Source organism: Ramlibacter sp. JJN2-2R (genome assembly GCF_057747835.1).
In genome coordinates, this window is the sequence record NZ_CM173226.1 from 886667 (window position 1) to 942929 (window position 56263).

Sequence of the window (56263 nt, forward strand, 5' to 3'; positions counted from 1 at the left end):
TGGGACCGGCTCGAGCGCGAGCACGCCGTCACCTACCCCTGCACGCAGGAAGGCGACCCCGGCCAGCCTGTGGTGTTCGTCGACAGCTTCCCGCGCGAGGGCGGCAAGGCGCGCTTCGTGCCGGCGGACATCATCCCGGCCGCGGAGCGCCCCGACCCCGAGTTCCCGATGGTCCTCATCACCGGCCGGCAGCTCGAGCACTGGCACACCGGCAGCATGACGCGCCGCGCCACGGTGCTCGATGCCATCGAACCCGATCCGGTCGCGATGGTCCATCCGCTGGACCTGGCCGACCTGGGCGTCAAGCCCGGCGAGGTGATCACCATCGCATCGCGGCGCGGCCAGGTGAGCCTGTACGCGCGGGCGGACGAGAACTCGCCACGCGGCACGGTGTTCGTCGCGTTCTGCTACTACGAGGCGGCGATCAATCGCGTCACCAACGACGCGCTCGACCCCGTGGCCAAGATCCCCGAGCTGAAGTACTGCGCGATCAAGCTGCTGCCCGGTGGCGAAGCCCCGCGGCAGGTCAGCTTCGGCGGCGGCCAGGCCATGGCCGCGATCCTCGAACACGCGGGCTGATGGCGCCGGCCGGCGTGCAGCGGCCCGCGCCGGCGGCGCCGCTGCCGCCGGACCTCACGCCGCTGGCCGCGCTGCCCGGCTTCGACCCGCTCGCGCACCGCATCGCCGGCCCGCCGTGGCAACGCCTGCCGGCGGGCGCGCTCACGCGGGAGGCGATCCGCGCGCGCTTTCGCTCGCCGCCGCCCTGGCAGCCCGGGCCATGGCCCGCGTACCGCTTCACCCGGCGCCCGCCGACGGTGGCCGCGGTGCTGGTGCCGCTGGTGCTGCACGCGCAGCCCACCGTGCTGCTCACGGTGCGGACGGCGCACTTGGCGGCGCACTCGGGCCAGGTGGCGTTTCCCGGCGGCAAGCAGGACCCGGGCGACACCTCGCTGGCCGCAACGGCGCTGCGTGAGGCGTCCGAGGAGATCGGCCTGCAGCCCGGCGCGGTCGAGGTGGTCGCGTGCTGGCCGGCGTTCACCACCGGCACCGGATTCCAGATCACGCCGGTGATCGGCCTCGTGGCGCCCGGTGCCGCCGTGCAGCCGTCCGAGCACGAGGTGGCGGCGGTGTTCGAGCTGCCGCTGGCCGAGGTGCTGGATCCGCGCCACCACGGCTGGCACCGCCTGGACGTCGACGGCGTGGCGCGCGAGTGGGTCACCGTCACGCCGCCGGCCCTGGGCAGCGACCGGGTGATCTGGGGCGCGACCGCGGCGGTGCTGCTGGATCTCTACCGCTTCTTCAACGCCTGAGCGGCGCAGCCGCCGGCGATCACGCCGTCGGCGCGCCGCGGCCGCGCACGCCGACGCCCAGCCGCAGCAGTCCGGCCGCGGCGGCCAGCCAGGCGGCGGCGGACAGCCAGAAGAACAGGGCCGACACACCGGCCAGGAACGCGAGGTGCAGCGCGGCGGCCATCCGGCCGGTGGCCACCGAGTACATCCCGAGCGGGAAGACGGCGCTCCACTGCGCGAGCGAATAGCGCACCGGCTCGCGCCGCAGCAGGTGCCGCCAGGCATGCAGCACGACCAGCAGCGGCAGCCACCAGGTCCCCGTCACCCAGCACAGCACCGTGCCGCCGCGCAGCAAGGGCAGCATGTCCTGCAGCAGGGGAGAGTCCGCGGCGCCCTGCACCAGCAGCGCGCCGGCCAGCGTCGAGATCGCCATGGCGCCCATGTTGATCCACCAGGGCGGCGTGAGGTCGGCGGCGTCGAACCGGAAGAAGAACATCCGGTAGACGATCAGCGCCATCAGCCAGGTGTAGAGCGCGCCGCCGAGCAGCCAGGCGCCCAGCGCCAGGAACTCCAGGGGCATCCGCGCGGGCGGCGCCGTGCCGGGCGACAGCAGCGCGGCCAGGACCGCCAGCGATTGCGTGGCCACCACCGCCAGCAGCCAGGCGCCGTCGATGCCCTGCGCCAGGGCGGGCTTGTGGCGCGCGATGGCGAGCCCGGCGAACACGGCGTAGGTGAGCACGACCCAGGCCAGCGCGGCGAGCGCGAACAGGACCACCGCCGCCTGCGAGCCCGTGCCGATCGTCGCCAGGCCGCTGCCCACGACGGCCGTGCCCGCGACCGCGGTGAAGAAGCCGGGAGCGCGCCGGTGGTCCTGCAGGTCGGCCAGCACGCCGGCCGGCTTCGCCGCGATGCGCCACGCCAGCAGGCCCCCGCACACCAGCAAGGCGATGGCCGCCACGGCGACGAGCAGCGTGCCGGCCGGCCCGTGACCGTGCTGCAGGGCGGCGATGCCCACGATGCCCGTCGCCATCACGACCGAGAAGGCCGAAGGCGGCAGGTGGGCCGCGGCACGGCTGAATGCGGCTCCTGCGGGCATGCGCGCGACTATAACGGCGCGCGCCGGCGATTCGCGCCGGGCGCCGGCCCGCCTGCAGCCGCGCGAAGCTCATCCGTGGCGGCTGCGTATAGTCGAGTGTTCCCCGAAGTCTGGAGTCGACGTGCAGCCGTTCTTGCGCGATGGTGGTGAGATGGGCGCGCGCATTGCCCAGGCCGATTGGGGCCGAACCGCGCTGGGCGATCCTGCCGCCTGGCCGCAGTCGCTCAAGACGGCCGTGAGCCTGATGCTGCGCGCGCGCCAGCCGGTGTTCATCGCCTGGGGACCGCAGCTCCTCTCCCTCTACAACGACGGCTACATCCCGATCTGCGGCGCCAAGCACCCGCAGGCCCTGGGCCGGCCGATGGCGCAGGTCTGGGCCGAGATCTGGGACACGCTGTCGCCGATCAACGACGCGGTGCTGCGCGGCGAGCCGCAGTGGTTCGAGAACATGGCGTTCAACCTGGCCGGCCGCGCGGATGCGGACACCAGCTACTTCAGCTTCTCGTACACGCCGCTGCTGGACGATGAGGGCCGCATCGGCGGCATCTTCTGCTCCGCGCTGGAGACGACCAGCACGATGCGGCTCGCACAGCACCAGGCCGACGAGGTGCAGCGCCAGCAGCGCATGTTCGAGCAGGCCCCCGGCTTCATCTGCACCCTGCGCGGACCGGACCACGTGTTCGAATTCATCAACGATGCGCACCGGCGGCTGTTCCGCCGGCCCGGCATCATCGGCCAGGCCTTCCGCCAGGCCTTCCCCGACATCGCGGGCCAGGGCCTGGACGAGCGGCTGGACGAGGTCTACCGCACGGGCGAGCGCTTCGTCGCCAACGGCGTGAAGCTTCGCCTGCGCGAGACGCCCGAGGCGCCCGGGCGCGAGGTCCTGCTCGACTTCGTGTTCGCGCCGGTCTTCGACGAGGCGGGCCAGGTGCGCGGAATCTTCTGCGAGGGCCAGGACGTGACCCTCGCCCATGCCGCGCAGCAGGCCTTGCTGGAAAAGGAGGAGCAGCTGCGCCTGGCCACCGACGCGGCCGAAGTGGCGCTGTGGGACGTGGACCTGCTGCTCGGCACGGTCGACTGCCCGCCGACGGCCCGGGCCATGCTCGGCCTGCCCGCCGGCGGGGCCGTCACGCTGGAGGACTTCTTCGGCGCGCTGCAGCCCCTGGACCGCGAGGCGGCCCGCGCCGCCTTCGCGCGCGCGCGCGATCCGGCCGTGCGCGCCGTCTACGACATCGAGGGCCGCACGATCGCCAGCGAGGACGGCCGCTTCCGTTGGGTGGCGGTCAAGGGCCGCGGCCTCTTCGACGCCACCGGGCGCTGCACGCGCGTGCTCGGCACCGCCATCGACATCACGGAGCGCAAGGCGGCCGAGCAGGCCATGGAGGTCGCCCTGGAGGCCAGCCGCACGGGCACCTTCCACTGGGACATCCGCAGCGACCGGCTGTGGTGGGACACCGCGCTGGACAAGCTGTTCGGGCTGCGGCCCGGCGAGGCGGTGCACACGCTGGAGCAGTTCGTCGACCTGGTGCACCCGGACGACCGGGCGGGCGTGATCGAGCGCTGCCAGCGGTGCCGCTCGCACGCCGACGACTTCGAGATGGAGTTCCGAGTGGTGCACCACGACGGCTCCATCCACTGGCTGTACGACCGCGGGCGCACCTTCGTCGACGCCGACGGCCGCGCCAAGACCATGACCGGCGCGTGCGTGGACATCACGGACCGCAAGCACGCCGAGGCCGCGCTGCGCGCCAGCGAGCTGTTCTACCGCCGCACGCTGGAGTCGGTGCCGGGCATGACGTTCTCGAGCGACGCCGCCGGCAACTGCGATTACCTGAGCGCGCAGTGGGCGCAGTACACCGGCGTGCCGGCCGACGCCCACCTGGGCCGGGGGTGGCACGACGCCCTGCATCCGATTGACCGTCCCCGGGCGCTGTCCGCCTGGAACGAATCCGTGCGCACCGGACTTCCGTACGACGCGGAGTACCGGGTGCGCCGGCACGACGGCGACTTCCAGTGGTTCAAGGCGCAGGCCCGCGTGATCGCGGCCACCGAGGGCGTGCCCTCGCGCTGGATCGGCAGCCTGCTGAACGTCAACGACCTGAAGGAGGCGCAGGCCGCCGTGCTGGAGCGCGAACGCGAACTGCGCGCGGTCGCGGACAACTCGCCCGACGTCATCGTCCGCTTCGACCGCCAGCTGCGCCACGTGTTCGTGAACGCCACCATCGAGCGGGTGACCGGCCTGCCGATGGCGCTCTTCCTCGGCCGCACCAGCCGCGAACTGGGCATGCCCGGCGCGCTGTGCGACCAGTGGGACCGGGCGACCCTGAAGGTGTTCGAGGAGCGCCGCGCCGTCGAACTGCAGTACGAGTTCGAGCAGGGCGGCTCCGGCCGGCACTTCGCGTCGCGCCTGGTGCCCGAGATCGGCGACAGCGGCGAGGTGGACCACGTGCTGGCCGTCACCCGCGACGTCACCGAGGCCTGGCTGGCGCAGGAGGGCCTGCGCCGCGCCGACCGTCAGAAGGACGAATTCCTGGCGACGCTGGCGCACGAGCTGCGCAATCCGCTCGCGCCCCTGCGCACCGGCCTGACCGTGCTGGAGCGCGGCGGCGGCACGGCGGAGGAGCGCCGCGTGCGCCAGATCATGGACCGCCAGCTCACGCACATCGTGCGCCTGGTCGACGAGCTGCTGGACATCGCGCGCATCAGCCAGGGCAAGATCGTGCTGCGGCGCGAGACGCTGCAGCTGCACACCGTGCTGGAGCATGCGATCGACGCCTCGCGCCCGCTGCTCGAGGCGCAGGGGCACACGCTGGCCTGGGACGGCGCGGATCCCTCCTGGCACGTGCACGGCGACCTGACGCGGCTGGTGCAGGTGGTGAGCAACGTGCTGAACAACGCCATCAAGTACACGCCGCCGGGCGGGCGCATCGCCGTGCGCGCCCAGCTGCAGGGCAGCGAGCTGCAGGTGGTCGTCGAGGACGACGGCATCGGCATCCCCAAGGAGCTGCTGGGCCGCGTGTTCGACCGCTTCGTGCAGGTGGAGCAGCACCAGGAACGGGCGCAGGGCGGGCTGGGTATCGGCCTGAGCGTGGTGCGCTCGCTGGTGGAAATGCACGGCGGCCGCGTCGCTGCCGACAGTGCGGGGCCCGGCTCGGGCAGCCGCTTCATGATCTGGCTGCCGCAGGTGCAGGAGGTCCGGTCGCTGCAGGAGGGCGCGCCCGCGACCCCCGCGAGCGAGGCGCCGGGCCAGACGGTGCTGGTGGTCGACGACAACCGGGACGCGGCCGAGACGCTGGCGCTGCTGGTGGGCATGCAGGGGCACCAGGTGCTGACCGCCGCCAGCGGCGACGAGGCGTTGCGGCTGGCCGCCCGGCACCGCCCGCAGCTGGCGCTGCTCGACATCGGCATGCCGGGCATGAACGGCTATGAACTGGCCGCGCGATTGCGGGCCTTGCCCGGCGGCGCGCAATGCACGCTGGTGGCATTGACCGGCTGGGGCAGCCCGGAGGACCGCGCCCGGTCCCGCGCCGCCGGCTTCGACCTGCACCTGACCAAGCCGGTGGAGATCAGCGCGCTCGACCAGCTGCTGGCGGCCGGCGCGCGGGTCACCGGGGTCGAGCCGCAGGCACGGTGACTGTCGCGTCGCGAAGCGCCGCACGCCGCGGGCACGCGTGCCCATGGTCGAGTCGCAAGGGGGCGACAACGGTCGAGCCACGCGAGCGCTGCCGAGCGAAAGGCATCGCTTTTTCGCCGCTGCGCGCCCTTGATGAGCCAGGGCGCCGACCATAATCGTTTCGTTTCAGCCTGCGCGCAGGCGAGGGCGCATGGAGAGACGATGACTCAACCGATCGACCTGGTCCCAACCGGGATTCCGGGCCTGGACCACGTGCTGGCCGGCGGCCTGCCCGGCGGGCACCTCTACCTCGTGGAGGGCGCTTCGGGCGCCGGCAAGACCACGCTGGGGTTGCAGTTCCTGATGGAGGGCGTGCGCCGGGGCGAGAAGGTGCTGTGGTGCACGCTGGCGGAGACCGAGACCCAGCTGCGCGCGGCCGCGCAGTCGCACGGCTGGGACCTGCACGGCATCGACATCGTCAACGTCGCCGAGAGCGGCGCGGCGGGCGGCCTGCTGGAGCCCGAGTACTCCTTCTTCTCGCCCGGCGACGTCGAGCTCACCGACGTCATCAAGGCGATCATCGACGTGGCGCAGAAGACCCGCCCGCGCCGGGTGGTGTTCGATCCGTTTTCCGACGTCAAGCTGCTCGCGCGCGACCCGCTGCGCTACCGCAGGCAGCTGCTGCAGCTGCGCGAGCGGTTCGCCGAGCTCGGCGCCACCGTGCTGCTGATCCAGGAGCACGGGCTGGATTCGCCCAGCGATCCGGCCGGTGAGGGCGTGGTCCACGGGATCATCGCGCTCTACCAGCACGCCCCCGACTACGGCAAGCCGCGCCGCCGCCTGCGCGTGCACAAGCTGCGCGGCGTCAAGTACCGCGAGGGCTTCCACGACATCGCGATCGAGACCGGCGGCATCGTGATCTACCCGCGGCTGATCGCCGGCGAGCATGCCGTCCCGTCCGACCGGGCCGAGGTGGCCAGCGGCATCGGCGAGCTGGACCAGATGCTCGGCGGCGGCCTGGACCGCGGCTCGAGCCTGCTCATCATGGGGCCGTCGGGCGCGGGCAAGAGCACGCTGTGTTCGCAGTACCTGGAAGCCAGCGCGCTGCGCGGCGAGCGGGGCGTCGTGTACCTGTTCGACGAGACGCGGCGCGCCTTCTTCTCGCGCGCCGAAGGGCTGCAGATGGACGTGGGACGCCAGGTCGAGGCCGGGATGATCGACGTGGTGCAGGTCGACCCGGCCGAGTTCTCCCCGGGCGAGTTCGCGCACAAGGTCCGGCACGCGGTCGAGGACCAGGGCGCCCGGGTGATCGTGATCGATTCGCTCAACGGCTATCTCACCGGCATGCCCGACGAGAAGCACCTTGCGATGCACATGCACGAGCTGCTGACGTACCTGTCGCTGCGCAACGTCGTCACGCTGCTCACGCTCAACCTGCACGGGGTGATCGGCGACCAGCCCGGCGCGCCGGTCGACGTGAGCTACCTGGCCGACGCCGCGATCCTGATCCGCTACTTCGAGGCCGGCGGAGCCGTCCGGCGCGCCGTCTCGGTGGTCAAGCGCCGCTGCGGGCCGCACGAGGTGCTGATCCGCGAGATGACCATCGCGCCGCCCGGCGTGCGATTCGGAGATGCGCTGAGCGAGTTCCGCGGCGTGCTGACCGGCCAGCCCAGCTGGGTCGGCCCTTCGGAGCAGCTGAGCGCATGACGGAGGCGATCGCGACCCACGGCGCCGCGATGCCGCCGGTGCTCATCCATGCGCCCGGACGCGACGGTGAGCTGTCCTGCAGGATCCTGGGCCGCTCGGGCCACGACTGCCACCGCTGCGGAAGCGACGAGGATCTGCTCGCGCGCCTGTGCGACGGCGCCGCCGCGCTGCTCATCGCCGAGGAAGCGCTGACCGACGCCCTGGCCGCGCGCCTGCGCGAAGCCCTGCAGTCCCAGCCGCCCTGGTCCGACCTGCCGGTGTTCGTGGTGACGCTGCGCCACGAGGACGGCATCCTGCACCGGCTCGAGGGCCTGGGCAACGTGGCCGTCCTGTCACGCCCGATGGACCCCAACGCCCTGGCCTCGGCCATCGGACTGGCGATCCGCGCCCGCCGCCGGCAGTTCGAGGTCCGCGACCTGCTGCGCTCGCAGCAGGAGCAGGCCCGGCGCAAGGATGAATTCCTCGCGATGCTGGCGCACGAGCTGCGCAATCCGCTGGCGCCGGTGCGCTATGCCGCGCACATGATCCAGGCCGCGGAACTGCCGCGCGAGAAGCGCCAGGTGATTGCCCGGCTGGTGGAGCAGCAGGTGGGCCACATGGGCCGCCTGATCGAGCAGCTGCTGGACGTCACGCGCGTCAACCGCGGGATGATCGAGCTGGACCTGCAGGTGACCGACCTGCGCGACATCGTGGCGCAGGCCCTGGCCGCGCACGAGCTGGTCGCCGGCGAACGCGGCATCGAGCTGGCGTGGCATGCGCCCGAGCCGGCCTGGGTCCAGGGCGACCCGACGCGGCTCAAGCAGGTCTGCGACAACCTGCTGGACAACGCCATCAAGTACTCGTTCGCCGGCGGCACCGTGCGCGTCGAGCTGCGGCAGGACGAGGGGCTCGCCGTGCTGCAGGTGGCCGACGAGGGCGACGGCATCGCACCGTCGGACCTGCGCTCGATCTTCGAGCCGTTCGTCCAGGGCGACCGGTCCCTGGACCGCTCCGCCGGCGGCCTGGGTCTGGGCCTGTCGATGGTCAAGGGCCTGACCGAGCTGCACGGCGGCACGGTGGAAGCCGCGTCCGAAGGCAAGGGCCGCGGCAGCCGGTTCACCCTGCGCCTGCCCCTCGTTCGCACCGCGGAGGCCGACGGCGCGTCCGAAGCCCGGCAGCCAGGCGCCGATGGCGCGGCCCTGGACGTGCTGATCGTCGAGGACAACCTGGACGCGGCCGAGACGCTGCAGATGGTGCTGGAGCTGGCGGGGCACCGGGTGACGGTGGTCCATGCCGGCGACAAGGCCGTGGAGGTGGCGCCGTCGCTGCAGCTCGATGCCGTCGTCTGCGACATCGGTCTGCCCGGGCTGGACGGCTACGCGGTGGCCAAGGCGTTGCGGGCGATGCCCGCGCACGCCGACACGTTCATTCTGGCGGTGACGGGCTACGGCGGGCCCGACAGCGCCCGGCGGGCGCGCGAGGCGGGGTTCGACGACCTGCTCGCCAAGCCGATGCAGGCCGAGCGGCTGCTGGAGATGCTGGCGGCCCTGCCGCGCGCCAGGCGCGCGGGGCCGGTGCTGGCGGAGCCGGTGCGGCGGCGCGCCTAGGACCCGCGGCCCTGGGCTACTCCAGCCGGATCTCGCCGTCGAACTTGACGTCCAGCTGCAGGCCGGCGATGCGCAGCGTCATCGTGGCCGGCAGCACTTCGTTGCCGGCGATGGCCTTGTCCTGCAGGGCCTTGGCGACCGCCTGTTCGATCTCCCGTTGCGAGCTGACGCCCACCGTCTTCAGGAACTTGCGCAGGCTGAGGTTGAAGGACTCGTCGTTCATGGGGCGCTCCGGTCGTTCGTGGTGTCCGCATGATGCGCCAAACGGCGATGCGGCTGGCTGGGCCATGATGAGCCGCCGCGCACGGCATACTCGCGGTTCGTCCCACCGGACCCGACACGCCGCCCCGACCTCCAATGACCGCTCGTCCCCTTTCTGGCGACGTCACCGCCGGCGCCCCGGAAGGCACTGAAGGAACGCCAGGGACCGCGTCGGCCCGGCCCGATGGCGACGAGCCTGCGCGCGAGATCGAGCGCCTGCGGGCCGAGGTCGCGCGCCTGCAGGGCCAGCTCGCGTCGGTGCGGCGCGAGTTCACCACCTTCAGCAACCGCCTGTCGCACGACCTGCGGGGCATCTTCCGCAACATCTCCGGCTTCTCGGGCGCGGTGATCGACCTGGGCGCCGATCGCCTGGGCGAGCGCGAAGCGGACTACCTGCGGCGCGTGGACGCGGGCGCCCGCCGGGGCGACGGCATGATGCGCGACCTCGCGCTGCTGTCGTCGGTCGTGGTGGCGCCACTGCATCCGTGCGACGTGGACCTGGGCCGCGTGGTCCGCCGCTGCGTGCAGGGCCTGCTGCCGTCCATCGAGGGCCGCGTCGTCGAGTGGGACCTGGCCGCCGCCGATCGGGTGCGCGTGCATGCCGACCCGGCCCTGCTCGAGCTGGCCCTGTCGCAGCTGCTCGCCAACGCGGCCAAGTTCACCCGGCGCAGCGCGGCCGCGCGCGTGCGGGTCGGGGTGGAATGCAGCCCGGCCGGATGGGCCATCACGGTGGCCGACAACGGCTGCGGATTCGATCCGGCCTATGCCGGGCGCCTGTTCCAGCCGTTCGAGCGCCTGCACGCCGCCGCCGAATTCGAGGGCAACGGGGTCGGCCTGGCCGTGGTCAGGACCGTGGTCGAACGCCACGGCGGGCAGGTCCAGGCGCAGGCGCTGCCCGAAGGCGGCGCGCTGGTGCGCGTGCTCCTGCCGCACGCCGATGCACGCCAGCTCGACGAGCCGGCGCCGGTCGCACCGGGCCCGACCCGCCGGCTGGAGATCCTCGTCGTCGACGACGAAGCGCTGGTGCTGTCGACACTGAAGCTGATGCTCGAGCGCGAAGGGCACGCCGTCACCACCGCCGCCGGCGGGACCGCGGGCCTGCTGGCGCTGCAGGCGCGTTCGGCGGCCGGTCCCCCGTTCGATGTCCTGCTGTCCGATTGGCTCATGCCGGACGTGGACGGGCCGCAACTGGCGCGCATGGCCAGGCAGCTGCATGCGGCCGCCTGCGCGATCCTGATGACGGGCGCGCGTCCCGAGGCGAACGGCAGCCACGCGGTCCCCGCCGGCATCGACCACGTGCTGGGCAAGCCCCTGCGCGCCGCAGAGCTCAAGCAGGCGCTCGGCGCGGCGTGCGCTGCCCGGCGCTGATCTCACCACCCGCACGCGCCCATGCCGGAAATCAGCAAGAACCTCCGCCTGCTGCAGGACTTCCCCTGGGAGGCAACCGCCGTGGGCGCCATGGCCGGCTGGCCCGCCGAGATGAAGGCGGTGGTGACTGCGGCGTTGCACTCGGCCTTCCCGATCTGCACCGCCTGGGGCAGCGAGGAGGTCCAGATCTACAACGATGCCTACAACTGGATCTACGGCAGCAAGCATCCGGCATCGTTCGGCGCGCCCTTGCGCCAGAGCTGGCCGGAGATCTGGGAGTTCCTGCGGCCCGCGCTCGACCAGATCCGCGCCACCCGGCAGCCGCTGTGGTTCAAGGGCACGCTGCTGCCCCTCGCGCGGCACGGTGCCCCGGAGGAGTGCTACTTCGACTTCTCCTACAGCCCGGTCCTGGACGCGGCGGGGCAGGTGCTCGGCGTCATGTCCGTGGCCTCGGACAAGACGGCCGAGACGGTGTTCCGCCGCCGGCAGTCGGTCGGCCGGCTGGCCGTGGACCTGGCCGCGCGGTCGGCCGCCGAGGCAGTGGCCGCGGCCGTGCAGGATGTCCTGCAGGACAACGAGATGGATGCCGCCCTGGCCGCGCTGTGGGGCGCGGGCGAGGAACGCGAGCATCCTGCTGCACCGGTCTGGCGCCTGCGCTGCGACGGCATCGAGCCGGGCGTGTCCGTGTCGCAGGCCGGATCGGCCGGCGTCAGCCGCTTCACCACCAGCGAGGCGGCCCGCTCGCGTGGCGGGGCCGCTTTCGGCCACCTGGTCCCGCTGGTCGGCCGGGCGGGCCAGCCGCTGGCGCTGCTGGCGATCGTGCCCCACGCCCTGGTGCCCGAGGGCAGCCACCGTGACTTCGCCTTCCAGCTGTCGGCCCGGCTGCACGCCGCGCTGCACCGCGCGGAGGCGCGCCGCGACGAGATCGCCGGGCTGGAGGACGACGTCGAGGAGCGTGAGCTGCTCTACCGCTTCCTGTTCGAGAACATGGAGGACGCCGCCTTCTACACGGCCACCGATGGCAGCCCCGAGTCCGACGAAGTCATCCTGGCCGCCAACCGGCAGGCCTGCGCGATGGTCGGGTACGACGCGGCCGAGCTCGTGGGCATGAGCCGCGACGCGCTCTTCTTCCCCGGCGACGCCGCGTTGCGCTCGGCCGTGGAGACGCGCAGCCGCTCGCGCACCTTCCTGGGCGAACTGGTCTTCCGTCGCAAGGACGGATCGCCCGTCACCGTCGAGGTGTCGTCCCGGCTCATCCAGCTGCGCAGCGGCGAAGTGCGCTCGATCAGCATCGTGCGCGACATCTCGCAGCGGGTGGCACGCCACAAGGAGCGCGCCGAGCGGGCCCGCTTCGACGCCATGGTGGAGCTGACCGGGGGCATCGCCCACGACTTCAACAACTTCCTCACCGTCATCCTGGGCAGCCTCGACGCCCTGAAGGACACCCTGCCGGCCGAGTCCGAGGAACGCTTCCTGGCCGCCAACGCCCTGCTGGGCGCCGAGCGCGCCGCCGTCCTGACCAACCGGCTGCTGGCCTTTTCCAAGCGGCAGACGCTGCAGACGGCCCTGCTGTCCTGGCAACCGTTCGTCCACGAGGTCGCGGGCCTGCTGGCGAGCACGCTGGGGGCGACGCATGCGCTGCAGATCGACGTGCCCGCCGACCTGCCGCCGTGCGAACTCGATCCCGCGCAGCTCACCTCGGCCTTGCTCAACCTGGCGGCCAACGCGCGCGATGCGATGGCCGGCGGCGGCACGCTGGCGCTGCGGGCGGCGCGCCGCCGGCTCACGGCGCCGCAGAGCGGCCGCGACGGCTACGTGCTGGCCGAGGGCGAGTACGTCGCGCTGTGCGTGGAGGACACCGGCGCCGGCATTCCCGCCGATCGCCTCGGCCGCATCTTCGAGCCCTTCTTCACCACCAAGTCCACGCAGACCAATTCGGGGCTGGGGCTGGCGATGGTGCAGGGCTTCGTGCGGCAGTCCGGCGGCGACGTGCGGGCCGACAGCGAAGTCGGCTCGGGCAGCCGCTTCGAATTGCTGTTCCCGGTGGCCCGCACCGAAGGCGCGGGGACGCCAGCCGAGGCCGACGTCCAGGCGCAGGCCAGCCACCAGCCGGCCGGCGAGTCGGTGCTGCTGGTGGAAGACAACGATGCGGTGCGCAAGCAGGTGCTGGAGATGCTTCGCGGCGCCGGGTTCGAGGTGGCCGAAGCGCGCGACGCGGCATCGGCGCTGGCGCACCTGGAGCAGGCCGCGCAGGTGGACGTGGTGGTGGCCAACGTGACCCTGCCGGGCGGCATCTCGGGCCTGGAGCTGGCCGACCGGATCCGCGCGCGGTGGCCCGCCACTGCGGTGCTGCTGACCACGGGCGGGCCGCGCGGCGTCCTCGCGGACGAGGTTGCCGCCAGCCGGCACCGCGTGGTCTGGAAGCCGTTCTCTGCCCGCCATCTCTGCCAGGCCATCCTGGAGGAGAAGGCGCGCAAGACCGATCGCGGCGTGTCCTGAGCGGGCGCGGGCCGGTGCGCGCCCGCGCGGCGCGCCGGGAACCCCGGGGCCGCCGAGGCAGCCGGCCGCTTGATCGAACGCAACTTGCGCCGGCGCCAAACGCCCATGCTGGGTGGGCCGTCCCTGCCGGGCGGCACGGAGGCGTCCGCATGTCACTCGCCGTCGAGGCACCGAAGACCACCACGGGGCGCCAGCGCATCCGCAAGGACCCGCTGCGGCTGCGCCCGCCGCCCAACCTGCGCGACTACGGCGCCACCTGCGCCGCCTTCCGCTGGGACGACGCGCGCCGCATGCTCGACGGCCTGCCCGGGGGCGCCGGCCTCAACATGGCCCACGAAGCCGTGGACCGCCATCTCGCGCACGGCCGCGGCGGCAAGACGGCGATCCGCTGGATCGGCAAGGACGGCACGCGCCGCTCGATCGACTTCGCGCAGCTGGCCCAGCAGACCAGCCGCTTCGCCAATGCGCTGCAGGGCCTGGGCGTGGGCGAGGGCGAGCGCGTGTTCGTCCTGCTGGGCCGCGTGCCCGAGCTGCATGTCGCGGTGCTGGGTGCGCTGAAGGCGCGCTGTGTCGTCACGCCGCTGTTCTCCGCCTTCGGGCCCGAGCCGATCGCCACCCGGGCCGAGATGGCCGACGCGCGCGTGATCGTCACGACGCCCGAGCTGTACCAGCGCAAGCTGCACGCCCTGCGCGAGCGCCTGCCGGGATTGCGGCACGTGGTCGTCGTGGGCCCTGGGGACTGCGAGGGGCCGGGCGTGCGGCGCTGGGACGAGCTGGTCGACGCGGCCTCGCCCGAGTTCACCATCGCGCCCACGCCCCCGGAGGCCATGGCGCTGCTGCACTTCACCAGCGGCACCACCGGCCGGCCCAAGGGCGCGGTGCACGTGCACGAGGCCGTGGTCGCGCACGCGGCCACGGGCCTGTACGCGCTCGACCTGCACGAGGACGACGTCTTCTGGTGCACGGCCGACCCGGGCTGGGTCACGGGCACCAGCTACGGCATCCTGGCGCCGCTGGTCAACGGCGTGACCAGCGTGGTGGTGGAGGAGGAGTTCGACGCCCAGGCGTGGTACTCGGTGCTGGAGCGCGAACGCGTGAGCGTCTGGTACACCGCGCCCACCGCGATCCGGATGATGATGAAGCTGGGCGTGCAGGCGGTGCGGGGCTACGACCTGGGTTCGCTGCGGTTCGCGGCCAGCGTGGGCGAGCCGCTCAATCCCGAGGCGGTGCTGTGGGGCCAGGAGGCGTTCGGCATCCCCTTCCACGACAACTGGTGGCAGACCGAGACCGGCGGGATCATGGTCGCCAACTACGCGGCGGTGGACGTCAAGCCCGGCTCGATGGGCCTGCCGCTGCCGGGCATCGAGGCCGCCGTGGTGCGGCGCACCGCGGACGGGGGCGTGGAGCCGATCGCCGAGCCGATGGCGCAGGGCGAGCTGGCGCTGCGCACGCCGTGGCCGTCGATGATGCGCGGCTACCTGCACGAGGAGGAGCGCTACCGCAAGTGCTTTTCCGGCGGCTGGTACCTCACCGGCGACCTGGCCAAGCGCGACGACGAGGGCTACTACTGGTTCGTCGGGCGGGCCGACGACGTGATCAAGTCCTCCGGCCACCTGATCGGCCCGTTCGAGGTGGAGAGCGCCTTGATGGAGCATCCCGCGGTGGCCGAGGCCGGCGTGATCGGCAAGCCCGACCCGGTGGCCGGCGAGATCGTGAAGGCCTTCGTCGCCCTCAAGCCCGGCCACGAGGCCGGCGAGGCGCTGCGCCGCGAGCTGCTGGGCCATGCGCGCAAGCGCCTGGGCGCCGCCATCGCGCCCAAGGAGATCGACTTTCGCCTGAACCTGCCGCGCACGCGCAGCGGCAAGATCATGCGCCGCCTGCTCAAGGCGCGCGAGCTGGGCCTGCCCGAGGGCGACCTGTCGACCCTCGAGAGCGACGAGCGATGAGCCATCCCAAGCTGCACCTGGACCACGCGCAGCTGCAGCGGCTGTACCGCGAGATGCTGCGCATCCGCCGGTTCGAGGCCCAGTGCGTGGCGCTGTACCAGGACCAGAAGATCCGCGGCTTCCTGCACCTGTACGACGGCGAGGAGGCGGTCGCCGTGGGCGTGGCGTCGGCGCTGCAGCCCCAGGACGCGGTAGTCGCCACCTACCGCGAGCACGGCCAGGCGCTGGCGCGCGGCGTGGGCATGGACGTGCTGATGGCGGAGATGATGGGCAAGCTGCAGGGGTGCTGCCGCGGCCGCGGCGGCTCGATGCACGTGTTCGATGCCGGCCGGCGCTTCATCGGCGGCAACGCCATCGTGGGCGGCGGGCTGCCGCTGGCGGCCGGTCTCGCGCTGGCCGACCTGCGGCGCGGCACGGGGGCGGTGACGGCGTGCTTCTTCGGCGAGGGCGCCGTCACCGAGGGCGCCTTCCACGAGACCATGAACCTGGCCGCGCTGTGGAAGCTGCCGCTGGTGCTCGTGTGCGAGAACAACCTGTATGCCATGGGCACGCCGGTGGCGGACGTGGAGGCGCAGACGGCGATCCACCGCAAGGCCGAGGCCTACCGCATGGCCAGCGCCAGCATCGACGGCATGGACGTCGTGGCGGTGGAGGCCGCCGCCGCGCAAGCGGTCGAGCAGGCACGCGCGGGGCAGGGGCCGTTCTTCCTCGAATGCCGCACCTACCGCTTCCGCGCCCACTCGATGTTCGACGCCCAGGGCTACCGCACGCGCGAGGAGGTCGAGCACTGGAAGCAGCGCGACCCGGTCGCGCGGCTGCGCCAGTGGATGCTGGACAACCACCAGGTCGAGGCCGCGCAGCTGGCCGACATCGAGCAGACGGTGGAGCAGGAGGTGGCGGCGGCGGTGGCGTTCGCCGAAGCCGGCACGCTGGAGCCGGTGCAGGACCTCGAGCGCGACCTGCTCATGGACCGGGTGCGTCAGGACGCACCGGCCGGGAGCGCGGCATGACCCAGCCGCAGCGCATGACCTACCGCGAGGCCTGCCGGCAGGCGATCCGCGATGCGCTCGGCGCGGACCCGCGCACCTTCCTCATGGGCGAGGACGTGGGCAAGTACGGCGGCTGCTACGCGGTCTCCAAGGGCCTGCTGGCGGAGTTCGGGCCGCTGCGCGTGGTCGACACGCCGCTGGCCGAGAACGGCTTCGTCGGCGCCGGCATCGGCGCGGCGCTGGGCGGGCTGCGGCCGATCGTCGAGATCATGACCTGCAACTTCAGCCTGCTGGCGCTGGACCAGATCCTGAACAACGCCGCCACCATCGCCCACATGTCCGGCGGCCAGTTCGCGGTGCCGCTGGTGATCCGCATGGCCACCGGCGGCGGCCGCCAGCTGGCGGCGCAGCACTCGCACAGCTTCGAGGGCTGGTACGCGCACATCCCGGGCCTGAGGGTGCTGGCGCCGGGTTGCGTGGAGGACGCGCGCTTCATGCTGGCCGCCGCGCTGGCCGATCCCAATCCGGTGCTGCTGTTCGAGCACATCGGCCTGTACGCGCTGGAGGAGGACCTCGACCCGGCGATCGACCACGTGGCGCTGGCCGGCGCCCGCGTGCGGCGGCCGGGCCGCGACGTGACCATCGCCTCCTACGGCATGGGGCTGCAGAAGTCGCTGCAGGCGGCCGGGCAGCTGGCCGGCGCGGGCATCGAGGCCGAGGTGATCGACCTGCGCGCGCTGCGCCCGCTGGACGACGCCTGCGTGGCCGCGTCGATCGCCCGCACGCGCCGCTGCGTCATCGTCGACGAGGGCTGGCGCAGCGGCTCGCTGTCGGCCGAGCTCGCGGCGCGGCTGGCCGAGGCCTGCTTCTACGAGCTCGACGCGCCGATCCGGCGCGTGTGCAGCCGCGAGGTGCCGGTGCCCTACGCCGCGCACCTCGAGGAGGCGGCGCTGCCGCGCGTCGCCGACATCGTCGCGGCCGCCCGCGGCCTGCTGGCCAGGGAGTGAGCGGTGCAGGACTTCCGGATGCCGGCGCTTGGTGCCGACATGGAACAAGGCAGGCTCGTGGCCTGGAACGTCGCTGCCGGCGCCCGCGTGAAACCGGGCGACGTGGTGGCCGTGGTGGAGACGCAAAAGGGCGCCATCGACGTCGAGATCTTCCTGCAGGGCGTGCTGCAGGACCTGGTGCCCGTCGGGACCCAGCTGCCCGTGGGCGCCGTGCTGGCGCACGTGCTGGGCGACGAGGAGCCTCCGATCGCACCGGGGCCGGCGCCGGTCCCGGCGGCGGTCCCAGTTGCAGTTCCTGCGCCGGTTCCGGCGCCGACGCCGGGTTCGCTGCCGACCCCGGTGGCGACGGCGGCGGCGTCGGCCCCCGTGCTACCGCCGCGCGCGGCGCCCGCCGGCGGCCGGGCGAAGGCAAGCCCGGCGGCACGGCAGCGCGCGGCCCAGCTGGGCGTCGAGCTGGCCGGCCTGGCGGCCAGCGGGCCCGACGGCAACATCACGGTCGCCGACGTCGAGCGCGCCGCCACGGCGGCCCCGCGCGTGGGGGCCCCGCGCGCCGCGGCGGCGCGCGGCTTCGATCCGGCGCAGATGCGCGCGGCGATCGCCGCCGCCATGAGCCGGTCCAAGCGCGAGATCCCGCACTACTACCTGCTGCAGGCGATCGACTTCGGCCCGGCCGAGCGCTGGCTGGCCGACTACAACGCGGCGCGCGACCCCGCCGAGCGGCTCCTGCCCGCGGTGCTGCTGCTCAAGGCCACCGCCCTGGCGCTGGCCCAGGTGCCGCAGCTCAACGGCTTCTGGCGCGACGGCGCGGTGCAGCTGTCGCCGGCGATCCACGTCGGCTGGGCCGTGGCGCTGCGCGGTGGCGGGCTGATGGTGCCGGCGCTGCACGACGCCGATCGCCAGGGCCTGCCCGAGCTCATGGCGGCGCTGCGCGACCTGGTGCAACGCGTGCGGGCCGGCGGCCTGCGCAGCTCGGAGCTGGCCGACTCCACGGTGACGGTCACCAACCTTGGCGACCGCGGAGCCGACAGCGTGCTGGGCGTCATCTATCCGCCGCAGCTGGCGGTGGTCGGGTTCGGCCGCGTCGCGCCGCGGCCGTGGGTCGTCGACGGCCGCATCGAAGTGCGTCCGGTCGTGCAGGCCAGCCTGGCCGCCGACCACCGGGCCAGCGACGGCCACCTCGGCGCGCGCTTCCTCGAGGCGCTGCAGGCCGCGCTGCAGGACCCCGCCCAGCTGGACCGGAGGCCGGCATGAACGCGCAGCAGGCCCGCGCGCTGGCCGCCGACGTGCTCGGCGGCATCGCGCCGGAAGCGGACCTGGCCGCCGTGGGCGAGGACGAGGACCTGCGGGCGGCGCTGGACCTGGACTCGATGGATTTCATGAACTTCGTGATCGGCCTGAGCGAGCGCATCGGCCGGGCGATCCCGGCCGCCGACACGCCACGCCTGCACACGCTGCGCGGATTGACCGGCTACCTGGCCGCGCCCTGAGACGCGAGCTCGGCCGGCCCGCGCAGCCCGGCGGCACGGCGCGGTGGAGGGACAGCGGACGCCCTGCCTGCGGCCGGCTTGATCTGGCGCAGGTCGTGCCACGACGGCAGGTCTAGATTGGGCCTCCAGTCCCACAGGAGCGTCCCATGAACATCGCCAGCCTCTGCAGTCGCGAAGTCGTCGGCATCCCCGCCGCCGCATCCATCCACGACGCCGCCGTCCGCATGTGCGAGGAGCACGTCGGCTCGCTCGTCGTCGTCACCGCGGACGAGCCGCCCGCGGTCGTCGGCATCGTCACCGACCGGGACCTCGCGCTCGACGTGCTGGGCTCGGACGACACGCCCAAGGACCTGCGCGTGGGCGACCTGGCCAAGGCGCCGCCGGTCGCGGTGCGCAGCAGCGCCAGCCTGCAGGAGGCGATCGGCGCGATGCAGCAGGCCGGCGTGCGCCGGCTGCTGGTGGTCGACGACGACGGCGGCGTGGTCGGCCTGGTGGCGGCGGAGGACCTGATGGCCGCCGTGTCCGAGGAACTGGTCGGCCTGTCGCGCGCGCTGCGCGGCGGCATCGACCGCGAGAAGGGCGAGCGCAAGGTGATGTCGGTGCCGCGCGGCTCGCGCCCGGTGTACCCGGCCTTCGGCACCGCCGCCATGCAGTGAGGCCGCCATGTCGGCCAAGAAGCTGGTCTTCCACGAGGACGCCCGCGAGCGCATCCGCCGCGGCGTCGACACGCTCGCCGAGGCGGTCAAGGTGACGCTGGGTCCACGCGGGCGCACGGTGGTGCTCGAGCGCGAGTTCGGCGCGCCGCAGATCGTCAACTCCGGCGTGGTGGTGGCCAAGGCCATCGAGCTGGAGGACCGCTTCGAGAACATGGGCGCGCAGCTGCTGCGCGAGGTGGCGGCCCGCACCAGCGAGAGCGCGGGCGACGGCACCACCACCGCGACGGTCCTGGCGCACGCGCTCGTCGTCGAGGGCCTGAAGTACCTGGCCGCGGGCATGAACCCGATGGACCTCAAGCGCGGCATGGAGCAGGCGGTCGAGCTGGTGGTGGAGGAGATCAGGCGGATGGCGCAGCCGTGCGCCAGCGCGCAGGAGATCGCGCACGTCGCCGCCATCTCGGCCAACAACGACCGCTCGATCGGCGAGCTGGTGGCCCGCGCCATGGACAAGGTCGGCCGCGACGGCGCGGTGTCGATCGAGGACGGCTCCGGCATGGCCAGCGAGCTGGAGGTGGTCGAGGGCCTGCAGTTCGACCGCGGGTTCCTGTCCGCCTACTTCATCAACGACGGCGAGAAGCAGGCCTGCGTGCTGGAGGACGTCGCCATCCTGCTGTACGACCAGAAGCTGTCCACGCTGCAGGACCTGCTGCCGCTGATGGAGGGGGCGGCCAAGGCGGGCACCCCGCTGCTGGTGGTCGCCGAGGACGTCGAGGCCGACGCGCTGGCGACGCTGGTGGTCAACTGCATCCGCGGCGTGCTCAAGGCCTGCGCGGTGAAGGCGCCCGGCTTCGGCGAGCGGCGCAAGGCGATGCTGCAGGACATCGCGCTGGTGACCGGCGGGCAGGTGATCTCGCCCGAACTGGGGCGCAGCCTGGAGAAGGCCACGTTCGCCGAGCTGGGCCGCGCGCGCCGGGTGGTCGTCGACAAGGAATCCACCACCGTCGTCGGCGGCGCGGGCGACAAGGCCCGCATCGCCGAGCGCATCGAGGCGCTGCGCAAGGAGCGCCGCGACCTCACCAGCGACTACGACCGGGAGAAGCTGGACGAGCGCATCGCCAAGCTCTCGGGCGGCGTCGCGGTGATCAAGGTCGGCGCGGCCACCGAGACCGAGCTGAAGGAGCGCAAGCTGCGGGTGGAGGATGCGCTGCACGCCACCCGCGCCGCGATCGAGGAAGGCATCGTGCCCGGCGGCGGGGTCGCGCTGCTGCGCGCGCGCAAGGTGCTGCAGGACCGCAAGCTGCCCACGCTGGACGAGGATTCGGGGCTGAAGATCGTCGCCCGCGCGCTGGAGGAGCCGCTGCGCCGCATCGTCCTCAATGCGGCCCAGGAGCCGGCCACCGTGCTCGAGCGCGTCGACGCGTCGGACCAGCGCGGGTTCGGCTACAACGCCGCCCGGCGCGAGTTCGGCGACCTGGTCGAGATGGGTGTCATCGACCCGGCCAAGGTGACGCGGCTGGCGTTGCAGAACGCCGGCTCCATCGCCAGCCTGATCCTGACCATCGACTGCCTGATCGCCGAGGCGCCCAAGCGGCCCTCCGAGCGCGGCGGCGGGCCCGGGACCGAGCGCGAGCTGGAGTGAGGGGGCGCGGCGGTCGGGCGGCGTCAGCGCTGCCGCGCGGACGCGCGCCCTGAATCGACGCGGGTTCGCGGTCCGCTCAGCCGCGCGACAGCCCGTCCACGCCCTGCACCATCGCCTCGCGCGCCTGCTCCCAGATGCGCTGCTTCCACTGCGGCGTGTCGGTGTAGAAGGCCTCGAGCATCTGGCGCCGGATGTCCGCGGCCAGCTCGGCCGGTGCCTCCGGATGCTGATGCAGCCAGTGCTCCGCGCGCAGCGCGTGCAGCACCTGCAGCAGGGGCTGGGTGCCGTACTCCAGGGCGATGCCGGAGTACTCCGCCTGCGGGCACTCGTCGAGGATCGACGACCACATCATGCCGGTGAGCCGGGCCGAGGTGGACGAGCCGTCATAGATGGAGGTGACCGGCGTGCGGCCGCCGCCATCCCACCAGCTGCGCACGCGCGCCACCTGCGCCGCGTCGTCGGGGCCGGCGAAGATGCGCTCGCCCACGCCGCTGGGACCGAGGCCGGTGTGGAAGTCGATCCAGGCGATGCGGCCGGCGCGCCGGCCCTGGGCCGCCAGCACTTCGCGCAGCGTGCGGTTGCTCCAGGTCGGGGCTGTGCCGCCGAAGTACATGCCGTCGGGGAACTCGTGCTGCCCGCTGCTGACGGCGGCCTGGTAGGCGGCCTGGCCGTGCTGCGCCATCCACTGCGCGAGCCGCAGCTCGTTGTCCTCGGGCGGCGGCCAGCGGTCGGGGAACAGCAGGGGGTGCACCTGCCGGTAGCCCTCGTTGACCGGCAGGGGCTTGCCGAAGTCGTGGAAGTTGCGGTTCAGGTCGACGTTCTCCTGCGTCGCGCGGCGCAGGTGCGAGAAGCCGTAGGGGTTGAGCGCATGGATGTACAGCACGGCGACGCCGTGGCGCCGCGCGTGCTCGCGCCAGGCGGCGTCGCGCAGCGCGGCCACCTGCACGCCGCTGCCGCAGAAGCCCTCCACGCCGTGGCAGGCGCTCGACAGGATCAGCAGCTTCGACGCCTCGGGATCGCCGTCGCGCGCGATGTCCATGGCGAGGACCTCGCCTTCGCGCCCGGGCTCGGGATGGCGCTTGCTCTCGACCGGCACGCCCGCCTCCGCGGCCGCCTGCAGGAAGCGCTCGCGCGCCTGCGCGTAGCTGGCCGAGAAGCAGTCCGCCAGGCCGCTCATGCCTTCTCGCGCGCGAGCCAGGCTTCGGCCAGCCGCACCCAGTAGGTCGCGCCCAGCGGGATCAGTTCGTCGTTGAAGTCGTAGCTGGGGTTGTGGATCACGCACGGCCCGCCGCCGTGGCCGATCTCGCGGTGGCTGCCGTCGCCGTTGCCGATGAAGCAGTAGGCGCCGGGCTTGGCCTGCAGCATGTAGGCGAAGTCTTCCGCGCCCATCGTGGGCTCCTGCGCCGACACGTTGTCCGGGCCGACGATGGACACCATCACCTGGCGCGCGAACTCGGCCTCGGCGGCGCTGTTGACCGTGGGCGGGTAGTTGCGCACGAACTCGAAGTCGCATTCGGCGTCGTGCGCCGCGCACACGTGCTGCGCGATCTGCTTCATGCGGCGCTCGATCAGGTCCAGCACCTCCACGGTGAAGGTGCGCACCGTGCCCTGCAGCTCGCAGCTGTCGGGCACCACGTTGGTGGCCTCACCGGCGTGGATCATGGTGACCGAGATCACCCCGGCGTCCACCGGCTTCTTGTTGCGGCTGATGATGGTCTGGAACGCGTGGACCATCTGGCACGCGATGGGCACCGGGTCGACGCCGTTGTGGGGCAGGGCGGCGTGGCTGCCCTTGCCGCGCACGGTGATCTTGAACTCGTTGGACGAGGCCATCACGGGCCCGGCGCTGACGGCGAAGCTGCCCACGCGTGGCGACGCCCAGTTGTGCATGCCGAACACGGCCTCCATCGGGAACTGTTCGAACAGGCCGTCCTTGATCATCTCGCGCGCGCCGCCGCCGCCTTCCTCGGCGGGCTGGAAGATCAGGTAGACGGTGCCGTCGAAGTTCCGGTTCCTGGCCAGGTGCTGGGCGGCGGCCAGCAGCATGGCGGTGTGGCCGTCGTGGCCGCACGCGTGCATCTTGCCGGGGTGCTTGCTGGCGTGCGCGAAGGTGTTGAACTCCTGCATGGGCAGCGCGTCCATGTCGGCGCGCAGGCCGACGGCGCGGGAGCTGGTGCCGTTCTTGACGATGCCCACCACGCCGGTGGTGCCCATGCCGCGGTGGATGGGAATGCCCCACTCGGTCAGCTTGGCGGCAACGATGTCGGCGGTGCGGCGCTCCTCGAAGCAGAGTTCGGGATGGGCATGCAGGTCGCGGCGGATGGCGGCGATGCTGGCCGCCTGGGTGACGATGGAATCGAGGATGTTCATGACGCAACTTCGGGGTCGAGCCGGGCAGTCTAGCTGGAGCCGGGACAGGGGGATTGCAAGGTTGTCCGCGAGAATCGTGCCATGAGCCAAGAATCCACGGGCCTGTCGTCCCGAGCCCTCGAGCTGGCGCGTACTTTGGTGCGCATGAACACCGTCAGCGCGCACAGCAACCTGGAGCTCATCCACTTCGTCCGCGACGAGCTCCAGCGGCTGGGCGTGGCGTCCCGGCTGACCTACAACGCCGGGCGCACCAAGGCCAACCTGTTCGCCACGCTCGGGCAGGGCAAGCCCGCCGGCGTCATCGTCTCCGGCCACACCGACACCGTGCCCTGGGACGGCCAGGCCTGGACCACCGATCCGCTCGGGGCCGAGGTGCGCGACGGGCGCCTGTACGGGCGCGGCTCGGCCGACATGAAGAGCTACATCGCCATCGCGCTGGCGCAGGCCGAGGCTTTCCTGGCCGGCGAGGCGCCGTTCGCCATCCACTTCGCGTTCAGCTACGACGAGGAGGTGGGCTGCTTCGGGGTGCGCGAGCTGATCGCCGACATGCGCGAGGCGGGCGTCAAGCCGCTGGCCTGCATCATCGGCGAGCCCACCAGCATGGTGCCGGCGATCGCGCACAAGGGGGTGTACCGCTACCGCTGCTGCGTGCGCGGCAAGGAGGCGCACTCCTCGCTCACCCCGCAGTCGGTGAACGCCATCGAGATGGCCGCGCGGGTGATCGGCAGGCTGCGCGACATGGCCGAGGGCTTCGAGCGCGAGGAGCCGCGCTACGAGGGCTTCGACGTGCCGTTCTCCACCGCCAGCGTCGGCCAGTTCCACGGCGGCATCGCCGACAACGTGGTGCCGCGCGACGCCGAGTTCCGCTACGAGTTCCGCGACCTGCCCACCGCCGATGCGCGGACGATGCAGGAGGCCGTGCTCGCGTACGCCCGCTCGCTGGAGCCGGCGATGAAGCAGGTCTCACCCGAAGCGGGCTTTCGCTTCGAGACCATCTGCGAGGTGCCGAGCTTCCTCGGCTCGGCGGACGATCCGGTGACGCGGCTGGCGCAGCGCCTGTCCGGCGAGCAGCGCACCACGCTGGTGGCGTTCGGCACCGAAGCCGGCCTGTTCAGGAACGCCGGCATTCCCACCGTGGTGTGCGGGCCCGGCAGCATCGTGCAGGCGCACCAGCCCGACGAATACGTCGAGCTGGCGCAACTGGCGCGCTGCGAGGCCTTCCTGCGCGGCCTGGCGGCCACGCGGGAGATCGCCTAGGCGATCAGCGCCCGGTCTGGGTGCCGGCTTCGCTGGGCGTGCCGGTGCCGGAGTCGCGCTGCGGCAGGCGCTTCTCGATCGCGCCGCCGGTGCTGCGCATGGCGTCCGCCGTGCGGTGGCCGGCGCGCTTGGCGGCATTGGTTCCCTTCTTGGCCACGCGCTTGGTGGCCTGGGCCGGGCGCGACTTCTGGGCGCGCTCGACCACGCGCGGCTTGCTGCCGGTGGTGCTGTCCACGCCCGTCTCGGCGGGACGGCCGCCGGCGGCCGAGTCGGGAGCGGCCGGAGCCGCCGGGGTGGTGGTCGTGGTCGACGACTGGGCCTGGACCGGCAGTGCGACGGCCAGGGCAAGGGCGGCGGCCAGGCCGCCGGCGAGGATGCGTTTCATGTGGAATCTCCCTGAAGCGAAACAGATGGCCCAGTATCGGGCGCGCCGGCTGCGCCGTGGGGCCCGCGCGGCGCGTCTTGGGCGCTTCCTACAACGGGTCGCGGGCCGCGCCGACAGGCACGGCTGAGCCGCACCGCGGCCGTGGCCGGGCGAGGGCCGGCGGCGCCCCGCGCCTGATGCGCCCCGGCAACCCGCCGACCGGCCCCGGCGGCGCGGCGCCCAGCCGCGCGAGGGCGGCTACCATCACGGCTTGCGCCCAGCGTTGCGGCCTGGCCATCGGCTCCTCCGGTCGGCCTGCCTGGCGGAATCCACCCGGCCACGCTGCGGCCCAAGCATAGGAAGTCCCTTGGACGCTGCCACCCGCTTCTCCCCCAGCGCCGACCCGACCGGTTCCCGGCAGGTCCTGGGCGCCTGCCCGCACGACTGCCCGGACACCTGCTCGCTCGTCACCACCGTCGAGGACGGCGTGGCCGTCAAGGTGCACGGCAACCCCGCCCACGCACCCACGGCCGGTGTGCTGTGCGCCAAGGTGTCGCGCTACACCGAGCGCACCTACCACCCCGAGCGCCTGCTGCACCCGCTGCGCCGCGTCGGGCCCAAGGGCGCGGGCCGCTTCGAGCGCGTGTCCTGGGACGAGGCGCTGGACGACATCGCGGCGCGGCTGAAGGCCATCGCCGCGCGCGACCCGCAGGCGATCCTGCCGTACAGCTACTGCGGCACCATGGGCCTGGTGCAGGGCGAGGGCATGGCCGGGCGCTTCTTCCACCGGTTGGGCGCCTCGCTGCTGGACCGCACCATCTGCGCCAGCGCCGGGGCGGCCGGGCTGGTGCACACGCTCGGCGGCAAGGTGGGCATGAAGGTGGAGTTCTTCGCCGAGGCGCGCCTGATCGTCATCTGGGGCAGCAACTCGATCACCAGCAACCTGCACTTCTGGCGCCTGGTGCAGGAGGCCAAGCGCCAGGGCGCCAGGCTGGTGTGCATCGACCCGCGCCGCACCGAGACGGCCGAGAAGTGCCACGAGCACCTGCAGATCCTGCCGGGCACCGATGCCGCGCTGGCGCTGGCCGTGATGCACGAGCTCGTCGTCCACGACTGGCTGGACCACGACTACATCGCGCGCCACACCCAGGGCTGGGAGGCGCTGCGCGAACGGGCCCTGCGCTGGACGCCCGAGCGCGCGGCCGCCGTGTGCGGCATTCCCGCGCAGCAGATCCGCGACTTCGCGCGCGACTACGGCACCACCCGGCCGGCGGCCATCCGCCTGAACTACGGCATGCAGCGGGTGCGCGGCGGCGGCAACGCGTCGCGCGCGGTGGCCTGCCTGCCCGCGCTCACGGGCGCCTGGCGCCACCGGGCCGGCGGCATGCTGCTTTCCAGTTCGGGCTGGTACCCGGTGGACCGCGCCGCGCTGCAGCGCCCCGACCTGCTGGCCGGGCGCACGCCGCGCGTGCTGAACATGAGCACCATCGGCGACGACCTGCTGCGGCCCTCGTCCGCGGCGTTCGGGCCGCAGGTGCAGGCGCTGGTCGTCTACAACAGCAACCCGGTCACGGTGGCGCCCGAGTCGGGCAAGGTCGTGGCCGGCTTCGCGCGCGAGGACCTGTTCACGGTGGTGCTCGAGCAGTTCCAGACCGACACCGCCGACTACGCCGACTACGTGCTGCCCGCGACCACCCAGCTCGAACACTGGGACCTGCACACCGCGTACGGCCACACCGACGTGCTGCTGAACCGGCCGGCGATCGCGCCGGTGGGCCAGGCCCGGCCCAACGCGCAGGTCTTCCGCGAACTGGCCGCGCGCCTGGGCTTCACCGACGCCTGCTTCGCCGACACCGACGAGCAGATGTGCCGGCAGGCGTTCGGTGACCGGATCGACTTCGACGAGCTGCTCGAGCGCGGCCACGCGTCGCTGCGCATCCCCGATGCGCCGTTTGCCGACGGGCGCTTTCCCACCGCATCGGGCCGCTGCGAGTTCTTCAGCGCCGAACTGGCCCGCCAGGGCCTGGACGGCCTGCCGGACCACGTGCCCAACCACGAGCCGTTCGGGTCCTCGGCGCGCTACCCGCTGGCGATGATCTCGCCGCCGGCGCGCAACTTCCTCAACTCCACCTTCGTCAACGTGACCAGCCTGCGCGACATCGAGCGCGAGCCGGTGCTCGAGATGCACCCGGCCGATGCGGCCGCGCGCGGCATCGCCAGCGGCGCGGTGGTGCGGGTGTTCAACGACCGGGGCGAGTACCACTGCAAGGCGCAGGTGTCCGAACGCGCCCGGCCCGGCGTCGTCAACGGGCTGGGGATCTGGTGGCGCAAGTTCGGGCTGCGCGGCACCAACGTGAACCAGCTGACCAGCCAGCGCCTGACCGACCTGGGCGGCGGGCCGGTGTTCTACGACTGCCTGGTCGAAGTGCAGGCGGCGTGAGAAGGAGCTGGGTGGTGGGATCGCTCGCCGGGACAACGGTGCTCGCGCTGTCGGCGCTGTGCCTGGCCGGCTGCGCCAACATGGGCTACTACTGGCAGTCGGCGACCGGCCACCTGCGCATGCTGCAGGCCGCCAGGCCGGTGCAGGAGTGGCTGGCCGACGACACGGCGCCGCAGCGCCTGAAGGACAAGCTGGCCCTGAGCCAGCGCATCCGCGCGTTCGCCTCCAGCGAGCTGAAGCTGCCGGACAACCCGAGCTACCGCCGCTATGCCGACCTGCAGCGCAGCGCGGTGATCTGGAACGTGGTGGCGGCGCCGCCGTACTCGCTCAAGCTGCGCACCTGGTGCTTCCCGGTCACGGGCTGCGTGGGCTACCGCGGCTACTTCGACGAGGCCGAGGCGAAGGCCGAGGCCGCCCGGCTGGCCGCGCAGGGGCTCGAGGCGGCCACCTACCCGGTGCCGGCCTACTCGACCCTGGGCTGGATGAACTGGGCGGGGGGCGACCCGCTGCTCAACACCTTCATCAACTATCCCGAGGGCGAGCTCGCGCGGATGATCTTCCACGAGCTGGCCCACCAGGTCGTCTATGCCCAGGACGACACGATGTTCAACGAGTCCTTCGCCACCGCGGTCGAGCGCCTGGGCGTGCAGCGCTGGCTGGCCACGCAGGCGAGCGACGAGGCGCGGGCCGAATACGCGCGCTACGACGCGCGCCGCAACCAGTTCCGCGCGCTCACGCAGTCCACGCGCAAGCAGCTGGAGGCCGTGTACGACGACCACGCGCTCGACGAGGCGCAGCGCGCGCGGGCCAAGGCCGACGTGCTGGCGCGCTTTCGCGCCGACTACCGCCAGTTGCGCGACAGCTGGCAGCTGGAGCCCGCGCGGCTGCGGCTGACCGACCGGTGGGTGGCCGAGGCGAACAACGCCTCGTTCGGCGCCCAGGCCGCCTACGACGAACTGGTGCCCGGCTTCGAGCACCTGTTCGCCTCGCTCGGGGGCGACTGGACGCGGTTCTATGATGAGGCAGAGCGGCTCGCGCACCAGCCCAAGGCCGACCGCCACCGGATCCTGAAGAACAAGGAGACCCCCAGTGCCTGACATCCACATCGAACGCACCCACCAGCTGGGCCTTCCCCGCGCGCGCGAACTGGCGTTCAAGTGGGCCGAGACGGCGGAGGAGAAGTTCGACATGGACTGCACGTACGAGGAGGGCAAGACGTCCGACCTGGTGACCTTCACCCGCTCCGGCGTGAACGGCGAGCTGCGCGTGAAGTCCGACGGCTTCGAGCTGCATGCGCGCCTGGGCTTCCTGCTCGGGGCGTTCAAGGACCGGATCGAGACCGAGATCGTCAAGAACCTGGACGACCTGCTGAACCACCACAACCCGGCCAAGGCCTTCGACCAGGCCGTGGCCAAGGCGTCGGCCAAGGCCGCCGCCAAGCCCGCCAAGGCACGCAAGGCCTGACGCGCTGGCCGTGGCCGCGCCGCCCTACAACCTGGCCCGCTTCGACCTGGTGTCCGTGCGGCTGGCCGTGGCCTGCGCGCAGCACGGCAGCCTGACCGTCGCCGCGCAGGAGGCCCATCTCGCGCTGGCCGCCGCCAGCCGCCGCATCCGCGACCTCGAGACGGCCATCGGCGAGCCGCTGTTCGACCGCCACGCACGCGGGGTGCGGCCCACCGCCGCCGGCCGGGTGTTCGTCAAGCATGGCCTGGCGCTGCTGCAGACGCTGGAGCAGATGGGGGGCGAGCTCGCGGACCTGCGGCAGGGTGTCGCGCGCCACCTGCGCCTTTGCGCCAGCACCGCCGCCATCAGCCAGTTCCTGCCACCGCTGCTCGCCGCCTATGCGCGCCGCGCGCCGCAGGTGCGTGTCGACCTGGAGGAGCAGGTGTCCGAGGGCGTGGCGGCCGCCCTGCGCGAAGGCCGCTGCGACCTCGGGGTCTTCGTCGAGGGGCCCGACACGGCCGGCCTGGCCACGCGCCCGTTCCGGCGCGACGAACTGGTCATCGTCCTGCCGCGCGGCCACCGGCTCTCGGGCCGCACGGCGCTGCCGTTCGCGCAGGCGCTGGACGAGGACTGGATCAGCCTGAACACCGGCGCGGCCATGCTGCAGAAGCAGCAGCAGGCGGCGCTCGCCGCGAACCGGCCGCTGCGGCTGCGCATGCAGGTGCGCAGCTTCGACGCCGTGTGCCACCTGGTCGCCTCCGGCCTCGGGCTGGCGGTGCTGCCCAAGGCCGCGGTGCTGCCGATGGTGCGGGCGATGGGACTGGGCTGGCGGCCGTTGGCCGACCCCTGGGCGCAACGCCAGCTGCTGGCGGCCGCGGCCGTCGGCACGCAGGGCGACGCGGTCGTGGAGGCGCTGCTCGATTTCCTGGTCCAGCCTTCGCAGGATGCGAAGGCTCGCCGTCGCAGCTAGCAATGGACGGCCAGGGGCGCGGCCTGCAGACTGCGCCCCCATGCAGACATCCGCGCAGGGCCCGCTGGCCGGGCTGAAGGTGGTGGAACTCGGGCAGCTCATCGCCGGCCCGTTCGCCGCCAAGACGCTGGCCGATTTCGGTGCCGACGTGATCAAGGTCGAGCCGCCGGCGGGGGGCGACCCGCTGCGCAAGTGGCGCCTGCTCAAGGACGGCACGTCCGTGTGGTGGCAGGTGCAGTCGCGCAACAAGCGCTCCGTCGCGCTGGACCTGAAGGAGCCGGCCGCCCAGGACGTCGTGCGCAAGCTCGCCGCCGAAGCCGATGTGCTGATCGAGAACTTCCGCCCCGGCGCCATGGAAGGCTGGGGCCTGGGCCCGGATGCGCTGCTCGCGGCCAACCCGCGGCTGGTCGTGCTGCGCATCAGCGGCTATGGCCAGACCGGTCCCTACCGAGACCGCCCCGGCTTCGGCGTGGTCGCCGAGGCCATGGGGGGGCTGCGCCACCTCACCGGCGAGCCCGGCCGGGTGCCGGTGCGCGTGGGCGTGTCCATCGGCGACACGCTGGCGGCACTGCACGGCGTGATCGGCATCCTGCTGGCGCTGCAGCACCGGCACGCCACCGGCCGGGGCCAGGTGGTCGACGTGGCGCTGTACGAGGCGGTGTTCAACTGCATGGAAAGCCTGCTGCCCGAATACAGCGCCTTCGGCGCCGTGCGGCACGCGGCCGGCAGCGCGCTGCCGGGCATCGCACCGACCAATGCGTACAAGTGCCGCGACGGCGGCTACGCGCTCGTCGCGGGCAACGGCGACAGCATCTTCCGCCGCCTGATGGGCGTGATCGGCCGGCCCGACCTGGCCGCCGATCCCGGCCTGGCCAGCAATGATGGCCGCGTGGCGCGGGTGACCGAGCTGGATGCCGCCATCGGCGAGTGGACGGCGCGGCGCACGGTCGACGAGGTGCTGGCGGCACTGGACGAAGCCAAGGTGCCGGCCGGCCGCATCTACACCGTGGCCGACATCGCGGCCGACCCGCACTACCGCGCGCGCGGAATGCTCGAGGAGCTGCGGCTGGACGACGGCAGCACGCTGGCGGTGCCGGGCATCGTGCCCAAGCTGTCGCTCACCCCGGGCGGCCACCGCCGCAACGCGCCATCGCTGGGGCAGGACACCGATGCCGTGCTGCGCGAGGTGGGCCTGACCGAGGCGCAGATCGCCGCGCTGAAGGACCGCGGCGTCGTCGGCGGGGGGCAGGCATGAGCCGGCGCATCCACTTCCAGGAAGTCGTCACCCGCGACGGTTTCCAGAACGAGCCCGAGTTCGTTCCCACCGATGCCAAGGTGGCCCTCGTCGACGCGTTGTCCGGGTGCGGCTTTTCCAAGATCGAGGTGACCTCGTTCACCTCGGCCAAGGCGATCCCCATGCTGCGCGACGCCGAGGAGGTGATGGGCCGCATCCGGCGCGTGCCGGGCGTCGAGTACACGGTGCTGGTGCCCAACGTGCGCGGCGCCGAGCGCGCCTTGGGCGTGCGGCCCGACGAGCTCAACGTGGTGATGTCCACCTCGGAGACGCACAACCTGGCCAACCTGCGCATGCCGCGCGAGAAGAGCTTCGAGGGGCTGCGCGACGTGATCGCGCTGGCGGCCGGGCAGGTGCCGGTGAACGTGTCGCTGTCCACCTGCTTCGGCTGCCCGATGGAAGGCGACGTGCCGCAGGACGAGGTGCTGCGCTGGGCCGACCGGTTCGCCGGGCTGGGCGTGCGTGGGCTGACGATCTGCGACACCACCGGCATGGCGCATCCCGCGCAGGTGGCCGCGATGGCGCGCGCGCTGCGCGAGCGTTTCGCCGGCCTGCAGCTGGCGCTGCACTTCCACAACACGCGCGGCATGGGCCTGGCCAACGTGCTGGCCGCGGTGCAGGCGGGCATCGACCGGTTCGACGGCTCGCTCGGCGGCCTGGGCGGCTGTCCCTACGCGCCCGGCGCGAGCGGCAACATCAGCAGCGAGGACGCGATCCACATGCTGGAGGCGATGGGGGTCGACACGGGTGTCGACCTGCCGCGCCTGCTGGACATCGCGCGGCGCCTGCCGCAGCTGGTGGGCCACGACGTGCCCGGGCAGGTCGCCAAGGCGGGACGCATCGTCGACCTGCATCCGGCGCCGCCCTCCGTTGCCGCGCTGCGCGGAGCCGTCGCGTGATCGACCGGCTGGCGCTCGCCGGCTGGCCCGTCGTGGAGGGGCCGGTGCTGCGCACCGGCGCCACCGGGCCGATCCGCTCGGTCGACGTGCGCGACCCCGATCTGAACCTGATCGGGATTTCCGAGCCGGCCTGAGCTGGCCGGCCTGCTGATTTTCCAAGGAGACATGACCATGCAACGACGCCACGTCCTGGCCTGGGCCGCGCTGGCCGGCACCAGCCCCCACCTGTTCGCGCAGGGCGGCAAGTATCCCCAGCGCCCCATCACGCTGGTGGTGCCCACCGCGCCGGGCGGCAGCACCGATTTCACGGCCCGGCTGGTGACCGACCAGCTCTCGCGCGCGCTCGGGCAGCCGGTGGTGGTGGACAACAAGCCGGGTGCCTCGGGCAACATCGGCAACCAGCTCGTCGCCCGCGCCAAGCCCGACGGCTACACGCTGCTGGTGGCCTACAGCGGCTACCAGGTAGCCAACCCGCACCTGTTCAAGCAGGCGGGCTGGGACGCGTTGAAGGATTTCGCGCCGGTGGCGATGATGACCCGCGCACCGCAGGTCATCGCCGCCAGCCCGAAGCTGCCGGCCAACACGCTGGCCGAACTCATCGCCTATGCGAAGGCCAACCCGGGCAAGCTCAATTACGCGTCCTCGGGCAACGGCTCGATCCAGCACATCGCGGGCGAGCTGTTCAAGCAGCTCACCGGGACCCAGCTCACGCACGTGCCGTACAAGGGATCCGGGCCGGCGGTGCAGGACTTGATGGGCGGCCAGGTCGACCTGTTCATCACCACGCCGGCCGGGGTGGTGAGCCAGATCCAGGCCGGCAAGCTCAAGGGCCTGGGGGTCACGAGCACCAGGCGCCTGGCGTCGCTGCCCAACGTGCCGACGACCACCGAGGCGGGGCTGCCCGGCTACGAGCTCGACTCGTGGTTCGCGCTCTACGCGCCGGCGGGCACGCCGCCCGAGGTGATCCAGACGCTCAACGCCGAGGTGAACCGGATCCTGCAGACGCCGGAGGTGCGGCGGCGCGCCGAGGAGACCGGCACGGCGGTGGAGACCATGACCCCGCAGCAGTTCGGCGAATTCACCCGGCGCGAACTCGATCGCTGGGGCCGCGTGATCCGCGACGCGAAGATCTCGGTCGATTGAGATCGGCAAGGCCGGGTCGGCGCGCAGGATGCGCCGCTGGCCCGCGTGCCGAGTGCGCGTTCGCGGCTAGCCGCCCAGGGACGTGATCAGGTCCACGTACTGCTGCATGGCCTCGTCCTGCGACAGGCCCTTGAAGCCGTTCCAGGCGTCCCACTTCGCGCGCCCGACCATGTCGCCGAAGCCCGGCTTCTTCTCGCCGTTGTCGCCCACGGTCGCCTGCTTGTACAGGCCGTAGATCTTCAGCAGCGTGGCGTTGTCCGGCCGCTCGCTCAGCTTCTTGGAGTTGGCGACGGCGGCGTCGAAGTCGTCTTTCAGCGGCATGGCGGATCCTCTCGGGAAAGTTCGCAGTATCTTAAGCGCAGGCCCTTGCCGACAATCGGCCGGCTGCCCACCCGAAAGACCGCCATGGTGACCCGCCTCGCCCGCCAGCCTGACCCGGCTCCCGCGCCCGCCGCGCCTCGTGCGCGGCGCCAGGCGCGGCCTGCGCCGCCTGCCGCGGGCGGCGTGCGGGGCCCGGGCGGCGAGCGCATGACCAAGGTCGACACGGCCTGGCTGCGCATGGACTCGGACCACAACCTGATGATGATCATGGGCGTGTGGACGCTGCGCCCGGGCGTGTCGTACGACGCCGTCTGCCAGCGCGTGCAGGAGCGGCTGCTGCGCTACGCCCGCTTCCGGCAACGCGTGCAGCAGGACGCCACCGGCGCCAGCTGGGTGGAGGACCGTCCCGTCGACATCCGTCGGCACGTCGTGCGCGAGAAGCTGCCGCGCACGCGCGCCGGCGGCGAGCAGGCGGCCTTGCAGGCGCGCGTGGGCGAGCTGGCCGCGCAGCCGCTGGACCGGGGCCGCCCGCTCTGGCAGATGCACCTGGTGGAGGACTACGACGGCGGCAGCGCGCTCATCGTGCGCATCCACCACTGCATCGCCGACGGCATCGCGCTGATCGCGGTGACGATGTCGCTGGTGGATGGCGGTGCCGCGCCGCCGCTGCGGCGCCGCCCTGCCGCGGTGGAGGAGGACTGGCTCACGCACACGCTGGTCAGGCCGATCACCGAGGCGGCGGTCAAGGCGCTCGACGTCGCCGGCGCCGGCGCCGAGATGTCGCTGGGGCTGCTGCTGGATCCGCACAAGGGCGTCGAGGGCGGCGTTGGCGCCGCCAAGCTCGCCTACCAAGTGGTGAGCGACGCCGCCGCCTTGCTGCTGATGCCCGACGATTCCCGCACGCGCCTGAAGGGGCAGCCGATCGGGCGCAAGAAGGTCGCCTGGTGCGACCCGCTGCCGCTGGACGAGGTCAAGGCGGTGGGCAAGGCGCTGAACTGCTCGATCAACGACGTGCTGCTGTCGTGCGTGGCGGGCGCGATCGGCCAGTACCTGCGCCGCCAGGGCGACGATGTGAAGGGCGTCGAGATCCGCGCGATGGTGCCTGTGAACCTGCGCCCGGTCGCGGAGGCGCACCAGCTGGGCAACCGCTTCGGGCTGGTGCCGCTGGTGCTGCCCATCGGCATCGGCAATCCGATCGAGCGCGTGTACGAGGTGCGCCGGCGCATGAACGCGCTCAAGGGCAGCACCCAGCCGATGCTCGCCTTCCTGGTGCTCACCGTCGCCGGCCTGATGGTCAAGCCGGTGCAGGACGCGATCCTCGACCTGTTCGGCAAGAAGACCACGGCCGTGATGACCAACGTGCCCGGCCCGCGCGACAAGCTGCGGTTCCTGGGCTCGACGCTGGACCAGAGCATGTTCTGGGTGCCCCAGTCCGGCAACATCGGCCTGGGCGTCTCGATCCTCAGCTACGGCGGCAACGTGCAGTTCGGCGTGATGGGCGACGTGGCCCTGTGCCCGCAGCCGCAGAAGATCATCGACGAGTTCATCCCCGAGTTCGACCAGCTGTCGCTGGTCACGCTGATGTTGCCCTGGGGCGCCGGCGGCGATTGATGCTGCGCCGTGCCGCGGTCATCCCGGCTCGGGAGCCCATCCCTTGCTTCCGTCATCGGGCACGGATGCTGAGGATGCTGCTGCGCGCGCGGCTGCGGGCGCAGACGGTGCCCCTGGCGGGCCTGGCGCAGGCCTGGATCGATGCCGGCGCGACCCGCGCCGCGGCCGACGTCCAGCGTGACGCCACGATTCCCTGGACGACCCTGCAGGCCCGCCCTGCGGCGGCGCGGCGGCCGGCCTGATGGTGGATGGGGGGCCGGCCATGCCGAAGGGCAGGGCGGCCGGCGGCTGCTAGGCCTGCGCTTCCTTCTCGTGCAGTCGCTCGTGCTCCTGCAGGTAGAGCGCGCCCAGCGCCTCCTGCTGGTCCTTGGCGAGCACCTTCCTGGCCTCGGGGAAGAACTTCTGCTCCTCCTCCTCGAGGTGGTGCTGCACCTTGTGCACCAGCTTGCCGACCGTCTCCAGCCACTCGGCCGAGCCTTCCTTGCTCTTGTCCAGGCCCTCCACCATCTCGTCCATCTCGTGGTGTTCGGAGATGCCGTGCCGGGCCGGGTCGATGGTCTCGTCGTGCTCGATGAGGGGCACGTAGAACGCGCGCTCCTCGGCGGTCTCGTGCGCCGCCATCTCGGTGCGCAGCTCGTCGAAGGCCTGGCGGCGCTCGGCGGGCTCGCCGATGCCCGACAGCAGGCGGGTGCAGATGGCGCGCTGGCGCTGGTGGCTCTGGAGAAGGGCTTGGAAGATGTCCATGGGGCGCGAGTCTGGGTGAGCGCGCCCGCCGCGGCTGTAGGTGAGTGCCGCGCGGTGCAGCCCAGCAGCGCCTACTCCCGCAGCTCGGCCTGGGCGAGCAGGACGTTGAGCCGCTCGGCGGCGTCCATTGGCTGGACGGCGGCCGCGCGCTCGTAGAGCGCCGTCGCCTCGGCCAGCCGCGACTCGCCTTCCAGCATCACCAGGCCGTTGGCGTACTCGATCAGCCCGATGACCGAGGTCGGGTTCAGGCGCAGCCCTTCCTCGAACAGCTTCAGGCCGGTCTCCTTCTTGGCCCCGTAGGTCATGCCGCCGATGAGGGCGCCGACCTTGTCGATCACCTCGGCGTGGAAGCTGCCCAGGCCGATGTGCGCGTCGGCATGCCGCGGCTGCAGCTTGATGGCGCGCTCCAGCGATTCCTTCACCTTGCTGCCCAGGCCCTGGGCGAGCGCCTTGGCCACGCTGATGCCCTGGCTGTAGCGGCCCAGCGCGTATCCGTGCAGGTGCCAGGCGGTGGCACTGGTGGGGTCGCGGCGGGCGAACGCCTCCGCGCGCTGCGCGGCGTCGAGGAACAGGTCGAGCTTGGCCTTCTCCTTTTTCTCCAGGTAGGTGGCGTGGATGCAGGTGGCCTTGATGCCCGCCAGCTGCGCCAGCCCGCCGGTGGCCGCGCCGAGTTCGGCGGCCTGCTGGAATTCACCGCGGTGGAAGTGGACCCAGGCCTGCAGGTCGGCCTCGTCCTGCGGCAGCGGCACGGCGTCGCCCGCGTGCAGCCGCGCCCAGCGCCGGCGCACCTCGGCGGCATCGATGTCGAATTCCCCCGGGTGCGGAAAAGCCGCCCACTTGCCCACGCTCGTCTCCCGTCGTCACTGCGGTGGCCCGGCCGATGCGTAGGCCCCCGCCAGGCTCAGCAGGTGCATGCGCTGGCCCGGTTCGAGATAGGGTACCAGCAGATTGAGCACGTGGTGCGCTCCGCGCAGCAGGGCGGCCTGCGCGCTCCGCGGTTCGAGCGCGTTGCGCGGGTCGCGCACGTACTCGAAGCTGAGCCAGTAGGTCAGCACCACCACCATGCTGGTGGCCGTGGGTTCGGCCTCGCGCGAGTCGATGCGCATCGCGCCCGAGCGGCCCATGCCGTCCAGCATGGCGCGCACCGCGCGCGTCTTGTTCTTCAACACCCACTGGAAGTGCGTCTCCAGCCGCCGGTTCTTGGACAGCAGGTCGTTCAGGTCGCGGTACAGGAAGCGGTACTGCCAGATCAGCTCGAACAGCGAGTGCATGAAGAACCAGGCGTCCTCGACATCGCGCACGTCGCCGGCGGCGGTGAGCAGCTCCGACAGGGCCTGTTCGTAGCGGTCGAACAGCGAGTTGATCAGCTCGTCCTTGGCCGGGTAGTGGTAGTACAGGTTGCCCGGGCTGATGCCCAGCTCGGCGGAAATCAGCGTGGTGGAGACGTTGGGCTCGCCGAACCGGTTGAACAGCTCGAGGGTGACCTCCAGGATCCGTTCGGCGGTGCGGCGAGGCGCCTTCCTGGCCATCTCACGCGGTCCCGGGTTCGACCAGGCGCCCCAGGTCGGCCAGCACGTCATCGAGCCTGGCGACCGCGCGCCCGAGGTTGGTGCGGGCGGTCGCCGACGGCGCGACCAGGTGGCGGCGCTGCTGCAGCAGGTCGACGCGCAGCACGATGCCATGGCGGGCGAACTTGGGTGCGAGCGTGGCGCGCTGCGCGTGCAGCATCGCGCGCGTCTGCTGGTAGGCATGCTCGGCCAGTTCGCGCCGCTCGCGGTAGCTGAACGTGTTCGCCATGTACCACTGCGGATCGCGCGGGTCGGGCTCGAGCAGCACGATGTCGGCGTCGGGGTAGGCGCGCTCGTACTGCCGCATCCCCAGCTTGAGCCGCGAATGGATCATGGTGCGGAAGGTCTGGCTCAGGACGGCCGGCAGGCCCGCGTCCACCAGGCGCGGGATGGCGCGCTGGCCGGCGGGCATGGGGCGGCCGCCCGCGGGCGCCTCGGTGGCGTCGAACGGCACCATCGGGTTGATGCAGAACATCAGGTCCACGCCGTGCGCGAGGGCGACCGACGCGTGCATGGTCTTGTTCAGCGCGCCGTCGACGTAGTAGCGGTCGCCGATAGGCACCGGCGGGAACAGGCCGGGCAGGGCCGAACTGGCCTGCACCGCCTTGGAGATCGACACGTCGTCCCAGCCCGGCTGGCCGAACGGCGTGGGCGCGCCGGTGTCCAGGTCGGTGGCCACCAGCGTGAGGCGCCCGCGCAGCCGGCGGAAGTCGTTGGTGCGGCCCCCCTGCGTGAACACCTGCGAGAGCCGCCGGTCGATCTCGTCGTTGGCGAACAGGCCGGTGGGCAGGGCGGGGCCGAGCTGCTCGAACAGGTGCGTGAGCGGCTTGCGGCGGCGCGCCGTGCGCCACAGTCCGGCGACCGCCAGGCCGGGCAGCATCAGGCTGCGGCGCAGGAATTCGCCGTACGCCGGCACCATCAGCCACGCCGGATCGAACACCTCGCTGGCGCCGCGGTTCTCGATGAACGACGCGCACAGCTCGCGCGGCCGCATGCCGTTGGCCATGGCCGCGGCGATGAAGCCGCCGGCCGAGACGCCGACATAGTGGTCCAGGCGATCGAACGCGACGCCTTCAAGCGCGTCCTCCAGCGCGCACAGCGCGCCGATCTCGTAGATGGCCCCCAGGGGACCGCCGCCGGCCAGTGCCAGCGCGATGCGGGGCGACCTGCTGTTCCTGCTCATGAACTTCCAGTGTAGGTGGCGGGCCCGCCCGGGGCTGCTGCGACGCAGCACGCACCGGCGGCCCGCAGGCGGCGCACGGGGTGGCGCGTCACGCCGTCTTGCGCGCCGTCCGCTTCTTCGCGGCCGGCCTGGTGGCGCCGCTGGCGGCGCTGGAGGCGCGAGGTGCCTTGGCGGTCGCCGCCCTGGCGCTCATGCGGGCCACGCTGCGATTGAGTTCGTCGATGCGCGCCACCAGCACGTCGATCTCCTTGGACGTGGGCACGCCCAGCTTGCCGAGCGCGCGCGAGACGCGCTCCTCGAAGATCGATTCGAGCTTGTCCCACTGGCCGGAGGCCTTGGAGGACAGGTCGCTGGCCATGCTGGCCATGCGGCTGGTGGCCTCGGAGAGCTTGTCCTCGGCGGCCGCCTGGGTCTTGCGCTGCATCGACAGGCCTTCCTTGACCAGCGCCTCGAAGACCTTGCCGCCTTCCTCCTGCGCCTTGGAGAAGGCGCCCAGGCCGGCGAGCCAGATCTGGCTGGCCGACTCCTTGACCGTGCCGGCCAGTTGCTCCCTGCTGCCCTTGCTGTCCGCGCCGCCGTCGCCGCCGGACCGCTGCATCTTCTTGACCATGTCGACTCCTGGATTGAACGATGGGCGCGCGCCCGGCACCGTGCCGGGCCCGCACTCGCCAATGTACGGGCGGCACGCCGCTGCCGGTTAGGCGGCGGCTTCTAAACCGGCCGCCCGCCCCAACGCGGCAACGGGTTTGTGCGGGATGCTGGGCCGCGTGCTTTTGGACAAGAATCGTGGCGAGGCACATGTCCACGGAGGAGGGCCCCATGCACTATTTCGTCACCGGCGCCACCGGCTTCATCGGCAAGCGGCTGGTCAGGAAGCTGCTCGAGCGCAAGGGGGCCGTCGTGCACTTCCTGCTGCGCCAGGAGAGCGAGGGCAAGGTCGAGGCGCTGCGCGAGTGGTGGGGCGTGGGCGCCGAGCGGGCGATCCCGGTCTTCGGCGACCTCACGGCCAAGAAGCTGGGTGTCGCCGCCGACGAGCTCAGGAAGCTCAAGGGCCGCATCGACCACATGTACCACCTGGCCGCCGTGTACGACCTGGCTGCCGATGCCGAAAGCCAGGTTGCCGCCAACATCGAGGGCACCCGGCATGCGGTGGAGTTCGCCAAGGCCATCGATGCCGGGCACTTCCACCACATGTCCTCGATCGCCGCGGCGGGGCTCTACGAGGGCGTGTTCCGGGAGGACATGTTCGAGGAGGCCGAGAACATCGACCATCCGTACTTCATGACCAAGCACGAGAGCGAGAGGATCGTGCGCAAGGACTGCAAGGTGCCGTGGACGGTGTACCGCCCGGCGATGGTGGTCGGCGACAGCCGCACCGGCGAGATGGACAAGGTCGACGGGCCGTACTACTTCTTCAAGCTGATCCAGCGCATGCGCCAGCTGCTGCCGCCCTGGATGCCCGCGGTGGGCCTGGAAGGCGGGCGCATCAACATCGTGCCGGTGGACTTCGTGGTCGATGCGCTCCACCGCATCAGCCACCTGAGGGGCACCGAGGGCAAGTGCTACCACCTGGTCGACCCGGTGGGCTACCGCGTGGGCGACGTGCTGGACATCTTCAGCCGCGCCGCGCACGCGCCCAAGATGAACCTGTTCATCAACGCGGCGCTGCTGGGCTTCATCCCGCGCGGCGTCAAGAAGGGACTGCTGGCGCTGGCGCCGGTGCGCCGCATCCGCCACGCGGTGATGCAGGACCTGGGCCTGCCCGAGGACATCCTCACCTTCGTCAACTACCCGACGCGGTTCGATTGCCGCGAGACGACGGCCGCGCTCAAGGGCTCCGGCATCGCGTGCCCGAACCTGCACGACTACGCTTGGCGGCTGTGGGACTACTGGGAGCGCCACCTCGATCCCGACCTGCACATCGACCGGTCGCTGCGCGGCACCGTGGGCGGGCGCGTCGTGCTGGTCACCGGGGGCTCCTCGGGCATCGGCCTGGCGACGGCGCACAAGTTCGCCGAGGCGGGCGCCACCACCATCATCTGCGGCCGCGACCAGGACAAGCTGGACGAGGCGTGCAAGGCCGCCCACGCCAGGGGACATGAATTCATCGCCTACCCGGTGGACCTGGCCGACATGGTCGACTGCGACCGCTTCGTCAAGCTGCTGGTCGACAAGCACGGCGGCGTCGACTTCCTGATCAACAACGCCGGCCGCTCGATCCGCCGCGCCATCGAATCCAGCTACGACCGCTTTCACGACTTCGAGCGCACCATGCAGCTGAACTACTTCGGCTGCCTGCGCGTGACGATGGGCCTGCTGCCCGGCATGGTGGAGCGGCACCGGGGCCACGTGGTCAACATCAGCTCGATCGGCGTGCTGACCAACGCGCCGCGCTTTTCCGCCTACGTGGCCAGCAAGGCGGCGCTGGATGCGTGGACGCGCTGCGCCGCCAGCGAGTACGCCGACCAGGGCGTGACCTTCACCACCATCAACATGCCGCTGGTGCGCACGCCCATGATCGCGCCCACCGAGATCTACAAGAACGTGCCGACGCTCTCGCCCGAAGAGGCCGCCGACCTGGTGGCGCAGGCCTGCATCCACAAGCCGGTGCGCATCGCCACCCGCCTGGGCACGGCGGGCGAGCTGCTGCACGCGGTGGCGCCGCGCATCGCGCACATCGTCATGAACACCAGCTTCCGCATGTTCCCGGAGTCGCCCGCGGCCAAGGGCGAGAAGGGCGCCAAGCCGCTGACGCCGGAGGCGGTCGCGATGCAGCAGATGATGCGGGGGATCCACTTCTGATGGCGCCCGTATCATCGCCCGCCATGGCGACACGCAAGGGCATCATCCTGGCCGGCGGCTCCGGCACCCGGCTGCATCCGGCGACGCTGGCCATGAGCAAGCAGCTGCTGCCGGTGTACGACAAGCCGATGGTGTACTACCCGCTCACCACGCTGATGCTGGCGGGCATCCGCGAGGTGCTGGTGATCAGCACGCCGCAGGACACGCCGCGCTTCCAGCAGCTGCTGGGCGACGGCTCGCAGTGGGGCCTGTCGATCCAGTACGCCGTGCAGGAGCGCCCCGACGGGCTGGCGCAGGCATTCCTGATCGGCGAGCGCTTCCTCGCCGGCGCGCCCAGCGCGCTCGTGCTGGGCGACAACATCTTCTACGGCCACCACCTGGGCGAGGTTCTCGCGGCGGCGAACGCGCGCGCCCACGGCGCGACCGTATTCGCCTACCACGTGCAGGATCCGCAGCGTTACGGCGTGGTGAGCTTCGATGCGGCGGGGCGGGCCGACAGCATCGAAGAAAAGCCGGCGCAGCCGCGCAGCAACTTCGCCGTGACGGGCCTGTACTTCTATGACGCGCAGGTGGTCGACATCGCCCGCTCGATCCGGCCCAGCGCGCGCGGCGAGCTGGAGATCACCGAGGTGAACCGGCACTACCTCCAGCGCGGCCAGCTCGCCGTGCAGATCCTGCACCGCGGCTACGCGTGGCTGGACACCGGCACCCACGACAGCCTGCTGGAAGCCGGCCAGTTCATCGCCACGCTGGAGCACCGCCAGGGCCTGAAGATCGCCTGCCCGGAAGAGATCGCGTGGCGCAGCGGCTTCATCGACGCCGCCCAGCTCGAGCGGCTGGCGCAGCCGCTGGCCAAGAGCGGCTATGGAGAGTACCTGCGCGGGTTGCTCAAGGAGCCGCGGCGCGCCTGACCGCAGCCCTCACGTGCGGCACCAGACGCGCCGCAGCCGGCCGAACGAGTAGCTGCGCACCGGCACGGTCTCGAGGCGGCCGTCGAAGTGCTCCAGGCAGTGGATCGCAAGGCGGCCCACGTCCCGGTCCTGCGCGAGCAGCAGCACGCCTTCGTTGCCGTTCAGCAGCGCCAGCATGTCGCGGCCCCGGGCTTCGTCCTCCATCGGCACCGAGAACGGCGCGAACGTGAAGGTCCCGAGGCTGTAAAGCCGCGGCGCAGTCCCGACCGCCTGTTTCACGAGGGGGGCATACGCTTCCTCGAACGGAAAGACGTCGCCCCAGACCACGACCGTCTCGGCCGGGAAGTTGCCCAGTTCCCGTCGCAGCGCCACCCCGTGCCTGGTGAGTGCGGTCGACTCCTGGATGGCGCCATAAGCCTGGAAGCTGGCGAGGATCGCCAGCCCGGTCCCCGCCATGCGCCTGCGCAGGCGCAGCCACCAGTTGGGCCGCGCTGCCTCGGCGTGCCGCAGCAAGGGAACGAGCATCAGGGCGGCCACGAGCGGCACGTAGACGCGCAGCACGCCCGGGCGCCCCGCGAAGCCGATCAGCGCCAGGGCGAAGGCGCAAAAGCCCCATGCGGCGGCAACCCGCCAGCCGGGGAAGAGCAGGGCGGTCAGGACCGCGGCGAGCAGCATCCACTGCAGGCGCGGGTGCGCCAGTGCCTGCACGCCTTGCCTGGCATTGTCCAGGTCGGACCGAAGGTGCTCGACGTGTCCCAGGTCGTGGACCGCGCCTCTCAGGCGCTCGGGGTCGGCCAGCACGCGGTCGACGAAGAACCAGCCGGCAACGAGGTCGACATCGTTGGCGGACAGCGCGTGGCGGGCCAGGATGTCGGGGCGGCCCTTGATCTGCTCGGCGCGGCCATAGTCGGTGAAGGCCGCGCGGGCGGGGTTCAGGTCATTGAAGCGGTCCCAGGCCGGCCGCCGGTAGCTGGCTGCATCCCACAGGGAAACCGCGGCGACCGCGGCGACGAGGCACGCCCCTGCCGCGAGCGCCTTGCGGTCCCGCGCGAGCGTGCGCCAGGGCAGCACCGGCGCAAGCACGCCCAGGACCAGGACGCACTCTTCGCGGCGGACGATGTAGCTGACGAAGACCAGCACCACGGCCGCGCCGAGCAGCGGCACCCGACCCGAACGTGGGTACCACGCCAGGCAGGCCGCGCCGGCCAGCATCAGCAAGCCGGCTGAAACCGTGAACTGTGGAAAGAGAACCGCGCGCAGCACCACGAGCCCGGCCACCCCGACCATTCCGGTCACGCCCACTCCCGACGCCATGGCGGCCCAGAGGAGCGCACCGCAGGCGGCGACCAGGCAGGCGAAGGTGCCGATGGTGTAGCCACCCCAGCCACCGGGCGAGCTGACTGCCTGGACGATCGCGCCCCACGCGATGTTGGAGAAGACAAGCTGCGCCGATGGATGGGCGGCTGCGCCGGACCCCTGCGCCACCATCGCCATCGCCACGTCGTCGTTGGTCTCCCATTGCGGCGGGTAGGCCGCCCAGGCCAAGGCCACGAGGAGCAGTGCGACGCCCATGAACACCGGCATGCGCGGCACCGGCCGTCCGCCCTGCATCTGCTGCGTGGCGGCTTGGGAGATCACCGCGTGTGCTTGAGGAACCGGCGCGACGCGGGTCCGCAGTTCAGCAGCAAGTCGACGATGCTGACGTGGTGCACGAAGCCGTCCCACAACTGTGGATAGTCCGGGTAGCCCGCGTAGTCGAACCACTCGACGGTGATGCCGCGTGCGTGGAACACGGATTCGTCGAGGTAGTCGCGCGCGGCGGGGCCGGAGACATAGACCGAGGCGCCGGCCTGCTGCGCGATGGAGGCCAGCCGCTCGGACTTGTCGCCCTCCAGCAGGTACTGCGAGCTATTGGTCAGTGCGGTGCCGATCCCCAGGCGGTCGCGGATGGCGAGCAGCAGCTTTGTATTGAGTTGCGAAAGTGTCGCGGGAAGGTCGGCATAGAGGCTCTCGAGCCAGGGCATGACGTCGGCGAAATGCGGCGCCCGCCGGTAGTTCAGCGAGATCGCCTTCAGGTGATCGGCGGCCCAGGGCGTGCCGTCGTCGATTTCGGTGTCCCGGATCGCCTGCAGGTACTTGCCTTTGACACGCACCGGCACCGTCAGCCACTGCAGGCCCTGCGGCGTCTTGATCTGGTTGCGATTGCGCCAGTCGCGCCGCGTGTACTGCACGTCGTCGTACAGCACGAACTCGTCGACCGACGCCATCATGTCGAAGTAACCCTTCCACGGCAGGTAGTTGGACTGGACGATGGCGATGCGGCGGCTCATCACGAGGCTCCTGCGGGTGCACGGGTCGCCGTGGGCGCCTGCCTGTTTCCAGCTTCAGCCAACCGCCTTCTCCCTTGCCGCGGCGACGGCCTTGCCCAGCGTGTCCACGATGCGCCCGACGTCGTCGGCGCTCAGGCCCACCCACAGTGGCAGCCGCACGAGGCGGCCACTCGCGTCGTCCGTGACCGGCAATGGCCCGGCCGTCCGGCCGTGCCGCAGGCCGGCGGGCGAGGAGTGCAGGGGCACGTAGTGGAAGACCGAGTGGATGCCTGAAGCCTTCAGCGTCGCCAGGACGGCATCCCGGTCCGTCCCCGGCGCCAGCAGCACGTAGTACATGTGCGCGTTGTGGCCGCACCCCGCGGGCACGACGGGACGACGCAGGAGGCCCGCGGCTTCGAGCGGCTCCGTGGCGGCGTGGTAGGCATCCCAGAGTTCCAGGCGCGCTCGCGTGATGTCCTGCGCCTGCTCCAGCTGGGCCCACAGGAAGGCGGCGATCAGCTCGCTCGGCAGGAACGAGGACCCCACCTCCTGCCACGTGTACTTGTCCACCTCGCCGCGGAAGAAGCGGCTGCGGTCGGTGCCCTTCTCGCGGATGATCTCGGCGCGCTGGACGAGGGCGGGATCGTTGATCAGCAGCGCCCCGCCTTCGCCGGCGATGACGTTCTTCGTCTCGTGGAAGCTCAACGCCCCCAGCGTTCCCAACGCGCCGAGCGCGCGGCCCTTGTAGGTGCTGCCCAGCCCTTGGGCTGCATCCTCGACGACCGCGAGCCCATGGCGGCGCGCGATGTCGTTGATGGTGTCCATCTCGCAGCTCACGCCCGCGTAATGGACAGGGGCGATCGCGCGCGTGCGCGGCGTGATCGCGGCTTCCAGGAGGCGCTCATCCAGGTTGAGCGTGTCCTCCCGGATGTCGACGAAGACGGGCGTCGCGCCGCGAAGCACGAACGCGTTGGCGGTCGACACGAACGTGTAGCTGGGCATCAACACCTCGTCGCCCGGCCGGATGTCCAGCAGCAGGGCGGCGAGTTCGAGTGCCGCCGTGCAGGAGTGGGTGAGCAGTGCGCGTGCGCACCCGGTGCTCTGCTCGAGCCACTGGTGGCAGCGGCGCGTGAACGGGCCGTCGCCGGCCAGGTGCGCGTTCTCGTGCGCCTGGCGGATGTACTCGAGCTCGCGGCCCGTCATGAAGGGCCGGTTGAAGCCGATCTTATTGACCATCGGTCGCCTTTCTCGTGCGGGCGGCGCGGCGCGCACGGTAGTCCTCCGCGCTCTGCGCGGGCGCGTACGCGCCGCCGCAACGGCGCAGCACGAGCTCCGTGGCGCCGGCGGGCGGCACCAGGGTGACCTGCTGGGCCAGCAGTGGGATGCCGAACAGGGTGTTCACGGCGCGGCGGGGCGCCGCGCTGCGGTTGGAGCCGCCGCGGTGGTAGGTCATCGCATCGAACAGCACCACCGAGCCGGCCGCCGCCTCGATGCCGTGCTGCCAGCGTTCGATGAAGTGCTCGCTGGGAAAGCCCCCGAACCGGTGCGAGGCAGGAAGAAACGCCGTTGCACCGGTCTCGGCGCTGAAGGCATCCAGGGCGCACAACGCGCCGATGGCGATCGGGGCCGTCGAAACCCACGACTGGTACGGCAGGTCGCGATGCCAGCGCTGCTGCTGGTGCTCCTGGGCCCGGGCGGGCATGACGACGCCGTTCTGCTGCATCACGATGGCGGCGGGGCCGAGCAGGCGCTCGACGACGGTGTTGACCATCGGCAAGGTGGCGAGCTCCCAGAACAAGGGGTCCTCGTTGCACAACGCCCGCGCCTGGCCGGACTCGCCGATCGCTTCCAGGGCGCTCGCGCCGAACCGGGACGTCTGCTGGGCCAGCAACCGGTCCAGGCCCTGGCGAAGCCGCTCGAGCATGGGGGGCGCAACCTGGTCGTGCAGGACCGCGAATCCGACCCGCTCGAGATCCTCGAGGCATGCGCCCAGCCAGGGGGGATCCTGCCCGGCCTCCGCGCGCTGCACCACGCCGTAACTGTGAACTGCCATGGTCTTGGTTCCTCTCAACCCCTGATGATGTCGTCCCACCGCACGCAGTGGAAGCCCGCGGCGCCAAAGCGCTCGGCCAGGCGCTGCTGCGCGCGCGGATGGGTGGCCAGCAGCAGCTGGTGCCGCCTCGGGTCGAGCGCCGCCGCGGGAAGCAGGGGCCGGTCCATCGCGCGCTGCCCCTCGACTTCGTCGGCGGCCAGGCCGGCCACCCGCTCCCACAGGCGCGGCGCATAGGCACGCAGCGCCTGCGCTGCTTCGCCGAGCCCGAATCCCACCAGCTCCCGGTCTCCCACGAGGCGGGCTTGCAGGACCTCGTCCAGCCGGCCCCAGCGGCGGAGGTAGGCGGCGCGCTGCCGTGCCAGCGTCACTGCCTCCCGCACGTGGCGAAGGGGCGTCCGCGTGGCGCGGCGTGTGGCCGCCCGTCGCAGCAGGACGCCCTGGAAGCCGGCTGGGGCGGCCAGTTCGGTCTCCACGCGCAGCCCGCGCGCCTGCGCCAGGGCGCCGACGACGTGGCGCGGCAGCGTGTAGCCGTGGTCGTTGAACAGCAGCTCCATGGAGGGCGGGCGGCTCGCGGGCCATACCAGCACGCATCGGCCGCCAGGGGCCAGTGCGCGCGCGACCTGGGCCAGGAATGCCGCCGGGTCGGGCGTGTGCTCGATCACGTTCACGCTGACGACGAGGTCCGCCTGGCCGACGCCGGCCAGGCCCGCCCGCACGTCCACGCCCCGGCCAAGCGCCGTCGCGCGCGGAAGCGCAGCCGGTTCGACGCCCACGGCACGCGCCTGGGGCCACATCGACTGCAGCCTGCAGAGCAGGGCGCCGTTGCCGCAGCCCAGGTCGATGAAACTTCCCGGCGCGGCGCCCACGGCCTCGGCGACCAGGGTGGCATACCCGTCCTGGCGCGACGCGTCGAAGCTGTTGTCGGCCTTCGCGTTGAGGGAGTAGCCGTCCGTGGCCACGGCCCGCCTGAACTCGCGTCGCACGAGGCGGAACGCGCAACCGCAAGACAGGCAACTGGCCTTGCGCAGCGGCTGCGGCGCGATCCAGCCGTCGCTTCGCATGGAGGTGGGCCGGGGCTCGGGCAGCAGCCGGACACGTGCCGATGCGCAGATCGGACAGGCGGGCGCTCGCATCAGGTCGCGCTCCTCGGCGGTGTGCCCTGCGGAAACACGACCCAGCGCATGTACAGGAACATCATGCCGGCGACCACGAAGATGGCGACGGCCTGCACGATGTAATGCGGCTGTCCCAGCCGGTCGACGAAGAACCAGAGCAGGAGCCAGTTGGTGGCGTAACCCAGCACATGGCCGGCGGCGAAGCGTCCGAACGCGGGCCCGAGGCGCCCGGTACTGCTGAACACCCAGTAGCGGTTGGCCGCGAAGGACAGGAGGACGCCGACGGCATACAGCACCGACATCGTCCGCTTGGGCTCGAGGCCGAACTGGGTCGTCAGCAGCAGGTAGACGCCGTAGCCGGCGGCGTTGGTCAGCACACCGGCGGTGCCGAAGCGGATCAGTTGGCGCAGTGTGGACACCGGTTCACGCCCATTCGGCCAGTCCGAAGCCCGAGGCGCCGAAGCCGTTGCCGTTGTAAAGCATGAGCAGCCGCCCCTCGTGCCGGAACACGGAGGGATAGGCGATCATCTCGGCGTCCCACCCTGACGTCGACACGTCGATGTCGGCGGCGACCGGCTCCCAGTGAAGCAGGTCACCGCTGCGGGCCGAACCGATCCGGTAGCTCTCGCCCCGGCCCGAGCGGACCGAAAACCACATGCGGTAGTCGCCCACCTCGAGCTGCGCCACGGCCGGTCGCGAGAAGGCCTGCGCGACGCCGACTTCGTACGGCACCGTGGTGTCGATGGGCGTGAATGCGCGCCCGTCGCTCGAATCCGCCGTGCGCAGCACGTGGACCATTTCGCCGTTGCCGGCATCCCAGGTGATGGTCGAGCCGTACCACATGCGCCAGCCGCCTTGCGGCAGTGGCATGACCCACGGATAGGACAGGCTGATCGGGTCGGCGGGACTGCGCCCGAACCAGACCCCTTCCGGGTCGAGGCGCAGCTGCCCGTCGGGGCTCACTGCGAAGCGCCCGAGCTCTCCCCACCAGTGCTGCCCCGGCGGGTTGCGCCAGCCCATGAACGGCAGGTACTGGCGGTCGCCGACCGCGTAGACGTTGCCGATGCTGATGCCGTCGGCGAAGAAGGTGCCCGGCTCGCCATGCACGAACAGCGGCGCGGCACAGGCGCCGATCTCCACGCAGCGGGACACGTCGATGTCCACCCAGCCGACGGAAGACCTGTTGCGTTCGTCCCGGCCATTGAACAGCACGCGGTAGGTGTCCCCGCCCAGGTGCAGCGGCACGGGGTTGGCAGCGTGCGTCCTCAGCTTGCCGTGCAGCGGGCGGGGGCTGTACAGGTGCGCGAGCTTGCGCCAGGCCATGGGGTCAGAGACGGCGCAGCCGTGAACTGGGGACGCGGGAGCGCTCGGTCGCCGTCGGCGCGTAGACACCTTCGGGTTCCGCGTCCGCGAGGATCAGCGCATTGGCCCCGATCACGCAGCGCTCGCCGACCGTGACGTGGTCGCGCAGCGTGGCGTTCACGCCGATGAAGCAGGAATCGCCCACCTGGACCCCGCCGGAGACCACGATGTGCGAGGCCAGGAAGCAATGGTCGCCGATCCGGCTGTGGTGACCGATGTGGTTGCCGCTCCAGAGGGTGACGTTGTCGCCGATCCGGCTGAACGGCTGGATCGTGTTGTCCTCCAGGATGAAGCAGTGCTCTCCGATCGCCCCGTCGTTGAGGACCGTCGCCCGGGAACTCACATAGCTGGCGATCCGGTAACCCAATGCCTTGCCGGCGAGGTACTTGTCGCGGCGCAGCGCATTCAGGCCGCTGTAGGACACGGCGGCGAAGAAGGCATGCTCGGCGGGAGCGAAACGCGATGCCAGATCCTCGAACGGCACCAGCGGGCGGCCGCGGAAGGCCGGCTCCTTGGCGTACGCGGCGTCCACCGTGAAGGCCACGACCTCGTAGTCCGAGTCCCGGCTGAAGTAGTAGTCCGCGAGTTCGGCGATGTCGCCGGCACCGAAGATGACGAGGGGCTGCTTGCTCATGGCCGTGCCTCCAGGTGTCGCACGATGACGGTGAACTCGTACAGCCCGTAGTCGTGCAGGACCGCGACGTTGCGCGAATAGCGGCGCTTGCAGTGATCGAACACCCTGGCCGGGTCGGCGTAGTACAGGTAGGGCCGCATGTACTCCGGATCGGAGTACGACGTGAGGCAGTTGAAGGCGAACCCCAGGCGGCTCGTCTCGTGCATCGCGTCCAGGGTCGACGTGATGATCGCCCACCATGGCTCGTCGGGCGTCTGCAGGCGGACATTGAAGATGCCGCTGGCCACCGTGTAGTCGGCGGCCTGGTCGGGTCGGGACCCCACCTCGAACCGGGTGGCGGCGCGACCCTCGTGCAGGCGTCGTGCCTCGAGGACCATGTCGGGGGACAGGTCGAAGCCGGAATACGGCACGCCCGGGAACAGGTCGTCGAGCACCGGCAGCAGTGCGCCGTAGCCGCAGCCGAGGTCGTTGATGGGGCCGGGGCCGGCGTGCTCGAACACCTTGAGCAAGGTGCGAAGGCGCAGCAGCTGGCTCTCCTCGCCGTTCCAGTCGACGCCACGGGCCTGCGCGCCGTGCTCTCGCAGCTTGCGCGTGTAGTAGTCGGCAATCGGCCGCAGTTGATCGTCCATCAGGTCCTCCGGTGGACGTCCCGCACGATGGTGTAGGGGCGCCGCTTGGCTTCCGAGAAGATCTTCGAGAGATAGATGCCCAGGACGCCCATGCTGGAGATCGTCAGTCCGCCGAGCAGCCAGATCGACGCGATCAGCGATGCATACCCGCTCACCGGCCGGCTGGAGGTCAGCCAGACGAGCATCGTGTAGCCGATGTACAGCAGCGAGAACGCCAGCACCGTGACGCCCAGGTAGAAGATCGCCACCAGCGGCGCATTGCTGAACGAGGTGACCGAGTTGACGAGCAGCGACACCTTGTGGCGAAGCGTGTACGTCGTCTCGCTGTGCGAGAGCTTGGTCACCGTCTGCGCGCGCTGCAGGAAGCCGGTGAGGTGCCACAGGCCGGCGATGAAGAATTCCCGCTCGTCGTGGCGCAGCAGGGCCTGCACGTACCGGCGCGACATCAGGCGCGCCGTGACGATGTTCTCGGGCAGCGCCACCCCGGTCACGAAGCGGAAGATCCGGTAGAACCAGTCGCCGGTGAACTGTTCGAACCGGTCGCCCTTGCGCCGCTGCTGGACGCCGTAGACGACGTCGCAGTGCTCCCGTTGCAACTGCTCGGCGAAGGGGCCCAGCCACTCGGGGAGCTCCTCCAGGTCGCTGTCGATCAGGAACACGAGGTCCCCGCGCGCGTACGACAACCCGGTCATCATCGCCTTGTGGTGGCCGAAGTTGCGCGACAGGTCGACCACCACGACATGGGGGTCGGCCCGGTGTTCGGCGAGTGCCAGGTCCAGGCTCTCGTCCGGCGAGCCGTCATTGACCAGGACGATCTCGTAATCCTCGCCCGCCAGCAGGCGCGCCTGCTCGCGCGCCCGGCGGCAGAACTCCTGCACGTACGGCGCCGACCGGTAGAGGGTCGCGACCACGGACAGCTTCACGCTCACGGGGATCCCATGAACCGGCGAGCGCGGGGCCCGCGAGCGGACGGGCGGAAGATCGCGGCGAAGCGTTCGCGCCCTGGGGCGCGGCTTGCCTGGTCGATCGCGATATGTCTTGTCATCGGGGGCGGAGGGGCTCCTGGCATTGTAGGGACCCGGCCCAGGCCAGGCCCCGAGGGCGTCGCCGTGTATCCTTCCGGGTCTCGCGCAGACCGCCCGAGCCGCGCATCGCGCAGCGCCGCGGCGGTCCGCCATCGTGACGAACTTCAGAGAGTGGGCCCATCGCAAGTGGACACCGTCGACAACCATCCCCCATTGATCGTGGAACGCCGGCTCGGCCTGGTGGACTACCTGCTGGCGCTGGCCGAGCGTGCGCGGCTGCTGCTGATCGCACCGATCCTGCTGGCGCTCGTCGTCTTCGGCGTTGCCACGGTGGCGCCCAAGCAGTACACCAGCGTCGCCCTCGTCCTCGTGCCGCCGGGCGACCAGAACGAGACGCCGATCCTCACGCCGCCCCAGGCCGCGTCGATGATGAAGTCGCGCACCGTCCTCGATGCGGTCGTCGCGACCAAGGCCTTCCCCGGTGATGCCGAGGACCTGGCCGAGAGAATCAACGCCACCGTCGGCAAGGAAGCCATGGTGCGCCTGGAGGCCGACGGGCCGTCGCCGGCCGAAGCGCAGAAGCTCGCGGCCGCCGTGCTGCAGGCGTGGCTGAAGACGACGGTGCCCGATGGACGCGAACGCGCGGAACTGCAGGCCCGGGCCGAACGCACCCGGGCCAACCTGGCCAACATCCAGGCCGCGGTGGAGTCGCTGACCAAGTCGCTGGCGGCCGGTGAGCGCAGCCCGTCGGAGGGGCGCGTGCGCCTGGCCGACCTGAGCGAAACCGGCGACAAGCTCTTCGCCACGCTGCAGCTGGTGAACCGGCGCCTGGAGGGACTCCCGCCGGAGGTCGTGCGCCAGGCGCCCACGGCGCCCGAGCGGCCGACCTTCCCGCGGCCGGTGTCCCTGGCGGCCAAGACCTGGATCGTGTCGATCTTCCTCATCGCCGCGCTGGTGGTGCTCAACCGCCGGCTCGATGCCTCCAGGAGCGACCCGCTGCTCGATGCCAAGCTGTCGCGCCTCCTGCGCCGCCGCAAGGCGTCGGGGATGCCGACGTGAGCCAGCCCCAGCCGGTGCTCACGATGGTGACCCCGGCCTACAACCAGGGCCGGTACCTCGCCGAGACGATCGACAGCGTGCTGGCCCAGGACGTCCCGATGGACTACCTGGTCATCGACGACGGCTCGTCCGACGAGACGCCGGCGGTGATGGCCCGCTATGCCGGCCGCATCCAGGGCGAGCGGCAGGCCAACATGGGCCAGGTGCGCACGCTGAACAAGGCGTGGGGCGGGGCCCGGGGCAAGTACCTGGCCTACCTCAGTTCCGACGACATCCTCTACGCCGGCGCGCTGCGCAAGCTGGTGGATGCGCTGGAGGCCGACCCGTCGATCGCCTGCGTGTTCCCGGACTGCGACCTGATCGACGACCAGTCGCGGGTCATCAAGCGCAACGTGTGCCGCCCGTTCGACCTGGCGGAGCTCGTGGTGCAGCAGGAGTGCTACATCGGACCGGGTGCGGTGTTCCGCCGCTCGGCCTTCGAGGCGGTGGGCGGATGGAAGCCCGAGCTGCGCCTGGCGCCCGACCGGGAGTTCTGGATGCGGCTGGCCACGCAGGGGCGCATCGTCCTGCTCCCCGAGACGCTGGCGGGCTACCGCTTCCACCCCAAGTCGCTGTCGTACAAGGAAGTGTCGGAGCAGCAGTCGCGCGAGTACCTGCTGGTGCTGGACGACTACTTCGCGCGCCCCGACGTGCCGGCCGCGATCCGCGCCCGCAAGGACGAGGCCTATGGGCATGCCCACCTGATCCTCGCGCGCAACCGCTTTCGCGCCGGCGACTGGCGCCGCGGCCGCGAGCTGTACGCGCAGGCCTGCCGCCTGCACCCGCCGCTGTCCGCGGCCACGTACAAGCTGCGCCTGCTGCGCAACGTCGTCAGCAAGCCCGTGCGCGCCGCGGCCGCCGCGGTGCGCTCGCTCACGCGCCGCTGATCGAGGGGACATGACCGCGCCGTTCTCGCGCCCGATGTGGCTGGCGCCGCTGGCTTTCTTCCAGCTGTACCTGCTCGCCTCGGTGGTGCTGTTCTTCGCCGGTCCCTGGCCCTGGGGCGTCAAGCAGCCGTGGCTGCTGGGCGGCTACCTCCTGCTCGCGCAGGCCGGCATGGCGGCCGGCTACCTCGCGGCGTGGAACAGGCTGGAGGCCGTGCAGCCGCTGCGGGTGCGCCAGGACGACACGCGCGGATTCATCCGGATGGCCGCGCTGCTGTCGCTCGTGCTGCTGGTGCCGACGTCGCTGTCGCGCGCCGGCACCGTCCTGCCCGACGTGGTGGCGGGCATCACCAACGCCGGCGCCGTCTACAACCAGAACTTCGAGCGCCTGGCCGCCGGCAATCCCTACGTGCTGGTCGAATACGTGCGCATCGTCCTGGCCCCGCTGCTCGTCGGCCTGCTCCCGCTCACCGTCGTCTACTGGTCCACGCTCTCGCCCACGCTCAGGGTGGCGTGCCTGGCCGCATCGGCGCTGCACCTGGCCACTTACGTGGCCACGGGCACCAACAAGGGCATCGCCGACTTTGCCGTGACGCTGCCGTGGCTGGTGTGGCTGGGCGTGCGGTTGGGGACGCTGCGGCCGATCGTTTCGCGGCGCACCGTGCTGCTGGCGTTCGGCATCGTGTTCGTGCTGTTCCTGGCGTTCTTCGGGGCCGGCCAGGCCCAGCGCGCCGGCGGCGTCGGCGAACTGGGGGTCTTCAACACCGGCTCGGAGCTGATCTATGCGCGGCGCGACACGGGGCTGTCGGCGATGCTGGGCGACAGCCAGCGCATCATCTGGGAATCGCTCACCCGTTACCTGGGGCAGGGCTACTACGCGCTGTCGCTGACCATGGGGCTCGACCACACCAGCACCTTCGGCTTCGGCAACTCGATGTTCCTGGCGCGCAACGCCGACACCTTCTTCGGCACGACGCACTTCACCGAGGGCTCGCTGCCGGGCCTGCTGGAGAACGTGCACGGCTGGGGCATGTTGTCCCTGTGGCATTCCATCTATCCCTGGCTGGCCTCCGATTTCGGCTTCGGCGGCGCGCTGCTCGCGCTCGCGGCGTTCGGCTGGCTGTTCGGCCTGGCCTGGGGCCGGGCGCTGCAGGGCGGGGGCCACCTGTGGGTCGTGCTGGCCTACCTGCTGTTCGTCCTCTTCTACTACGTGCCCGCCAACAACCAGGTGTTCCAGACCGCGGAGACATGCGGGGCCTTCTTCATCCTGGTCGGCCTGCTGTTCTTCGTCGCGCGCGAGCGGCGGCCATCACCCCTCGACGAGAGCGGCCAGCAGCCGGCCGGCGCGCAGCAAGCCGGCTAACGTGCCCGGACCCGCGTGCTAGAGTGCGCGGCGCCCCACCCCTCACGCCCTCGTGCTACGCAACATCAGCAGCAATGTCCTGGGGACGGTGCTGCCTTCCATCGCCGCCCTCGTCTCCGTTCCCCTCCTGATCGACAAGCTGGGGATGGGCGGCTTCGGCGTGTTCTCGCTGCAGGTGGCCGCGCTCTTCTTCTTCGGCCTGGCCGACCTGGGCATCTCCCGCGCGATCGTGCTGTTGTCCTTCGAGGACCGGTTCGCGGGCCAGGGCGGCTGGCGCCGGCCCTACCAGGTGGGCGTCCAGCTCAGTGCCTGGCTGGCGGTGATCGTCGCCGTGCTGGGGGTGCCCGTGGCGGCCGGCCTGCTGTCCTGGCACCACGACGTGTCCAGGATCGACCTGGCGGTGTCCACGCTGCTGGTGTTCCTGTCGGCGGGCTGCACGCTGCTGATGCAGGCGCCGCGCGCGGTGCTCGAGGCCCAGGAGCGCTTCGTGCAGTCCAATGCCATCCGCGGCCCGGCGGCGGCGGCGATCTTCCTGGCGCCGCTGGCCGCGCTCCACATCCACAACAGCCTGACCTCGGCGGCCATCAGCCTGGTGATCACCCGGGTCGCCGCGGCGGTGGCCTACTTCGCCGCCTCCGGTCATTTCACCGACAGGCAACTGCGGCAACCGCTGCCGGCGCAGGAGCGGGCCGCCTTGCGTCCCCTGTTCCTGCGCAAGGCCGGCTGGCTCGGTGCCACCAACCTGCTGTCCATGCTGCTGTCGTACCTGGACAGGTTCGTGCTCGGCGCGCTAGGTTCCTCCGTCCTGGTGGGCCAGTACGTGGTGGCGCAGGAGGTGGTGACCAAAGCCTGGATCTCCTCCGGCGCCGTGATTTCCGCCGGCGTGCCGCGCCTGGCGTCCGCCTCGGCGCAGTCGCCGGAGGCGGAGCGCGGCGTCGTGCGGCAGATGACGACCTGGATGCTGCTGGCGGGCGTGCTGCCGGCCCTGATCCTGGTGGTGTTCGGCGGGCCGTTGCTGCAGCTGTGGCTGCGCAAGAACTTCAGCGAAGCCTCGGTCCTGCCGCTGCAGCTGATGGCGGTCGGCCTGGGCGTCAACACGCTCGCGCAGGTCAACTTCTCGCTCCTGCAGGTGCGTGGCGGCCTGCGCGAAGGGGCCTATTTGCAGGTGTTCAACCTGGTCGTGCTGGCCATCGGCCTGCTGCTGGCCGTGCCCACGTGGGGCGCCGCAGGGGCCGCGGCGGTGTTCAGCATCCGGCTGCTGATGGACGCCTTCGTCGGCCGCTGGCTGCTCACCCGCCATGTCGGGGGAACGGCCCCCGTGGGCCTCG

51 protein-coding genes and 1 pseudogene (2 of these 52 cut by a window edge) are annotated in these 56263 nt (G+C 71.8%); 31 read left to right on the top strand and 21 right to left on the bottom strand.

Annotated features, from left to right (window positions below; genetic code table 11):
• A protein-coding gene (fdhF, locus tag AC3ANR_RS04360) for a formate dehydrogenase subunit alpha (RefSeq protein ID WP_488290654.1) crosses the window boundary here: on the top strand, positions 1-579 show its 3' portion. Its footprint begins 2262 nt before the window's first position; only the last 579 of its 2841 coding nucleotides appear in the window; its start codon lies beyond the left edge, outside the window; it ends in the stop codon at positions 577-579.
• Complete coding sequence (locus AC3ANR_RS04365) at positions 579-1310, top strand: CoA pyrophosphatase (RefSeq protein WP_488290655.1); 732 nt, start codon at positions 579-581, stop codon at positions 1308-1310. The genes fdhF and AC3ANR_RS04365 overlap by 1 nt, the downstream gene beginning before the upstream one ends.
• A gap of 19 nt (positions 1311-1329) precedes the next feature.
• Here the strand turns inward: AC3ANR_RS04365 and AC3ANR_RS04370 are convergent, their stop codons facing one another.
• Entirely contained in the window at positions 1330-2385 is a 1056-nt protein-coding gene (locus tag AC3ANR_RS04370) for a tellurite resistance/C4-dicarboxylate transporter family protein (protein ID WP_488290656.1), read from the bottom strand.
• Positions 2386-2536: 151 nt separating this feature from the next.
• On the opposite strand from AC3ANR_RS04370, the gene AC3ANR_RS04375 reads away from it, so the two are divergent.
• The 3 genes from AC3ANR_RS04375 to AC3ANR_RS04385 all read left to right on the top strand — a co-directional run bounded on the left by AC3ANR_RS04375 (position 2537) and on the right by AC3ANR_RS04385 (position 9291).
• Entirely contained in the window at positions 2537-6019 is a 3483-nt protein-coding gene (locus AC3ANR_RS04375; RefSeq protein ID WP_488290657.1) for a hybrid sensor histidine kinase/response regulator, read from the top strand.
• 201 nt (positions 6020-6220) lie between these two features.
• The gene (locus tag AC3ANR_RS04380; protein WP_488290658.1) at positions 6221-7705 is read left to right on the top strand and encodes an ATPase domain-containing protein; all 1485 of its coding nucleotides are present in this window, start codon (positions 6221-6223) and stop codon (positions 7703-7705) included.
• A complete protein-coding gene (locus AC3ANR_RS04385; RefSeq protein ID WP_488290659.1) occupies positions 7702-9291 on the top strand; it encodes an ATP-binding protein in 1590 nt (529 codons plus the stop codon). The genes AC3ANR_RS04380 and AC3ANR_RS04385 overlap by 4 nt, the downstream gene beginning before the upstream one ends.
• Before the next feature lie 16 nt (positions 9292-9307).
• On the opposite strand, the gene AC3ANR_RS04390 is transcribed toward AC3ANR_RS04385, so the two are convergent.
• Positions 9308-9514, bottom strand: coding sequence for a DUF6494 family protein (locus AC3ANR_RS04390; RefSeq protein WP_488290660.1), 207 nt, complete (start codon positions 9512-9514; stop codon positions 9308-9310).
• 134 nt (positions 9515-9648) lie between these two features.
• Between AC3ANR_RS04390 and AC3ANR_RS04395 the strand changes: the two genes are divergently transcribed.
• The 9 genes from AC3ANR_RS04395 to groL all read left to right on the top strand — a co-directional run bounded on the left by AC3ANR_RS04395 (position 9649) and on the right by groL (position 21143).
• Positions 9649-10920 (top strand): ATP-binding protein, encoded by a 1272-nt coding sequence (locus AC3ANR_RS04395; protein WP_488290661.1) that lies wholly within the window; start codon positions 9649-9651, stop codon positions 10918-10920.
• Positions 10921-10941: 21 nt separating this feature from the next.
• Positions 10942-13419, top strand: coding sequence for an ATP-binding protein (locus AC3ANR_RS04400; protein WP_488290662.1), 2478 nt, complete (start codon positions 10942-10944; stop codon positions 13417-13419).
• A 149-nt stretch (positions 13420-13568) separates the two neighbouring features.
• A complete protein-coding gene (gene acsA, locus AC3ANR_RS04405) occupies positions 13569-15365 on the top strand; it encodes an acetate--CoA ligase (protein ID WP_488290663.1) in 1797 nt (598 codons plus the stop codon).
• Positions 15362-16375 carry a pyruvate dehydrogenase (acetyl-transferring) E1 component subunit alpha gene (pdhA, locus tag AC3ANR_RS04410; protein ID WP_488290664.1) on the top strand — a complete coding sequence of 338 codons (1014 nt, stop codon included), beginning with the start codon at positions 15362-15364 and terminating at the stop codon, positions 16373-16375. The genes acsA and pdhA overlap by 4 nt, the downstream gene beginning before the upstream one ends.
• The gene (locus AC3ANR_RS04415) at positions 16372-17361 is read left to right on the top strand and encodes an alpha-ketoacid dehydrogenase subunit beta (RefSeq protein WP_488290665.1); all 990 of its coding nucleotides are present in this window, start codon (positions 16372-16374) and stop codon (positions 17359-17361) included. The genes pdhA and AC3ANR_RS04415 overlap by 4 nt, the downstream gene beginning before the upstream one ends.
• 39 nt (positions 17362-17400) lie before the next feature.
• A complete protein-coding gene (locus AC3ANR_RS04420; RefSeq protein WP_488290666.1) occupies positions 17401-18612 on the top strand; it encodes a dihydrolipoamide acetyltransferase family protein in 1212 nt (403 codons plus the stop codon).
• Positions 18609-18848 carry an acyl carrier protein gene (locus AC3ANR_RS04425; protein WP_488290667.1) on the top strand — a complete coding sequence of 80 codons (240 nt, stop codon included), beginning with the start codon at positions 18609-18611 and terminating at the stop codon, positions 18846-18848. The genes AC3ANR_RS04420 and AC3ANR_RS04425 overlap by 4 nt, the downstream gene beginning before the upstream one ends.
• Positions 18849-18994: 146 nt before the next feature.
• Complete coding sequence (locus AC3ANR_RS04430; RefSeq protein ID WP_488290668.1) at positions 18995-19504, top strand: CBS domain-containing protein; 510 nt, start codon at positions 18995-18997, stop codon at positions 19502-19504.
• Between the two features lie 7 nt (positions 19505-19511).
• Positions 19512-21143, top strand: coding sequence for a chaperonin GroEL (groL, locus tag AC3ANR_RS04435; RefSeq protein ID WP_488290669.1), 1632 nt, complete (start codon positions 19512-19514; stop codon positions 21141-21143).
• Positions 21144-21219: 76 nt separating this feature from the next.
• Here groL and AC3ANR_RS04440 read toward each other — a convergent pair whose 3' ends face one another.
• Both AC3ANR_RS04440 and AC3ANR_RS04445 read right to left on the bottom strand, forming a co-directional pair.
• Positions 21220-22320 carry a M14 family metallopeptidase gene (locus AC3ANR_RS04440; RefSeq protein WP_488290670.1) on the bottom strand — a complete coding sequence of 367 codons (1101 nt, stop codon included), beginning with the start codon at positions 22318-22320 and terminating at the stop codon, positions 21220-21222.
• Complete coding sequence (locus tag AC3ANR_RS04445; RefSeq protein WP_488290671.1) at positions 22317-23513, bottom strand: M20 aminoacylase family protein; 1197 nt, start codon at positions 23511-23513, stop codon at positions 22317-22319. The genes AC3ANR_RS04440 and AC3ANR_RS04445 overlap by 4 nt, the downstream gene beginning before the upstream one ends.
• An 81-nt stretch (positions 23514-23594) precedes the next feature.
• Between AC3ANR_RS04445 and argE the strand changes: the two genes are divergently transcribed.
• Positions 23595-24770, top strand: a complete 1176-nt coding sequence (gene argE, locus AC3ANR_RS04450; protein WP_488290672.1) for an acetylornithine deacetylase — start codon at positions 23595-23597, stop codon at positions 24768-24770.
• Positions 24771-24774: 4 nt separating this feature from the next.
• On the opposite strand, the gene AC3ANR_RS04455 is transcribed toward argE, so the two are convergent.
• Positions 24775-25155: a hypothetical protein gene (locus tag AC3ANR_RS04455; protein WP_488290673.1), complete on the bottom strand. Its 381-nt coding sequence runs from the start codon at positions 25153-25155 to the stop codon at positions 24775-24777.
• A gap of 346 nt (positions 25156-25501) precedes the next feature.
• On the opposite strand from AC3ANR_RS04455, the gene AC3ANR_RS04460 reads away from it, so the two are divergent.
• From AC3ANR_RS04460 to AC3ANR_RS04495, 8 genes and pseudogenes are all read left to right on the top strand, one after another.
• Entirely contained in the window at positions 25502-27574 is a 2073-nt protein-coding gene (locus tag AC3ANR_RS04460; protein WP_488290674.1) for a molybdopterin-containing oxidoreductase family protein, read from the top strand.
• 14 nt (positions 27575-27588) lie between these two features.
• Positions 27589-28671 carry an aminopeptidase gene (locus AC3ANR_RS04465; protein WP_488290675.1) on the top strand — a complete coding sequence of 361 codons (1083 nt, stop codon included), beginning with the start codon at positions 27589-27591 and terminating at the stop codon, positions 28669-28671.
• Positions 28664-29038, top strand: coding sequence for a polyhydroxyalkanoic acid system family protein (locus AC3ANR_RS04470; RefSeq protein ID WP_488290676.1), 375 nt, complete (start codon positions 28664-28666; stop codon positions 29036-29038). Before AC3ANR_RS04465 ends, AC3ANR_RS04470 begins: the two co-directional genes overlap by 8 nt.
• Before the next feature lie 10 nt (positions 29039-29048).
• Complete coding sequence (locus AC3ANR_RS04475; protein WP_488290677.1) at positions 29049-29987, top strand: LysR family transcriptional regulator; 939 nt, start codon at positions 29049-29051, stop codon at positions 29985-29987.
• Positions 29988-30027: 40 nt separating this feature from the next.
• Positions 30028-31242: a CaiB/BaiF CoA transferase family protein gene (locus AC3ANR_RS04480; protein WP_488290678.1), complete on the top strand. Its 1215-nt coding sequence runs from the start codon at positions 30028-30030 to the stop codon at positions 31240-31242.
• Positions 31239-32180: a hydroxymethylglutaryl-CoA lyase gene (locus tag AC3ANR_RS04485; protein ID WP_488290679.1), complete on the top strand. Its 942-nt coding sequence runs from the start codon at positions 31239-31241 to the stop codon at positions 32178-32180. The genes AC3ANR_RS04480 and AC3ANR_RS04485 overlap by 4 nt, the downstream gene beginning before the upstream one ends.
• Positions 32177-32314, top strand: a pseudogene (locus tag AC3ANR_RS04490) (VOC family protein); the annotation flags it as partial. The gene AC3ANR_RS04485 and the pseudogene AC3ANR_RS04490, both read left to right, overlap by 4 nt.
• Before the next feature lie 31 nt (positions 32315-32345).
• On the top strand, positions 32346-33323 hold the full coding sequence (locus AC3ANR_RS04495; RefSeq protein ID WP_488290680.1) for a Bug family tripartite tricarboxylate transporter substrate binding protein: 978 nt from the start codon (positions 32346-32348) through the stop codon (positions 33321-33323).
• Between the two features lie 66 nt (positions 33324-33389).
• Here AC3ANR_RS04495 and AC3ANR_RS04500 read toward each other — a convergent pair whose 3' ends face one another.
• Positions 33390-33644 carry an acyl-CoA-binding protein gene (locus AC3ANR_RS04500; protein ID WP_488290681.1) on the bottom strand — a complete coding sequence of 85 codons (255 nt, stop codon included), beginning with the start codon at positions 33642-33644 and terminating at the stop codon, positions 33390-33392.
• An 84-nt stretch (positions 33645-33728) separates the two neighbouring features.
• Here AC3ANR_RS04500 and AC3ANR_RS04505 point away from each other — a divergent pair, with 84 nt between their 5' ends.
• Together AC3ANR_RS04505 and AC3ANR_RS04510 are read left to right on the top strand one after the other, a co-directional pair.
• Positions 33729-35255, top strand: a complete 1527-nt coding sequence (locus AC3ANR_RS04505; RefSeq protein WP_488290682.1) for a wax ester/triacylglycerol synthase family O-acyltransferase — start codon at positions 33729-33731, stop codon at positions 35253-35255.
• 65 nt (positions 35256-35320) lie between these two features.
• Positions 35321-35497 (top strand): hypothetical protein, encoded by a 177-nt coding sequence (locus AC3ANR_RS04510; RefSeq protein WP_488290683.1) that lies wholly within the window; start codon positions 35321-35323, stop codon positions 35495-35497.
• Positions 35498-35546: 49 nt separating this feature from the next.
• Here AC3ANR_RS04510 and AC3ANR_RS04515 read toward each other — a convergent pair whose 3' ends face one another.
• The 5 genes from AC3ANR_RS04515 to AC3ANR_RS04535 all read right to left on the bottom strand — a co-directional run bounded on the left by AC3ANR_RS04515 (position 35547) and on the right by AC3ANR_RS04535 (position 39360).
• Positions 35547-35999: a hemerythrin domain-containing protein gene (locus tag AC3ANR_RS04515; RefSeq protein WP_488290684.1), complete on the bottom strand. Its 453-nt coding sequence runs from the start codon at positions 35997-35999 to the stop codon at positions 35547-35549.
• A gap of 71 nt (positions 36000-36070) precedes the next feature.
• Positions 36071-36844: a hypothetical protein gene (locus tag AC3ANR_RS04520; protein ID WP_488290685.1), complete on the bottom strand. Its 774-nt coding sequence runs from the start codon at positions 36842-36844 to the stop codon at positions 36071-36073.
• Positions 36845-36859: 15 nt separating this feature from the next.
• A complete protein-coding gene (locus AC3ANR_RS04525) occupies positions 36860-37528 on the bottom strand; it encodes a TetR/AcrR family transcriptional regulator (protein ID WP_488290686.1) in 669 nt (222 codons plus the stop codon).
• A gap of 1 nt (position 37529) precedes the next feature.
• Positions 37530-38750: a patatin-like phospholipase family protein gene (locus AC3ANR_RS04530; RefSeq protein WP_488290687.1), complete on the bottom strand. Its 1221-nt coding sequence runs from the start codon at positions 38748-38750 to the stop codon at positions 37530-37532.
• 88 nt (positions 38751-38838) lie between these two features.
• Positions 38839-39360, bottom strand: a complete 522-nt coding sequence (locus AC3ANR_RS04535) for a phasin family protein (RefSeq protein WP_488290688.1) — start codon at positions 39358-39360, stop codon at positions 38839-38841.
• 209 nt (positions 39361-39569) lie between these two features.
• On the opposite strand from AC3ANR_RS04535, the gene AC3ANR_RS04540 reads away from it, so the two are divergent.
• Positions 39570-41552 (top strand): SDR family oxidoreductase, encoded by a 1983-nt coding sequence (locus AC3ANR_RS04540; protein WP_488290689.1) that lies wholly within the window; start codon positions 39570-39572, stop codon positions 41550-41552.
• A gap of 23 nt (positions 41553-41575) precedes the next feature.
• Positions 41576-42463, top strand: coding sequence for a glucose-1-phosphate thymidylyltransferase RfbA (rfbA, locus tag AC3ANR_RS04545; protein WP_488290690.1), 888 nt, complete (start codon positions 41576-41578; stop codon positions 42461-42463).
• A 9-nt stretch (positions 42464-42472) separates the two neighbouring features.
• On the opposite strand, the gene AC3ANR_RS04550 is transcribed toward rfbA, so the two are convergent.
• The 10 genes from AC3ANR_RS04550 to AC3ANR_RS04595 are packed head-to-tail and all read right to left on the bottom strand — an operon-like array spanning position 42473 to position 51494.
• Positions 42473-44101, bottom strand: coding sequence for a hypothetical protein (locus AC3ANR_RS04550; protein ID WP_488290691.1), 1629 nt, complete (start codon positions 44099-44101; stop codon positions 42473-42475).
• On the bottom strand, positions 44098-44793 hold the full coding sequence (locus AC3ANR_RS04555; RefSeq protein WP_488290692.1) for a WbqC family protein: 696 nt from the start codon (positions 44791-44793) through the stop codon (positions 44098-44100). The genes AC3ANR_RS04550 and AC3ANR_RS04555 overlap by 4 nt, the downstream gene beginning before the upstream one ends.
• Positions 44794-44847: 54 nt before the next feature.
• Positions 44848-46008 carry a dTDP-4-amino-4,6-dideoxygalactose transaminase gene (gene rffA / locus AC3ANR_RS04560; protein ID WP_488290693.1) on the bottom strand — a complete coding sequence of 387 codons (1161 nt, stop codon included), beginning with the start codon at positions 46006-46008 and terminating at the stop codon, positions 44848-44850.
• Complete coding sequence (locus AC3ANR_RS04565; protein ID WP_488290694.1) at positions 45998-46843, bottom strand: phytanoyl-CoA dioxygenase family protein; 846 nt, start codon at positions 46841-46843, stop codon at positions 45998-46000. Before AC3ANR_RS04565 ends, rffA begins: the two co-directional genes overlap by 11 nt.
• Positions 46840-47958 (bottom strand): class I SAM-dependent methyltransferase, encoded by a 1119-nt coding sequence (locus AC3ANR_RS04570; RefSeq protein WP_488290695.1) that lies wholly within the window; start codon positions 47956-47958, stop codon positions 46840-46842. The genes AC3ANR_RS04565 and AC3ANR_RS04570 overlap by 4 nt, the downstream gene beginning before the upstream one ends.
• A complete protein-coding gene (locus tag AC3ANR_RS04575; RefSeq protein WP_488290696.1) occupies positions 47958-48359 on the bottom strand; it encodes a GtrA family protein in 402 nt (133 codons plus the stop codon). Before AC3ANR_RS04575 ends, AC3ANR_RS04570 begins: the two co-directional genes overlap by 1 nt.
• A gap of 4 nt (positions 48360-48363) precedes the next feature.
• On the bottom strand, positions 48364-49263 hold the full coding sequence (locus AC3ANR_RS04580; RefSeq protein WP_488290697.1) for a glycoside hydrolase family protein: 900 nt from the start codon (positions 49261-49263) through the stop codon (positions 48364-48366).
• A 4-nt stretch (positions 49264-49267) separates the two neighbouring features.
• Positions 49268-49936, bottom strand: a complete 669-nt coding sequence (locus tag AC3ANR_RS04585) for an acetyltransferase (protein ID WP_488290698.1) — start codon at positions 49934-49936, stop codon at positions 49268-49270.
• The gene (locus AC3ANR_RS04590) at positions 49933-50565 is read right to left on the bottom strand and encodes a class I SAM-dependent methyltransferase (RefSeq protein ID WP_488290699.1); all 633 of its coding nucleotides are present in this window, start codon (positions 50563-50565) and stop codon (positions 49933-49935) included. The genes AC3ANR_RS04585 and AC3ANR_RS04590 overlap by 4 nt, the downstream gene beginning before the upstream one ends.
• Positions 50565-51494 (bottom strand): glycosyltransferase family 2 protein, encoded by a 930-nt coding sequence (locus AC3ANR_RS04595; RefSeq protein WP_488290700.1) that lies wholly within the window; start codon positions 51492-51494, stop codon positions 50565-50567. The genes AC3ANR_RS04590 and AC3ANR_RS04595 overlap by 1 nt, the downstream gene beginning before the upstream one ends.
• Before the next feature lie 282 nt (positions 51495-51776).
• Between AC3ANR_RS04595 and AC3ANR_RS04600 the strand changes: the two genes are divergently transcribed.
• The 4 genes in view from AC3ANR_RS04600 to AC3ANR_RS04615 are tightly spaced (at most 52 nt apart) and all read left to right on the top strand, a layout consistent with a single transcriptional unit that may run on beyond the window.
• Positions 51777-52649 carry a Wzz/FepE/Etk N-terminal domain-containing protein gene (locus AC3ANR_RS04600; RefSeq protein WP_488290701.1) on the top strand — a complete coding sequence of 291 codons (873 nt, stop codon included), beginning with the start codon at positions 51777-51779 and terminating at the stop codon, positions 52647-52649.
• On the top strand, positions 52646-53575 hold the full coding sequence (locus AC3ANR_RS04605) for a glycosyltransferase (RefSeq protein ID WP_488290702.1): 930 nt from the start codon (positions 52646-52648) through the stop codon (positions 53573-53575). The genes AC3ANR_RS04600 and AC3ANR_RS04605 overlap by 4 nt, the downstream gene beginning before the upstream one ends.
• Positions 53576-53585: 10 nt before the next feature.
• A complete protein-coding gene (locus AC3ANR_RS04610; protein WP_488290703.1) occupies positions 53586-54935 on the top strand; it encodes a hypothetical protein in 1350 nt (449 codons plus the stop codon).
• Between the two features lie 52 nt (positions 54936-54987).
• Positions 54988-56263 carry the 5' portion of an oligosaccharide flippase family protein gene (locus tag AC3ANR_RS04615; RefSeq protein WP_488290704.1) on the top strand. Its footprint extends 74 nt past the window's final position, so 1276 of the gene's 1350 nt are visible here — the first part of the coding sequence; it begins with the start codon at positions 54988-54990; its stop codon lies off the right edge, out of view.

Bases quoted from the DNA above. Each gene is read 5' to 3' on its own strand.
- AC3ANR_RS04425 (WP_488290667.1), top strand. From the start codon at position 18,609: ATGAACGCGCAGCAGGCCCGCGCGCTGGCCGCCGACGTGCTCGGCGGC.
- AC3ANR_RS04495 (WP_488290680.1), top strand. From the start codon at position 32,346: ATGACCATGCAACGACGCCACGTCCTGGCCTGGGCCGCGCTGGCCGGC.
- AC3ANR_RS04510 (WP_488290683.1), top strand. From the start codon at position 35,321: ATGCTGAGGATGCTGCTGCGCGCGCGGCTGCGGGCGCAGACGGTGCCC.
- AC3ANR_RS04395 (WP_488290661.1), top strand. From the start codon at position 9,649: ATGACCGCTCGTCCCCTTTCTGGCGACGTCACCGCCGGCGCCCCGGAA.
- AC3ANR_RS04380 (WP_488290658.1), top strand. From the start codon at position 6,221: ATGACTCAACCGATCGACCTGGTCCCAACCGGGATTCCGGGCCTGGAC.
- AC3ANR_RS04365 (WP_488290655.1), top strand. From the start codon at position 579: ATGGCGCCGGCCGGCGTGCAGCGGCCCGCGCCGGCGGCGCCGCTGCCG.
- AC3ANR_RS04610 (WP_488290703.1), top strand. From the start codon at position 53,586: ATGACCGCGCCGTTCTCGCGCCCGATGTGGCTGGCGCCGCTGGCTTTC.
- pdhA (WP_488290664.1), top strand. From the start codon at position 15,362: ATGAGCCATCCCAAGCTGCACCTGGACCACGCGCAGCTGCAGCGGCTG.
- rfbA (WP_488290690.1), top strand. From the start codon at position 41,576: ATGGCGACACGCAAGGGCATCATCCTGGCCGGCGGCTCCGGCACCCGG.
- argE (WP_488290672.1), top strand. From the start codon at position 23,595: ATGAGCCAAGAATCCACGGGCCTGTCGTCCCGAGCCCTCGAGCTGGCG.
- AC3ANR_RS04390 (WP_488290660.1), bottom strand. From the start codon at position 9,514: ATGAACGACGAGTCCTTCAACCTCAGCCTGCGCAAGTTCCTGAAGACG.
- acsA (WP_488290663.1), top strand. From the start codon at position 13,569: ATGTCACTCGCCGTCGAGGCACCGAAGACCACCACGGGGCGCCAGCGC.
- AC3ANR_RS04420 (WP_488290666.1), top strand. From the start codon at position 17,401: ATGGAACAAGGCAGGCTCGTGGCCTGGAACGTCGCTGCCGGCGCCCGC.
- AC3ANR_RS04370 (WP_488290656.1), bottom strand. From the start codon at position 2,385: ATGCCCGCAGGAGCCGCATTCAGCCGTGCCGCGGCCCACCTGCCGCCT.
- AC3ANR_RS04505 (WP_488290682.1), top strand. From the start codon at position 33,729: ATGGTGACCCGCCTCGCCCGCCAGCCTGACCCGGCTCCCGCGCCCGCC.
- AC3ANR_RS04485 (WP_488290679.1), top strand. From the start codon at position 31,239: ATGAGCCGGCGCATCCACTTCCAGGAAGTCGTCACCCGCGACGGTTTC.
- AC3ANR_RS04430 (WP_488290668.1), top strand. From the start codon at position 18,995: ATGAACATCGCCAGCCTCTGCAGTCGCGAAGTCGTCGGCATCCCCGCC.
- AC3ANR_RS04385 (WP_488290659.1), top strand. From the start codon at position 7,702: ATGACGGAGGCGATCGCGACCCACGGCGCCGCGATGCCGCCGGTGCTC.
- AC3ANR_RS04540 (WP_488290689.1), top strand. From the start codon at position 39,570: ATGCACTATTTCGTCACCGGCGCCACCGGCTTCATCGGCAAGCGGCTG.
- AC3ANR_RS04530 (WP_488290687.1), bottom strand. From the start codon at position 38,750: ATGAGCAGGAACAGCAGGTCGCCCCGCATCGCGCTGGCACTGGCCGGC.
- AC3ANR_RS04580 (WP_488290697.1), bottom strand. From the start codon at position 49,263: ATGGCCTGGCGCAAGCTCGCGCACCTGTACAGCCCCCGCCCGCTGCAC.
- AC3ANR_RS04535 (WP_488290688.1), bottom strand. From the start codon at position 39,360: ATGGTCAAGAAGATGCAGCGGTCCGGCGGCGACGGCGGCGCGGACAGC.
- AC3ANR_RS04590 (WP_488290699.1), bottom strand. From the start codon at position 50,565: ATGGACGATCAACTGCGGCCGATTGCCGACTACTACACGCGCAAGCTG.
- AC3ANR_RS04570 (WP_488290695.1), bottom strand. From the start codon at position 47,958: ATGCGAGCGCCCGCCTGTCCGATCTGCGCATCGGCACGTGTCCGGCTG.
- AC3ANR_RS04415 (WP_488290665.1), top strand. From the start codon at position 16,372: ATGACCCAGCCGCAGCGCATGACCTACCGCGAGGCCTGCCGGCAGGCG.
- AC3ANR_RS04455 (WP_488290673.1), bottom strand. From the start codon at position 25,155: ATGAAACGCATCCTCGCCGGCGGCCTGGCCGCCGCCCTTGCCCTGGCC.
- AC3ANR_RS04515 (WP_488290684.1), bottom strand. From the start codon at position 35,999: ATGGACATCTTCCAAGCCCTTCTCCAGAGCCACCAGCGCCAGCGCGCC.
- groL (WP_488290669.1), top strand. From the start codon at position 19,512: ATGTCGGCCAAGAAGCTGGTCTTCCACGAGGACGCCCGCGAGCGCATC.
- AC3ANR_RS04500 (WP_488290681.1), bottom strand. From the start codon at position 33,644: ATGCCGCTGAAAGACGACTTCGACGCCGCCGTCGCCAACTCCAAGAAG.
- AC3ANR_RS04440 (WP_488290670.1), bottom strand. From the start codon at position 22,320: ATGAGCGGCCTGGCGGACTGCTTCTCGGCCAGCTACGCGCAGGCGCGC.
- AC3ANR_RS04525 (WP_488290686.1), bottom strand. From the start codon at position 37,528: ATGGCCAGGAAGGCGCCTCGCCGCACCGCCGAACGGATCCTGGAGGTC.
- AC3ANR_RS04400 (WP_488290662.1), top strand. From the start codon at position 10,942: ATGCCGGAAATCAGCAAGAACCTCCGCCTGCTGCAGGACTTCCCCTGG.
- AC3ANR_RS04480 (WP_488290678.1), top strand. From the start codon at position 30,028: ATGCAGACATCCGCGCAGGGCCCGCTGGCCGGGCTGAAGGTGGTGGAA.
- rffA (WP_488290693.1), bottom strand. From the start codon at position 46,008: ATGGTCAATAAGATCGGCTTCAACCGGCCCTTCATGACGGGCCGCGAG.
- AC3ANR_RS04445 (WP_488290671.1), bottom strand. From the start codon at position 23,513: ATGAACATCCTCGATTCCATCGTCACCCAGGCGGCCAGCATCGCCGCC.
- AC3ANR_RS04375 (WP_488290657.1), top strand. From the start codon at position 2,537: ATGGGCGCGCGCATTGCCCAGGCCGATTGGGGCCGAACCGCGCTGGGC.
- AC3ANR_RS04555 (WP_488290692.1), bottom strand. From the start codon at position 44,793: ATGAGCCGCCGCATCGCCATCGTCCAGTCCAACTACCTGCCGTGGAAG.
- AC3ANR_RS04585 (WP_488290698.1), bottom strand. From the start codon at position 49,936: ATGAGCAAGCAGCCCCTCGTCATCTTCGGTGCCGGCGACATCGCCGAA.